Below are 57,671 nucleotides of genomic sequence, written 5' to 3'. Positions count from 1 at the left end.
GTGCCAGCGACATTGTTGGTGCTCGAGTTGGCGTAGCCTCCCGCGCCCCCGCTGACCAGCTTGCCGGGAGCCTGGCCCTGGTAATTGCTGCCCACATCCGAATGTGCGTTGGCATTGGTGGCTCCATAGCCTCCCGCAACGCCGCCCCCGGTGGTCGCCGCAAGGCTGGTGACGGTTCCCGTGGTGGAGGCGCTTCCGCCGACACTGGAGTGTCCTGCAGCCACGGGTCCCCAGGAACCGCTCATGCCGGTACTGTTCCCAAAGCCGCTTGCTTGAGCACTTGCCGTCGCGCTATTGAAGCTCACAGCACTGCCTGTGCCTGAGCTCCCGGCCGAGGAGTAAGTGCCCGACGAGGCATTGGTCCCCGTGTTGGTTGCGGCAAGGCTGGAACTGCTGGCTGTAGCAGATGCCACACCAGCCAATGCAACAACCGCCATGACAATCAAAGACTTCTTCATGATCATTCCTTTGAATAGCCAGTTCTCGGACAACCGGGAAATTTCCAAGCGAAAGACCATTTGCCATAGCCCAATGATCAGTGCCAACCGCGATTACGTTTTGGCCTGGCACATGTTGTTCCAAAACGTTCCTTCGGTTAATGGCAGTTTCAATAAGCCGGATGAAAACAGAAATACCTTGTTTGGGCATGCGTCGAGGCCCTTTCAGGTAGGTAGTGCTATTTTTATAATTTATTGAATTTCAGAACTTCATTGCTATCAACAATGAAGCGTAATTGAGTATTTGAGGCATTGTTTTAAATTGTAAATTTCAAAACAATATGACCATTGAGCTGCAGAGTCCTCTTTAGGTAAGTGCTTCCAGCCAATGGAAGATTTATTATTTTTTGATTTTAAATACCCTTTCTAAGTGGTTTTTAATTGTAAATATTGTGCAATTAGATGCCGTTGAACATTATTTTTTGAATTCATGTTCAGTTCCTCTGAACTTTCCGGAACCCGAATACGAAAGACGGCCTTACCGGAATAACGGATATGGCTTGCCATGTCCCATATCGGGCTGCATCTGGTCCAGCTTCGGTATTTACCGCATCCCCGAAATAGCGCCGCGGCTTGCCGGCAGCTCTCACTGCGCAGATGCGAGCGATGGGATTTCGCGTTCCGATCGCCCGCCAGAGCTTCAAGCGGTCATCAAGCTTTTCGCAGCTTAACTGGCAGTCCTTGCCTGACCACTGCCCCCGATACCCAGTCGATCCAGACATTGTCCTTTTCCGGCCGGGTCGGATCGGCAAAGCCCAGAGCATTGAGGTTCACACCATTGCCATGCTGCGGGTTGGCATGGGTGGGCCGGCCGTCCACCTTGTGGGCCACGGTGCCCAGTTGCTTGTGGCCGTAGCCATGCTCGACAGCGATGGCGCCTGGCGCAATACCGGCGCGCACCAGAGCGACTGCTTGAAGCTTGCCGCCAGGGGTGCTGATTTCGATGGGGTCGCCATTGGCGATGCCCAGCTTTGCCGCGTCGCCCTTGTTGATGCTCACAGGATTGTGCGGGTGCACCTGGCGCAGGCGCGAGGCGGCAATGGACATGCTGCTCATCAGGTTGGACTTGTAGCTGGTCATGGTCAGCGGCCAGTCTTGCTCGGTGAACACGGCACGCATATCCGAGCCATCGGCCAGGCGCGCGGGATACCAGGTGGGGCAGCCGCTGTAACGCTCGCCGGTCATGGAGTGGCGCATCCTGGACAGACCTTCGTGCCAGAAGGTGACCGGAAATTTGGCTTGCAGCTTGAGCTGGTCGTCCTTCCATGCATCTTCGACCTTGTCAAAGCGACCGCCACGGCTCATGACCATCGCGACGCGTCGCACTTCCTCCGGGGCGACACGCTTTTGCAGCGACGGCATCCACTTGTCGAGGCCGGTGATGGCGATGTCGTCATCGCTGGCTTCGAGCACGGGTTTGCCGGCCTGGTAGGCGATGTTGCACATGCCGCGCAAGTAGAAGTCTTCGGCGTTTTCCAGATCGAGCGGCTCGCCGTCTTTGGTGGACATGGCATTCTTGCCAAAGCCGGGCAGGCCCAGCTGCTTGGCCACGGCAAAGACAAAGCTCTCGAAGCTGATGGGTTGGCCGTCTGCCGTTTTGGCGGTGGCGGCATCGACGGTGGGCCAGCGCACGGTGCTGCTCTTGGCCACCACATCGGCCCAGGGCGCACCAATGCCCCAGCTTTCATAGGTGACGGTATCGGGCACGATGTAGTCGGCCAGTGCCGACGTCTCGTTGATGAAGGGGTCGACCGAGACAAACAGCGGCAGCTTTTTAACGTCCTTGACCGAATCGGCAAGCGCATTCTCGAAGCCGCACATGGCGTAGATGGGGTTGCTGATGTGGTTGATCCAGGCCTTGACCGGGTAGGGGTAGCCCAGCATGCCGGCCGCCAGCATCTCGCTGGAAAGGCCGCCGGGCGCGGGGTACCAGGGTGCCTGGGCGGGGTAGGGGTTCTGGCCCGCTTCCTTTTTTCGCTTGAATTCGCTCGTCTTCTCGTAGGGGAACTTGGTGCGCGACAGGGCCACGCCCCGGGGTTTGACTGCACCTTCAAACTGCGCAAAGTTGTAGCGTGGGCCGGGGCCGAAGGGGCCAAATGGCCCTGCGTCCATGACCCAGCCGCCGCGTACGTTCAAGTTGCCGATCAGGTTGTTGAGCATGGCAATGGCATAGGCGGTGTAGAAGCCCGAGCCGTTCATGGTGCCGCCGTGGGAGTTGGCCACGGCTTGCTTGCCATGGCTGGTGAATTCGCGCGCCAGATCCTCGATTTCCTTGACCGACACGCCGCACAGGGACGCGTATTCTTCCAGCGTCTTTTTGTGCGCTTCGGTGCGCAGTTTGACAAAGGCGGTGCAGACAGCAACAGGAGTGGGCTCTTCGGTCGCGTCCGCAGTCTTTCGGGGGGTGAACTCGCGATCCACGATCAGCTCGGCGCTCTGGGCCACGGTGTGCGCGGCCAGCGATTCATCGGCCAGCTGCACCACATAGACATCCTCGGCGGGCGTTTTTTCATCGACCGGCTCAGGCATGGGTAGGCCGATATCGGCGCCGCGCAGGAACTGGCCATAGCGCGGGTGCCTGGGATCGTTGATCAGCAAGTGGGTGGCGTTGCTCCAGCTGGCTTCACCAGCGGCAGCCATGGCGGCGGGGCCGGGCTGGGTCAGAAACTGCCTGTCATAGCGCTCGTTGTCGATGATCCAGCGGATCAGGCCCATGGCCAGCGCCAGGTCGCTGCCGGGTTTGACGGGCAGCCAGCGGTTGTTGTCACCTGCAGCATGGCTGGACGAAGTGGGCAGCATGGGCGAGACCACCACGTATTTGTACGTGTTCTCGCCGCGTGAACGTGCTTCGGCCAGCTCGCGGCCCACGCGCTGGAACGGGTTGCCAGACTGGGCCGGCGAGGTGCCAATGAACAGGCCGAAGCGAGAATTCTTCCAGTCCGGCTTGCCGTGGGGCATGCCGGCCATATCGCCCAGGGCCGCCCCTGTGCCCACCCGGTAGGTCTGACCGCAGTAGGAGCCGTGGTTGGACACATTGATGGTGCCGAACGACTGTTTGGCAAAACGGTTGACCAGAGGGGTGCGGCCTTCGTTGGCGGCTTCCGTCACCAGCAGCTGGTTGGATTTGGGGCCGTATTCGGGGTTGGCTTCATCAATCAGCGTATTGACGTCGCGGATGGCGCGCAGACCGTCCACATGGCCTTCGCCGAAGAGATCGCCGCCTTCGCAGATTTCCTGAACCAGCTCTTCGAGCGTGATGCTCTTCCACTGTCCGGAGCCGCGCGGGCCCACGCGCTTGAGCGGCTTGAGAATGCGATGCGGGGCTTTTTGATGCTCGAGCATGGCCGATCCGCGCGCGCAACTGGTGGCGCGGCCTTCCAGGCCGTTGTCACCGCCCAGCATGGCATAGACCTCTCGCACCGGTGCTTCCATGGGAGCGGGGTGTGTGGTGGCCAGCGGGTGATAGGGGTTGCCGGCAATACGGATGATCCGGTTGTCGGCAGTATCTACGCGCACACGCACGCCGCACTGTGTCCAGCAGCCCAGACACGAGGAGGGGCTGACCACCTGGCCGGGCTGGGTCGTGAGTTTGCCGCTGACGGGATCGATGCGGAACTCTGGCGTCAGCGAGTTGCCGCGCGTGGCGCTTTGGGTGGATTTGCCCGAGCTTCCGGTGATCAGCCCCTTGGCTCCCTTGGCCACGGTTTCGCCATACCCTGCAGCAAAAGCCGCCAGACCGCCTGCAACGGCACCGCCGCGCAGCAGCATGCGTCGGCGACCGGCATCGGTGTGACCGGCCTCGACGTCTTGTGATTGTTTGGAGGAGAGTTTCTTGTCATTCATGGTCTTGCCCTTTGTGCAGGGAAGGGCAAGCGCAGCAGTGGTTCTATGATATTGATAGCTGCAAGCGCTTGCTGGTATTGCGATTTATGCGTATTTGGCTTGATTCTTAAACAGTGCTCGCTCGCTTGCGCACCGGGAACAGCTCCAGTGCCCAGGTGACCATTGCGACCAGTGCCACGCACAGGCCGGCCACGCCCAGCATGCCCATCAGGCCGTTACCGCCCAGTGGCATGCTGTAGAGATAGAGGCCGGCGCCGAATTTGGGTACGCCCTGCACGCCCATGAACAGCGCCCAGCGGAAGGCCCAGGCTGATGCGGCCAGCCCTATGCCCAGCACCAGGGTGTAGCCCTTGGCTGCCAGACGATGCTCGCCACGCAGCAGGGCCATCACCACGGCGGCGCCAAACACGGCCGAGCCCAGCATGGAGATGCGCCAGACAGGGAACTCCTTGAACAGGCGCATCGCCATATCGAAGGAAGGGCTCTGGCCCGCGATGCCGGCAATTCCCCAGGTCAGGGCACTGGCAATCAGGCCGGTGGCCAGCCACAGGCCCAGATGGCGCAGCCCTTGCAGGGTTGCTGCATCCGGCTGCAAGGCCCGGGGCAGAAAGCGGTAGAGCACAAAACCCATGCCCACAGTGGCCAGCCAGCCGCTGAGCGCCAGATTGATCGGCACCCATAGCGTGTTCCATAGCGGGCGCGAGCGGATGACCATGATTTCGGCACCCGTGTAGACCACGATGCTGAGCGTGGACAGCACCAGAACAGGCACCAGTAAGCGCATCCATTGCGGCCTGCCCATCCACCACAGCGCGCACATCAGCACGCAAAGTCCGACAAAGCTGGGCATGAGCACGGCACCCAGGCTCATCCACGACCAGGGAGTGAGGTGGGCATAGAAATGCCAGAAACGCGCTGGCTGGTGCAGATCGGCCAGCAGGGCGACAGGTGCGGCAATCGCGCTCATGGCCAACACCAGCACAGCCGTGGGCAGCAGACGCTGGCGCAAGCCATGGGCCGGGCCGAATGCGCAGGCCGAGGTCAGCAGCGCGGCCCCTGTGGCCACACCGACCAGAAAGAAATACTGCACGGCCCAGGGCAGCCAGGCCGCTTCGTAGGCAGGGGTCAGGAGTTCAATGATTTGCATGAGGGCACTCCTTTCACAGATGTTCGGCAACTAGGCGAACCGTGGCCTGGCCGTCCACGCCGTTCACGAACTCATCGGGCAGGCCGATGTAGAAGACATGCGGCTTGGTCTGCATGCCGGGCTTGAGGACCTTGATCTCATCCTTGTGAGCCTCGATGCGCCGGTTGATTTCGCTGTGCGCGTCGTTCAGGTCGCCGATCACGCGCGCACCGCCCACACAGCTTTCCACGCAGGCGGGCAGCAGGCCGGCTTCCAGGCGGTGTTCGCAAAAGGTGCATTTGTCGGCGGTCTGCGTTTCGTGATTGATGAAGCGCGCGTCGTAGGGACAGGCCTGCACGCAATAGCCGCAGCCCACGCAGCGCTCGTTGTCGACAAGGACGATTCCGTCGGTGCGCTGAAATGTGGCCTGCACCGGACATACCGGCACGCAAGGCGGTTCGTCGCAGTGGTTGCACAGCCGAGGCAGACTGACCATGGCTGCAGCCGTGTCGCCGGGCTGGTCGATTTCGTACTGCAGCACCGTGGTGCGGAACTGGCCGATGGGGGGCTGGTTTTCGACCGAGCAGCTCACCGTACAGGCCTGGCAGCCGATGCATTTGCGCATATCGACCAGCATGCCGAAGCGTTTGCCCTCCATGCCGGGGCGTCGTGTGGGCTGGAAGCTGGGGTCGCCGGGCAGCGCTGCGCGGGCGCTGCCCACAATGCCTAGGCCAGCGGCCATGGCAATCAAGTCCTGCAGGAAGCCGCGCTTGGAGGGCGCTGGCACTGCCAGCGCAGGAGTCCGGGTAATGGATGGAGTGCTGCAGGTGCAGGCCGAGCTGCTGGTAGAGCAGTCGGAGAGTTCTCGTTTCTGAAGTGGCATGGCCCTTCCTTTCATCGTCACACTGGCAACAGAAAACTCTGATGCCTTACATATAAAAAGTATTAAATTAACTTCTTTTATATGAATATGACTATATGAAAGTCGCCATTTGCGCTGCTTGATTTGAGTCAAATACTCGCTTTCCCGGGAGTTTTTGGACTGGAAGTCCTGCCAGGACATGACTGCTCGACAAGCATGCCGGCGCTTCATTAATGAACTGTTAAGCAATCGATACATCGCGATCTGTAATCAGGTTTGCCGGCCTGCCGATGCTGAAGACGAAACTCCGTATCCTGCATGCCTGATGCAGCCTCGAATGCGGGGGGCTGGCTGCCGCCCCGGGCAGCAGCGGTGCGGTCCGGCCCTTGAGCGCTTGTTTGTGGACCAGCATGAGGCAGTTTCGTTGCTGTCCGACAGTGCTGTGGGTGCGCGAGTTTCTTGGAGGCGGTGTGTTTTCTGTAAGATGTTCACATGCTGCAGGTTTTATGAGCGGCCGGCCCCGATGCTTGCTGCTTCGCAGCTATCTTGGTGCACTGCCCAGTGCATGCGATATTCCAATTTCGTCACATTGAAAGGACCGATATGTCACGCTCTGTTTCCGACGCCGTTTCCACTGCCCAAGACGATCTGGAAAAACTGGTCAGCGATCTGCGCGGTCTGCTGTCTGCCCGTGAACTGGACAAGGTTCCCGAAATCAGCGCGCTGCGTCAGCGCATCGACGACAGCATGGCCAACGTGCGCGAATCTGCCGTGCGTGCTGCCCATGATGCTGCTCGCCAGGCGCGTGAAGCTGCCGATGTGGCCGACCGTTACGCTCATGACGAACCCTGGCGCGTTGCCGGTGCAGCGCTGGCCGTTGGCGCTCTGCTGGGCTTCATGCTGGGTCGTCGCTAAGCATTGCCGAGTTGCATAAGGACAAGTGCCTGTGAATCTGATTTCACTACTAGGTCTTGATTCCCTGATGGAGCGATGGCGCGCCAACCTGAACGAGGCAGCGATTGCTGCCGAAGACCGGGTTGATCTTGCGCAGCTTGAATGGCAGCAGCACAAGCGCAGCATGCAAGCGCTGGCGGTGCTGGCGATTGTGCTGGGCGCACTCACCGTGGTGGTGCTCATTGTCCTGTCCATGGCTGTGATCGTGCAGTTCTGGGACAGCGAGCATCGCCAGCTGGTGGCGTGGCTGCTGGTCGGCGGCTGGGTTCTGATCTGGGGTTTGGGGCTGTGGCGTCTGCTGGCTGCCGTCAGGCAACTGTCCAGTCCCTTCAGGCTGACACGGCGCGAGCTCAGGTCAGACTGGCAAGCGCTGAAGGAGAAGATTTAGCATGAATAGCGTCTCTCCCGATTCGCGATCTGCAGAGTTGGAGCCCGCCAAGCCTGCAGGCATGGATGCTCTGCTTTGGAATGAAGCGACCGCCGAGCAGAAACTGGTGCTCTTGCGCATTGCCAAGCAGCGTGCACGCATCAAGGCCAGAGCTGCTGCCAAGGCTCAGACGCTTGCCTTGCGCAGGTCAGAGGCGCCGCATGTGGACGCGGATGCTCCCTTGCCAGAGCGCCTGTTGTCGTTCGTGCGCCTGCATCCGCTGGCAACGGCCGCAGCGGGAGGCTTGCTCATGGTCCTGGGGCCGGGCAAGCTGATTCGCTGGGGCAGTGCTGCGCTGCCCTGGATCCTCAAGCTGCAGCAACGTACGCGCGGCTGAACAGTCCTGAAAAAAACAGCCCGTCTGGTCTATGCCAGACGGGCTGTTTCCTTTTGGCGCGGCCAGCAGGCCAGGCCTCAGGGCCAGTGCAACTGCAGTGAAATTTCAGTGCATATGGGCGATGGCCTGGGCTGCTTCGGTGACCAGATCAGGGCCGCGATAGATCAGGCCACTGTAGATCTGCACCACATCGGCGCCCGCGCGGATCTTGCTCACGGCGTCAGCACCGCTCAGGATGCCGCCCACGCCGATGATTGGGAAGCGGCTGCCAAGGGCTGAACGCAGCTGGCGAATGATCTGGTTGCTGGCTTCGAGTACGGGCGCGCCGGACAGGCCACCGGCTTCTTCAGCATGCTGCAGACCCTTGACGGCGTCGCGGCTGATGGTGGTGTTGGTGGCAATCACGCCATCCATGCCGTGGCGCTCCAGCGTCGCGGCGATCACACCGACCTGTTCCTCATCGAGGTCGGGAGCGATCTTCACGAACACCGGCGTGCGCTTGCCATGCTGGCTGGAAAGCTGTTCGCGGCGATTGGCGACGGCACCCAGCAGCGCATCCAGCGCCTCGTCGCTCTGCAGCGCACGCAGATTCTTGGTGTTGGGGGAGCTGATGTTGACCGTCACATAGTCGGCGTGAGGGTACACGCCGTCCAGCGCCTTGATGTAGTCGCTGGTGGCCTCTTCAATGGGGGTTGTGGCGTTCTTGCCGATGTTCAGGCCCAGCAGCATGGCGCCGCCATTGGCGCGCACTTGGGAGCGACGCACATTGGCCAGGAACGCATCCAGGCCTTCATTGTTGAAGCCCAGGCGGTTGATCAGCGCGTTCTTTTCCGGGATGCGGAACATGCGGGGCTTGGGGTTGCCAGGCTGGGGGCGGGGCGTGACGGTGCCCACTTCCACAAAGCCGAAACCCATGGCGGCCAGCGCATCGATGCAGCGTGCATTCTTGTCCAGGCCGGCAGCCATGCCGACGCGGTTCGGGAACTTGAGGCCCGCCAGCTCGATAGGGTCGCTGATCAGAGGGCGCGCCCAGGCTTTCTGCAGCAAGGTATTTTGACCCTTGGCCATGAAATTCATGGTGAGGTCGTGGGCCGCTTCGGGGTCCATGCCGAAAAGAATAGGACGCGTCAGTGAGTAAGGAATAAGAGACATGGAGATAATCACAGGATTACCTGGATTTTCCCTCATGACGACATCTGCTGCACCTCTTTCTCAAGATGAACTGAAAACTTTGGTCGGACAAGCTGCCCTGAAATATGTGGTCGCCGGTGAAATTGTGGGCGTGGGCACAGGCTCCACGGTCAACAAATTCATTGATGCATTGGCCACTATCAAGGATCAGATTCCTGGCGCCGTCTCCAGCTCCGTGGCCAGTACCGAGCGCCTGAAGGCCCTGGGCATCAAGGTGTTCGATGCCAATGAAGTCACCAGTCTGGCTGTCTATATCGACGGTGCCGACGAGATCGACGGCAAAGGCCATATGGTCAAGGGCGGTGGTGCGGCGCTGACGCGCGAGAAGATCGTGGCGGCGCTGGCTCAGCGTTTTGTCTGCATTGCAGATGAGTCCAAGCGCGTGCCGGTGCTGGGTAATTTTCCGCTGCCCGTGGAAGTCATTCCCATGGCGGCTGCCCAGATCGCCCGTCGCTTTGAAGCCATGGGCGCTGACGTGACGGCGCAAATTCGCATGAAGGATGGTGCGCCGCTGGTGACCGACAACGGCCAGCATATTCTGGATGTCCGCGGCCTGAAGATCGCCGAGCCGCTGGCCTTCGAGTCCGAAGTCAACCAGTGGCCAGGCGTGGTGACCGTCGGCGTGTTTGCGCACCAGAAGGCTGTGGTGTGCCTGCTGGGAACCGCTCAAGGCGTGCAGACGCTGGAATACTGAGCAGTCAGTCGCTGCCGGAAAGCCACCTGCTTGCGCAGGTGGCTTTTTTTATGAAATTGATAGCTGCTAACGCTTTATGACTAGGCGTTAGAGCCTGATTTAATTCGAAATTTATGAGTCCTAGAAGCGCAGACCAGCGGGGTTGTCAGGCGTAGGGGCACCAGGGGCAGGGACTGCGGGTGTCGTGATGCGTGCTGCGGGACGCTCTGCAGGCTTGGCTGCTTCGGTTACGGCTGGTGCCGGCACGGTCAGGGGCTTGGCTGCGGGGGCTTTGTAGTTCTTGGGCAACTGGGGCTGCTTGGGGTAGCCGGCAGCGCTCAGGTACTGGTCCCAGCTGTCGGCGCCAAAACCCTTGAGGTGCTGGTTGCCGATGGTGGCAAAGGGCAGGCTGTCCTGCCCGCTGAGCTTTTTGAGCGCCGCCACATCGCTGCTGGTGTCTATGCTGCGTTCGCTGAACGGGATGCCGCGGTTTTGCAGATGAGACCGGGCCTCGTCGCAGGGCTCGCAGTCCTTGCCCGTATAGATCGTGACGGGATAGCGGTTGGCAGTCTGGCGCAGTTCGTAGGGCAGTTGTGCGTTGGCCGAAGACGCAGAACCATCGGCGCTGCTCACGGCTTCGGTGCTGGGCTTGGCGTTGGGGCTGATGGCTCGGTCGGAATAGGTGACCCGCCCGTCGGGACCCACGCTGCGGTAGAGATTCTGAGCCGGGCTGACTCCGCTCGCCAATGCGGCAAAGGTGGCTACAAGCGTCGTCAGCAGCAGTGCGTTGCGGGACGTCGGTTTCTCGGCCGAAGGCCGGGCAATGAAAGATCGTGGCATCTCAATCTTGATCAATGAAGTGCAATGAGGAGGTCTGAGGGCGCGAGCGCCAATGGGCAGAGCATAGCCTGCATGAAGGTCTGTCTGCAGCCAGGCTTCGGTCTGTCTTGATCTGGTCCCGGTGCGCAAGTCAGCCAGTGTCAGTCTAGGCCTTCTGCTTGCAGTCGCCGACATGAAAAAGCGCCCTCGAAGGGCGCTTTTCGGGAGGCCGCACAAGACTCAGGCAGCCTGGCTCATGCCTTGGTGGCGCAGCAGGGCGTCAATCTGTGGCTCGCGGCCACGGAAGGCCTTGAAGGACTCCATGGCAGGGCGGCTGCCACCGGCTTCCAGAATCGACTCGCGGTACTTGCGTCCGGTCTCGGGGTTGGGCGAGCCGTCGGCCAGCACGGTTTCCTCGAAAGCCGCATAAGCGTCCGCGCTCAGGACCTCGGCCCACTTGTAGCTGTAATAGCCAGCGGCGTAGCCGCCGGCAAAGATATGGCTGAAGGTGTGGGCCATACGGTTGTAGGCTGGCGATTGCAGCACGGACACCTCGGTGCGCACCTGGTTCAGCAGCGCCATGAAGTCGTCTGCCGGGTTGTGCTCGGTGTGCAGCAACATGTCGAACAGCGCGAATTCGATCTGGCGAAGGGTCTGCATGCCGGACTGGAAGTTCTTGGCCGCAATCATCTTGTCGTACAGCGCGCGGGGCAGGGCCTCGCCCGTGTCCACATGGGCGGTCATGTGCTTGAGCACATCCCATTCCCAGCAGAAGTTTTCCATGAACTGGCTCGGCAGTTCGACGGCATCCCACTCCACGCCGGCGATGCCCGAGACATCGCGTTCGTTGACCTGCGTGAGCATGTGGTGCAGTCCGTGGCCGGTTTCGTGGAACAGGGTGATCACGTCATCGTGCGTGAGCAGCGCGGGCTTGCCGTCCACGCCGGACGCGAAATTGCAGACCAGATGGGCCACAGGCGTTTGCAGCTGGTGGGTGTCGGGGCGCAGCCAACGCGTGCGCACATCGTCCATCCAGGCGCCGCCACGCTTGCCCTTGCGTGCCTGCGGGTCCAGATAGAACTGGCCGACCAGCTGAGGGCCTTGTGCGCTGGAGCGCTCGATGCGGTAGAACTCCACGCAGGGGTTCCAGACCGGGGCTTCATCGCGGCGGATGGAGACTTCGAACAGGGTCTCGACAATCTTGAACAGGCCGGCCAGCACCTTGGGTGCCGGAAAATACTGCTTGAGCTCCTGCTCGCTGAAGGAATAGCGGGCTTCCTTGAGCTTTTCGCCGATGAAGGCCCAGTCCCAGGGCTTGGGGTCGGCAATGCCGAGATCGGTCTGGGCAAAGGCGCGCAGATCGGCAACGTCCTTTTCGGCATAGGGGCGGGCGCGTTGGGCCAGATCGCGCAGAAAGTCTATGACCTGCTGGGGTGAATCGGCCATCTTGGGCACGACCGAGACCTCGCCGAAGTTCTTGTAGCCCAGCAGTTGGGACTCTTCCAGGCGCAGGGCGAGAATTTCCTTCATCACGGCGGTGTTGTCAAAGCGCTTGCCGTCGCCCTCGGCCTGGTCGGAGGCCCGGGTCACATAAGCCTGATAGATCTTCTCGCGCAGTGCGCTGCTCTTGGCGAACTGCATCACCGGCAGATAGCTGGGCATCTTCAGCGTCAGCTTGTAGCCTTCCTTGCCATCTGCTTCGGCGCCGGCCTTGGCCGCGGCGATCACATCGGCCGGAACGCCGTCCAGCTCGTCAATCCTGGCGTAGTAGGCAAAGGCGTCGGTGGCGTCCAGCGCGTTCTCGCTGAATTTCTGGGCCAGCTCGGCCGAGCGCGCCTGGATCTGCGCAAAGCGTTCCTTGGCTGCGCCCTGCAGTTCGGCACCCGAGAGCACAAAGCCGCGCATGGCATGGTCCCAGGCGGCGCGCTGCTCCTTGTTGAGGCTGGCCGGGGCTATGGCCTTGTACTTGGCGTACAGGCGTTCGTCGGCACCCAGATTGGTCCAGAACTCGGTGACCTTGGGCAGGGCTTCGTTATAGGCAGCGCGCAACTCGGGCGTGTCGGCCACGCTGTTGAGGTGATTGATGGCCGACCAGGCTGTGCCCAGCTTTTCGGTCGCCACGTCCAGCACGGCAGAGATGGCGTCCCACTGCGCGGGGAAGTCCGGCGCAACCACGGTCTCCAGCGCCTCGCTGGCACGGGCCAGCAAAGTGTCGATGGCGGGCGCCACATCCGCAGGCTGAATGCGGTCAAACAAGGGCAGGGAGGAGGATTCGAGAAGTGGATTGCTCATGCTGTATTAGGTGCCGGCAAGGTCGGGAAAATCAAGCGCTCTCAGGGTATTTATTGCTATCGCCTTCATAGCGTCAGCCTGTGGTCAGAAGCGCGCCTGCGCCTGGGGCGCGAACACGCGTCGCGACTAGACGAAGCCGTCGCCCTCTCGGGCGCTCGGCGCCTGAGAGGGGTAGGCCGCGAAGCGGCTCTGAAGGATCAGCCTGCGGCGCGCTCAGCCGATTCCATGGTGTTGACCAGCAGCATGGTAATCGTCATGGGGCCGACACCACCGGGCACAGGGGTGATGTAGCCCGCCACTTCCTTGACGCCGTTGAAGTCCACATCGCCGCAGAGCTTGCCTTCGGCGTTGCGGTTCATGCCCACATCGATGACCACAGCACCGGGCTTGACCATGTCGGCGGTCAGCACGTCGACCTTGCCCACGGCCGCGACGATGATGTCGGCCTGGCGAGTCATGGCGCCCAGATCGGCGGTGCCGCTATGGGTGACGGTGACAGTGGCGTTGGCGGCCAGCAGCATCATGGCCATGGGCTTGCCCACGATGTTGGAGCGGCCGATGACCACCGCGTGCTTGCCGCGCAGGTCCTTCATGCCGATGGATTCCAGCATCTTCATGCAGCCATAGGGCGTGCAGGCCTTGAAGCCGACTTCGCCGACCATCAGCGCGCCGGCGCTGGCCACGTGGAAACCATCCACATCCTTGGCGGGGGAGATGGTTTCGATGACCTTGTGGTCGTCGATGTGCTTGGGCAGTGGCAGCTGCACCAGGATGCCGTGAATGCTCGGGTCGTTGTTCAGCGCTTCGACACGTGCCAGCAGTTCGGCTTCGGTCATGGAGGCATCGTACTTTTCCAGCACCGAGTGGAAGCCCACGTCTTCGCAGGCCTTGACCTTGTTGCGCACATAAACCTGGGAAGCCTGGTTGTCCCCCACCAGAATCACGGCCAGGCCGGGCGTGATGCCCTTGACCTTGAGCGCTGCCGCGCGTGTGGCGACTTCCTGGCGCAGTTGTTCGGAGAGGGCTTTGCCGTCGATGAGTTGGGCTGTCATTGCTGGAGTACCAATAAAAAATGCTGCTAGCCCTTGATATACAAGCACTAGCAGCTATCAGAATAGGAGTTGGCTAAAGCGCGAGGCCTGGCCAGTGCTCCCTGGATTATCTCGCGATTGGAATGGCTTCCAATTTCGCGGGGAGCACTTAATTGACGGCAGCTGCCGCCTTGGCTGCGGCGCTGGTCTGACCCTGGCCCAGTGCGATCTTGAGCAGATCGGCCACGGTGTTGGCGTTGAGCTTTTCCATGATGTTGGCGCGGTGGGCTTCCACGGTCTTGATGGAGATGCCAAGATCGTCAGCGATCTGCTTGTTCAGACGGCCGGCGACGATGCGCTCGAGCACTTGGGCTTCGCGGCCCGTGAGCTTGGCCAGCAGCGCATCGCGGCTGGCGGCTTGCTGGTGGCCGGTAAAGGCTTCACGGGCGTGATCCAGCATGCGCTCGACCAGACCCAGCAGCTCTTCTTCGTTGAAAGGCTTCTGGATGAAGTCCAGTGCGCCTTTCTTCATGGTGTTCACGGCCATGGGCACATCGCCGTGACCGGTGATGAAGACGATGGGCAGAGGCGACTTGCGCTCGATCAGGCGGTCCTGCAGTTCAAGGCCGGTCATGCCGCCCATGCGGATGTCGACGATCAAACACGCCACTTCGCGCGGGTCGTAGCGCGACAAAAAGGTCTCGGCGGAGTCAAAGCAACGCACGCGGTAGTCCTTGCCTTCCAGCAGCCATTGCAGCGAATCACGGACTGCTTCGTCGTCGTCAACTACGTAAACAGTGCCTTTTTTGGGAATCAAACTCATGCAATCGTCCTCTTTATGGGTTCGCTTGTCGTGGTGAGTGTTGTCGTCTCCACACCCGTTGCCAACGGTAGCCAGAACGAGAACCGGCAACCAGTGACCTCGCTTCCATTGTAGAGGTTCTCGGCATGCATTCGGCCCTGATGTGATTCAACGATCGAGCGGCAAAGATTCAGGCCTATGCCCATGCCCTCGCTCTTGGTGGAGAAGAAGGCTTCGAACAAGTGTTCCAACACTTCCGGCGGCAGGCCCTTGCCTGTGTCTTCCACGGTGAATTCCACGCCTGGCAGGCTTTCAAAGACCTGCGGGCGCACACGCAATTCCACGTTGCGCTGGCCCAGCGGGCGGTCGGACATGTCAATTGACTCAGCACTGTTTTTCATCAAATTGATGAGAACCTGCTCGATGAGGATGGCATCGGCCATTACCGGCGGCATGCGCTCGGCGATATGCGAGGTCAGCTGCACATTGCGGCGGCGCAGTTCGATGCCGGCCAGCTCCAGCGCTTCGCTCACCATCTCGTTCACCTGGGCCAGCATGCGATTGGGCTCGCTCTTTTTCACGAAGGAGCGGATGCGCTGAATGATCTGCCCAGCACGCTGGGCCTGATGAGCGGTCTTTTCCAGCGCAAACTTCATCTGGTCCGGCGTGAGCGTGCCGTTTTCCAGGCGTGTCAGCATGCCGGAGCTGTAGTTGCTGATGGCAGTCAGAGGCTGGTTGAGTTCATGCGCCACGCTGGACGCCATCTCGCCCATGGTGATGAGGCGGCTGGCGGTCTGAGCCTTTTCGGCCTGGGCTGCGGCCTGCTCCTCGGCCAGGCGGCGCTGGGTGATGTCGGTGGCAATCACCATCTGGGCCAGGCGGCCATCCACCCAGCTTAGATAGCGCGAGCGGACTTCCAGCCATTTGCTCAGGCTGGGCACGAAGATCTCGGCATTCCCGCTGCGTGCGGCAGTCAGCGTGTCCGTGGGTAGGCCCATGAGGGCGTCTTCGTCCTCCGGTTCGGGCTGGCGTCGAATGGGCAGCTTGCCTGCCTGGGCGACCAGCTGCAGATGCCCTTCGGTGTGCGATCCAAACCATTGGCGGTACAGCTTGTTGGCAAACAGCAGCTCGGCACTGCCAAGAGGTGCCACGGAAACAGAGGCATCCAGCGCTTCCAGCACGATGGTGAAGCGCTCGTACGAGGCAGATAGCTGCTCGCGAATCCGGTTGGGCTCTGTGATATCTGTCATGGACGACATCCAGCCCGTGTGTTGTCCATGCGCATCAATCAGCGGCGACACATACAGGCGTGCGTCGAACAGGCTGCCGTTCTTGCGCTTCACGCGGACCTGGAAACCGCCGACGATGGTCTTGCCCGACAGCTCCTCGCGTAGCTGTGAGTGCAGATTGTCATAGTCGTTGTCGGGCCAGTAGGAATAGGGTGGAACCTGGCCGACCAGGTCCTTCTCGCTCCAGCCCGTCATCTGGCAGAAGGCCGCGTTCACATAGGTGATGCGGCCGTGCAGATCCAGTGCACGCATGCCGGTCAGCACGGAATTTTCCATGGCGCGGCGGAAGTTGGTCTCGGCAACCAGGGCCTCCTGGGCGCGCTGACGGCGGCGCGTGTGGCGCCAGGTGGCCAGCAGCAGCCAGGCCGTCATGGCCGACAAGGTGCCCACCAGCCAGAACAGGCCGCTGCCGACAACACCCAGCGAGGTCTGATAGGCCTGTGCGCGCATCATCAGCGCCGTGCCCACGGGAGAGACTGGCACTTCATATTCATTGGCAATGGCGCGCCAGTGCAGCAGCTCGGTAGGCGTCTTGCGCGGTGCTAGCGGAGTGCCGGCCAGCACATGGTTGTCGGCATCGCGCATGGTGATGGCGTAACGCGCCATCACTTCGGTGGGTGTGCCATAGCGCAGCAGACTGTCCACCGAAAATTCGGCCAGCAGCTCGCCCTGGTAGCGGCTGTTGGAGCTGATCGGGACATGCAGCTGCAGCAGCGGAGGCAGCTCGTTGGGCTGGGCTCTTTCCTGCACATAAATGGGCTGCAGCATTTCGCGGGCCTGCTCATAGGCTTGCAGGGTTTCGCCCTGATGCAGGCCTTCGCCGACGGCACGCAGCTGATCCGTGGCCACTGTCGGGGCGGACTGGCTGTACAAAACCTGACGCTTGTCGTTGATCCAGGTGATGGATTGCAGCTCGGGGTACTGGCTGATCAGCGCTTCGGTGCGGCCGTCGAAGTCGGCCTTGCGCATTTCGCGGGTGCCGATGTCGCGCGCCATGCGCATCAGCTGCTCCTGGCGCTCCAGCAGTCGAAGGCGCACGCGTTGCTGGGCGTATTCCACATCGCGGCGCAGCGCTTCCTGCTCGCGGTCCACCTCTTCCGTGCGCAAATACCAGAAGGACGCAATGATTGCAGCCATGAACATCAGCACGGATGCCAGCGGCGCGAGAGCGGCGTAACGGTCCTGCCGGGTCGGCGACAGGCTGCGCCACCAGCTACGCCACCAGCGCACAGGGGATGCAACGGATTGCGCGCTTTCTGCGTCCTCTTTTTCTCGTTCGTGATTGCTTGTTTGCATGCCTCCAGTGTAGGGGAGAGACCCAGTGGAATCTGCGACTATTTATGTCGCGTAAAAGACAATCTATAGAGGCTTCACTGTATGTGCATTTGCAACATTTTTTTATATAGTGAAATCACAAAGCATAATTTGAAATTCAAAAAAAATGTGCGAAACTCGCCAGCGATCGACACAGTGAATCGGTTTAATCCGGGGAGCACCCGAAGGTGCTGTGCCACGCGTTATGCGGTGTGGCGCTTGCCGCACCCGTGTGATGCCGCACTCACTGCTTCGTGATAAAGCTACCCCCTCTCGAAGGAGACACTCACAATGACAGCTCAGACTGATCCCAAAGGCGCTGGCTTTCCTGCCGGCCTGGACCAACAAGAATCGCGCGAGTGGATGGATGCCCTCTCCGCGGTGATCGACCGCGAAGGTGCGGACTATGCTCACAAGCTGATCGAGGATCTGCTTGAACACGCTCGCCAGAACAGCGTGGACATGCCTTTCTCGGCCAATACCGGCTATGTGAACACCATCGAGACCGATCAGGAAGAAAAGTGCCCCGGCAACCTCGAGATCGAAGGTCGTCTGCGTGCCTACATGCGCTGGAATGCCATGGCCATGGTGGTCAAGGCCAACCGTATTCACCCTCCCGAAGGTGGTGATCTGGGTGGTCACATCGGCTCCTTCGCTTCGCTAGCCAATATGTTTGCGGCCGGCTTCAACCATTTCTGGCACGCCGAGAACGAAAACCACGGCGGCGACTGCCTGTACATCCAGGGTCACGTCTCGCCCGGCATCTATGCCCGCGCTTACCTGGAAGGCCGTATCTCTGAAGAGCAGCTGCTGAACTTCCGCCAGGAAGTGGACGGGAAGGGGCTGTCGAGCTACCCCCACCCCAAGCTGATGCCCGACTTCTGGCAGTTCCCCACGGTGTCCATGGGTCTGGGCCCGCTGATGGCCATCTACCAGGCACGTTTCCTGAAGTATCTGCACGCACGCGGCATTGCCAACACCGAAAACCGCAAGGTCTGGGTGTTCTGCGGCGACGGTGAAATGGACGAAGTGGAATCCCTGGGCGCCATCGGTCTGGCTTCGCGCGAGAACCTGGACAACCTGGTCTTCGTGATCAACTGCAATCTGCAGCGCCTGGACGGTCCTGTGCGTGGCAACGGCAAGATCATTCAGGAGCTGGAAGGCGAATTCCGCGGTGCCGGCTGGAACGTCATCAAGCTGCTGTGGGGCAAGGGCTGGGACGAGCTGCTGGCCAAGGACAAGGACGGCGTGCTCAAGAAGATCATGATGGAGTGCAACGACGGCGACTATCAGGCTTTCAAGGCCAACGATGGTGCCTATGTTCGCCAGCATTTCTTCGGCCGCGATCCTCGCGCCCTGAAGATGGTCGAGCACATGTCCGACGACGAAATCTGGAACCTGCGCCGCGGTGGCCACGATTCGCAGAAGGTCTACGCAGCATTTGCCGCTGCCAACGGCCACAAGGGTCAGCCTACCGTGCTGCTGGTCAAGACCGTCAAGGGCTTCGGCATGGGCAAGATCGGTGAAGGCAAGAACAACGTTCACCAGACCAAGAAGCTGAGCGACGAGGACATCAAGGCCTTCCGCGACCGCTTCAACATCCCGATCCCCGACAGCCAGATCGCAGACATTCCCTTCTACAAGCCGGCCGACGATACGCCGGAAATGAAGTACCTGCACGAGCGCCGCAAGGCTCTGGGCGGCTACCTGCCACATCGTCGCCAGCAAGCTGACGAGCAGTTCACCGCTCCTGCTCTGGACACCTTCAAGGCCATCCTGGAGCCCACACCCGAAGGCCGTGAGATCTCCACGACCCAGGCTTATGTGCGTTTCCTGACGCAGCTGCTGCGCGACAAGAACATCGGCCCCCGCGTGGTGCCCATCCTGGTGGACGAAGCCCGTACCTTCGGTATGGAAGGCCTGTTCCGTCAGGTCGGCATCTACAACCCCCACGGTCAGCAATACACACCGGTCGACAAGGACCAGGTGATGTACTACCGCGAGGACAAGGCCGGCCAGATCCTGCAGGAAGGCATCAACGAAGCCGGCGGCATGTCCAGCTGGATCGCTGCGGCCACCAGCTACAGCCATAGCAACCGGGTCATGATCCCGTTCTATGTGTACTACTCGATGTTCGGCTTCCAGCGCATCGGCGACCTGGCCTGGGCGGCTGGCGACCTGCAAGCGCGCGGCTTCCTGCTGGGAGGCACCTCGGGCCGTACCACGCTGAACGGTGAAGGCCTGCAGCACGAAGACGGTCACAGCCACATCCTGGCCAACACCATCCCCAACTGCGTGACCTACGACCCCACCTTCGCTCACGAAGTGGCCGTGATCATGCAGGACGGTCTGCGTCGCATGGTGCAGAACCAGGAAAACATCTTCTACTACATCACGCTGCTGAACGAAAACTACCCCATGCCCGGCCTGGAAGCCGGCACGGAAGAGCAGATTCTCAAGGGTATGTACATGGTCAAGCCTGGCCAGAAGGTGCCCGAGAGCGGCCTGCGCGTTCAACTGCTGGGCTCCGGCACCATCCTGCGCGAATCCTTCTTCGCCCAGGAATTGCTGGAAAAGGACTGGGGCGTTGCCGCCGATGTCTGGAGCTGCCCGTCGTTCAACGAACTGACCCGCGAAGGTCAGGAAGTGGACCGCTTCAACATGCTGCACCCTCTGGAAGCCGCCAAGGTTCCGTTCGTGTCCCAGCAACTGGCTGCCCACCCCGGCCCCGTGATTGCGTCGACCGACTACATGAAGGCCTACGCCGAGCAGATCCGTCCCTACATGCCCAAGGGCCGTACCTACAAGGTGCTGGGTACCGACGGTTTCGGCCGTTCGGACTTCCGCGCCAAGCTGCGTGAGCACTTCGAAGTCAACCGTCACTACATCGTGGTGGCTGCACTGCGCGGTCTGGCCGATGAAGGCAAGATCAACGCCACGACCGTGGCCGAAGCGATCAAGAAGTACGGCATCAACGTCGACAAGATCAACCCGCTGCACGCCTAAGAAGGGGAGACAGACAACATGGCATTGACAGAAATCAAGGTCCCCGATATCGGCGACTTCTCCGAAGTCGGCGTGATCGAAGTGCTGGTCAAGGTGGGTGACACCATCAAGGTCGAGCAGTCCCTGATTACCGTGGAGTCCGACAAGGCCTCCATGGAAATCCCCTCCAGCCAGGCTGGCGTGGTCAAGGAAATCAAGGTTGCTCTGGGCGACAAGGTCAAGGAAGGCTCCGTGGTCGTGATGCTGGAAACCGCCGATGCGGCTCCCGCTCCTGCCGCCGCAGCGCCTGCCCCTGTGGCTGCTGCACCCGTGGCCGCAGCTCCTGCACCCGTGGCCGCAGCTCCTGCACCCGTGGCCGCAGCTCCTGCACCCGTGGCTGCAGCCCCTGTGGCCGCCGCTCCTGCAGCATCTTCCACCGTGGACTTGAAGATCCCCGATATCGGCGACTTCAAGGACGTGGCCGTGATCGAGATGCTCGTCAAGGTGGGTGATACCGTGACCGCCGAGCAATCGCTGTTCACCGTGGAGTCCGACAAGGCCTCGATGGAAATCCCTTCGCCTTCGGCCGGCACCATCACGGCGCTGACCATCAAGCTGGGTGACACCGTCAACGTGGGCGACGTCGTCGGTCAGATGACAGTGCAGGGCGCAGCTGCTGCCCCCGTGCGGGCTTCCGCTCCCGTGGCTGCACCGGTTGCCGCTCCTGTGGCGGCAGCATCTGCACCCGTGGTTGCAGCTCCCGTGGCCGTTGCTGCTCCTGTGGCAGCACCTGCGGCCCACAACCCCACCGTGGCTCCCTCGGGTCAACTGCCCCATGCCTCGCCTTCGGTGCGCAAGTTCGCTCGCGAACTGGGCGTGCCTTTGGCAGAAGTCAAGGGCTCTGGCAACAAGGGCCGTATCACGGCGGAAGACATCCAGTCCTTCACCAAGTCGGTGATGGCCGGTGCCGTGCAGACCCTGGCTCAGCAGGCTGTGGCTCCCAAGTCGTCCGGCGGCAACGTCGGCGGTCTGGAAGTGCTGGCCTGGCCCAAGGTCGACTTCGCCAAGTTTGGCGCTGTCGAGCGCAAGGAACTGTCGCGCATCAAGAAGATCTCGGGTGCCAATCTGCACCGCAACTGGGTGGTCATCCCTCACGTCACCAACAATGACGAGGCCGACATCACCGAGCTGGAAGCCTTCCGTGTGCAGACCAATGCCGAAAGCGCCAAGGCCAAGAGCGACGTCAAGGTGACGATGCTGGCTTTCGTGATCAAGGCCGTGGTCGCTGCGCTGAAGAAGTTCCCCGAGTTCAACGCCTCTTTGGACGGCGACACCCTGGTCTACAAGCAGTACTTCAACATCGGTTTTGCCGCCGACACGCCGAATGGCCTGGTCGTTCCCGTGCTCAAGGACGCCGACAAGAAGGGCATTCTGCAGATCAGCCAAGAAATGGGCGAGCTGGCCAAGAAGGCCCGCGACGGCAAGCTGGGCGCTGCAGACATGCAAGGCGGCTGCTTCTCGATTTCGTCTCTGGGCGGCATCGGCGGCACCAACTTCACGCCCATCATCAATGCGCCTGAAGTCGCCATCCTGGGGCTGTCCAAGGGCGCGATGAAGCCCGTGTGGGACGGCAAGCAGTTCGTGCCACGTCTGATGCTGCCTCTGTCGCTGTCGTACGACCACCGCGTCATCGACGGTGCAGCCGCTGCACGCTTCAACGCCTATCTGGGCGCTGTGCTGGCCGACTACCGCCGCATCCTGCTCTAAGCAGCTGACAGGCAGGCCGATTTTTAGCGAAATCGGCCTGTAGCGCTTATCTGAATTGCGCAAGCAGCTATCTTTTTAGATGCCTTGCGCTTCACCTTGCCAGCCCATGAGTGAGATGAAGAACCTGAGACAGCATCCCATCGAGCATCTGCGTGGCGTCATTCCCGGTATCCGGCCTTTTCCGGATGCGGCTGACGTCTTCGCCGAGCCGGTCGAGAAGTACGCGCGGCATTTTCTGCCGCTCGTCACCATCGACCTGGCGCTGCTCGACGATGCCTGGAGCGGGCCGGTTCATCTCGTCGCCCCTTGCGAACCCTACGAAGGGCAAGTCGGGGAGTGGGGGGGCGAGGAGTTTGGCAATGCGCTGCTCAAGCCTGACTGGCTGGCTTTCAAGCTCAACGATCAAGGCGGGTACGAGCTGGCGGGCGACTGGCGCTACTTCATGCTGGAGCAGGATCGGGCCGACTGGGCGGAGAAATCGCTCGACTGGCGCGAGGTACGCACCCAGCATCGTGAACTGGTCAAACTGGGCGTGGAGCCTCCGTTCGAACTGCACCACGAGGCCAAGTACTCATGGCGCGATGTGATGGAACTGCATTACGCAACCCAGCACGCGGCCTATGAGCAGGCCAGGCGGGACTTTCTGGCCCATGGCTGGAATGCCGCGAACGAATGGGACGATCCCACCGAAGTTGCCAAGCTGCCGCTGTATGAGCCAGGCACCGATTGCTACGAAACCAGCTCCGGGCGCTATCTGCTCGGTGTGCTGGGCGGCCCTTCCTGGGGCGGCAACTGGAGCAATCTAACGAATGAGTTGCTGAGCGACACCGGCACGGACGATGGCATTCACCCCATCCACCCGGAAACCGGCGCGCACTTCGAGTTCATCTGCAGTGCCAATGCCGATGCTTTTGCCGCAAGCGGCACCGAAACCCTGCTGTTCTACGAGCCTGAAAGCCGTACCGTATTGCTGACTTTTGACTGGAGCTAAGGCGTCAGCCGCCAGGCTTCAACCCGGAAATACCGTTTTCAGCTGCCCGAGCGAATCGGGCGGCGCAGAGACAAAAACCAAGATAGGAGCGCATATGAGCCTCATCGATATCAAGGTACCCAATATCGGCGACTTCGCCGAAGTGGGCGTGATCGAACTGCTGGTCAACCCCGGCGACACCGTGGCCGTGGACCAGTCCCTCATTACCGTGGAGAGCGACAAGGCCTCCATGGAGATTCCTTCCAGCCATGCCGGCGTCGTGAAGGAAATCAAGGTCAAGGTCGGCGACAAGGTTGCCGAAGGCTCGCTGGTGCTGACACTGGAAGCCGCAGCCGGCGCCGCCGCACCAACTCAGGCAGCAGCCCCTGCGCCTGCCGCAGCCGCTCCAGCACCTGTGGCCGCCCCTGTGGCTGCTGCTTCCGCTCCCGTCGCCAGCAACTTTGCCGGCACCGTGGACATGGACTGTGACGTCGTCGTTCTGGGCGGTGGCCCTGGCGGCTACTCGGCGGCCTTCCGCGCTGCCGACCTGGGCCTCAAGGTCGTGCTGGTCGAGCGTTACGCCACCCTGGGCGGCGTCTGCCTGAACGTGGGTTGCATCCCCTCCAAGGCACTGCTGCACGTGGCTGCCGTGATGGACGAAGTCAAGCACCTGGAAGTGGCCGGCGTGAAGTTCGCCGCTCCCGAAGTCAACATCGACCAGCTGCGCGGCCACAAGGAAAAGGTCATCGGCAAGCTGACCGGCGGTCTGGGCCAGATGGCCAAGATGCGCAAGGTCACCGTCGTGCGCGGCTACGGCAACTTCGTGTCTGCCAACCACATCGAAGTGGAAGAAACCACCGGTTCCGGCCAGGAAAAGACCGGCAGCAAGAAGATCGTTCAGTTCAAGAACGCCATCATCGCTGCAGGCTCGCAAGCCGTGCACCTGCCTTTCATGCCCAAGGACCCCCGCGTGGTCGATTCCACCGGCGCTCTGGACTTGAAGGAAGTGCCCAAGCGCATGCTGATTCTGGGCGGTGGCATCATCGGCCTGGAAATGGGCACCGTCTACTCCACACTGGGCGCGCGCCTTGACGTGGTCGAAATGATGGACGGCCTGATGCAGGGCGCCGACCGGGACCTGGTCAAGGTCTGGCAGAAGATGAACGCGCCACGCTTCGACAACATCATGGTCAACACCAAGACCGTGGGTGCCGAAGCCACACCCGAAGGTATCAAGGTTACGTTCGCTCCAGCCAAGGACGGCGTCACCGTGCCCGAACCCCAGACCTACGACCTGGTGCTGCAAGCCGTGGGCCGCACGCCCAACGGCAAGAAGATCAGCGCCGACAAGGCTGGCGTGGCCGTGACCGACCGCGGCTTCATCGACGTCGACATCCAGATGCGCACCAACGTGCCCAACATCTTCGCGATCGGCGACATCGTGGGCCAGCCCATGCTGGCGCACAAGGCCGTGCACGAAGCGCACGTGGCTGCCGAAGTCATCGCCGGCGAACTGCAAGGCAACAAGGAACTGGCTTCTGCTGCCTTCAACGCCCGCGTGATTCCTTCGGTGGCTTACACCGACCCCGAAGTGGCATGGGTCGGTCTGACCGAAGACCAGGCCAAGGCACAAGGCATCAAGGTCAAGAAGGGCCTGTTCCCCTGGGCAGCTTCCGGCCGCGCCATCGCCAACGGCCGCGACGAAGGCTTTACCAAGCTGCTGTTTGACGACTCCCCCGAAGCCCACGGCCACGGCCGTATCCTGGGCGGCGGCATGGTCGGCACGCATGCCGGCGACATGATTGGTGAAATCGCCCTGGCCATCGAAATGGGCGCGGACACCGTGGACATCGGCAAGACCATCCACCCCCACCCAACCCTTGGCGAGTCCATCGGCATGGCGGCGGAAGTGGCGCACGGTTCCTGCACGGACGTGCCACCCCCACGCAAGTAAGTTTCAGCACTTACGTACAAAGGCAGCCTTCGGGCTGCCTTTGTTTTTATATGTGCATGCTGCATACGCGCTGGAATTTTTTTAGGTTCTATGCGCACCGGCATTCGACATTTTGGGTGCCAGACGATCAAGTATCTGTTCGGGTTCAGTAGGCTCTTATGGCGGCAAAGTTTACATGCAGGATGGCGATATGATCGGGGAAATCTTTCTGGTCATGGAAATGGAGCGGATACCGTGGAAACCGGGGAATCACCCATATGCAATATAGGTACAAATGGTTATATTTTTGAGTAAGAGGAAATAATTTCGGAGGGGATATGGATAGCTCAAATTTAAAAAGTTTCAATCAAAAAATATATTTCATTATTTATTCGTTATTGTTTATATTGTTTTGTGTTGTATTCTTGATATTCATAAATAATCTTGAATTTACTGATAATTCTAAATTAAATTCGATAGTTAAATCCACTAATACAATTGTTGAAAATTTAATTGCTGGTGGTGTGGCTGCAATTATTCTTACTTTAATATCCGATTTAATATTGAGCTTTGTCGATCCTAAGAATAAAGTTGAAGAAATATCATCCTCAAAGATATCAGCTAGACTTAAGCTCAATGCTAATAATACAAATAATTATTTATTTATAGGGAATACTGCTAGTTTTGTGACGAAAGAAATTATTCCAATTCTTTTTAGAAAATCTTTCGAAAGTCATATAAAGAAAAATTTATCAATTTATCTATTAAATCCAAAGTGCAATGATGCGCTTGAGGCTTATGTGTCCTATAAAAATAGAATCCTCTTCTCTGACTCGAAAGGGAATTTTAGCTACAAAGAGTGCTCTATTTGTGAGGGTAAAAAAACATCAGTAGATGATGTTATCTCAACTATATTGTGCACTATATATATGGCTGCGTATGTTAGTCAATCTAACTATGTTGAGGTTAATGTTTTTTTTAGAAGTTACTTCACTCCTTTCAGGGCAGATATTTCAGATGTTGAGGTTGTGTTAACCCAGGAATCTAAAAAAGATCCTGCTGTAGGATTTTCGGAGCGAGGTCAATTTTTCTATTGGTACAAAAAAGAGGCAGATGTTCTTATTTATCAGAGCAAGAAAATTGATTTAAATTTTTTAAAATTGAACAATGAAAGTACAAAAATAACGAGTCCAAACGATTCTAATGAAAATATTGAATCTAGTATGGATTATCTTTTTGGGGAGGTTGATTTTCTTAAGTGCTTAAAAAATGATCTCGGATCTCGATATGGTGCAATTAGAAGTAAAGCAGTAGAATGTATTAAAGATATTCATTGGAGAAAAAATGCTATTTGAAATGTATGATGATATATTTTTTAACAAGGGGAAGATTTGTGTTGACGATAAATTAAAAGCATTGAGGGAAATTGTTCTAAATCAAGGAAATAAATTTATAATATCTCGTCATCCTTTGGGTTTTTTATGCTTGACGATTCCGATTAGAAATTATGAGAAATTAAGATTGCATTTTTGGGATAGGAGTTTTAATTTCTATCAGAATCCGTACTGGCCGGTGCATAATCATATCTTTGATTTTAATAGTCAAGTATTAAAAGGCGTTATTCAGAATAAGAAATATATATTAAGAAGCTACGGAAGGGAGTCTTTGAAATGTGGTAAATATAGAGTTTCATACGATGGAGATAAATCGTTGTTGACTTTTGAGGAGAATACGTATCCTAGGGTTTGCGAAGTTGAAGTTATTAAAGAGGGGGAAATTTATCATATGGATTGCAGTGATTATCATAGAAGTAGGTGCTTAACAAATATAGGGGTTACTTTGATGGCTACTAAAGATAATGAAAAGTCTGAGGTGGTTTACACTTTAGGTAATGGTATTGATAAGCAATTAATATTCGATAGGAGTTCAAAAATAGAAAATAATATTTATGATTATTTTGAAGAAAATTTATAAATATAATTTTTATTGACGGCATGTGCCTATTTGACTTTGCCGAAGTCGCGACAAGCGACCGTAAGCTGGGCGTAGCACTAGGCAAGCCAGTGGTGACCGGCTGAGCACGTTATGAAGCTAACGCACAGGCTGAAGCAAGCTCAAAGAATATTTTTGATAGCGGCCAGCGTTTGAGCGATAAGCGCTATAGCCTGTTTTGGGCCTGATCTTTTGGCATAGCTGGCAGAGCCAGTCTGCTGATAAATTTCCCGATCAGGAAATATCGATTTCTTTTCAGCGTGCTCTGCTTCATAATTTCCCGAACGGGAATTTTTAGGCTAGGCCACCTTATGTCCACCATCCACACCTCCGACCAACTGGGCGCAGCCCTGCGCACTGCCCGCAAGCAACTGGGGCTGACCCAGCCTCAGCTTGCCTTGGCAGCAGGCGTGGGCACGCGTTTTATTGTGGATCTGGAGGCTGGCAAGCCCACGGTGCGGCTGGAGCATGTGCTGCGTGTGATCGATGCGCTGGGGGGAGAGTTGCAGTTGTGCGGTTTGCCGAATACGGCTTCTGAGGGTGTAGAGCATGGCGCATGAACTCGAAGTCTGGCTGTTTGAGCGGCGCGTCGGCAGTCTGTCGCTGGTGCATGGGCGGCTGAGCTTTGCCTATGCGCCCGACTGGTTGTCGCTGCCGCAGGCCGTGGCTTTATCGCATTCGCTGCCCTTGCAGGCTGAGCCGTTTGACGATCACCAGACCCGGCCTTTCTTCGCCGGTCTGCTGCCCGAGGGGCAGATGCGCCGCTTGATTGCCCAGCAGTTTCAGGTGTCGGGCCAGAACGATTTTGCGTTGCTGGACCATATTGGTGGCGAGTGCGCGGGGGCCGTGACTTTTCTGGAGCCGGGGCAGGCTTTGCCCCGGTCCAGCGCCGTGGGTGATGTGGAGTGGCTCAGCGATGAAAAGCTGCTCGCCTTGCTGGACGAGCTGCCGCGCCGCCCCATGCTGGCAGGAGATGACGGCTTGCGGCTCTCGCTGGCCGGAGCGCAAGACAAGCTGCCCGTGGTTTTTGACGGCCAGCGCTTTGGCCTGCCGCGCAATGGTGCGCCCAGCTCGCATATCTTGAAGCCTGCCATCCATGCGGTGGAGGACAGCGTGGCCAATGAAGGCTTTTGCATGCTGCTGGCCCAGGTGATGGGGCTGCGGCCTGCCCATGCCCAAATCCATAGCGTGCTGGGCCGCTCGTTTTTGCTGGTGGAGCGCTATGACCGCGTGCTGAAGAATGATGCACAGCATTCACCGCAGCTGCAGCGAATGCATCAGGAAGACTTTTGCCAGGCGCTGGGCGTGGTGCCCGAACTGAAGTACCAGAACGAGGGCGGGCCGGGTCTGGCGCAATGCTTTGCCCTGCTGCGCAGCGTGACCCGGCCCAGTGCGCCGCAGGTGCTGCGCCTGTTGGATGGGGTGATCTTCAATGCGCTGATCGGCAACCATGATGCGCATGGCAAGAATTTTTCGCTGCTGTACGGGGGCAGAAGCCCTGTGCTGGCACTGTTCTACGATTTGTTGGCTACAGCGATCTACCCCCAGCTGACGCCCAAGATGGCGATGAAGATTGGCAGCAAATACAAGTTTAGCGAGCTGGAGGCCAGGCATTGGGAGCAGTTTGCCGAAGAGGCAGGCTTGGCCAAGGCCGCGACGCGCAAGCGTTTGCAGCAGCTGGCGACCGAGCTACCCGCCGCCGCCCGCAAGTTGCAGGCAGCGCCAGAGCATGGCTTTGCGGGCAATGCGGTGGTGGAGCAGATCGTGCAGTTGATAGAGCTGCGCTGTGCCTTGACACTGCGGCGTCAGACCTGAGCGTGCGTGTGATTGTCGGAGTGCAGCGATGTCTATTAAATTCCCGAACGGGAAATATTTATTTAAATCAGAGGTGGTAAATTGAAAATTTCCTGATCGGGAAATTTCAAATATCATAGCTGCTTGCGCTTGTTGCATAAGCGCTTGAGTTTGATCTAACCGATATTGGATGCCGTTAATTGCAGTGCCAGCCATAAAAACCGTACTGATGGAAACAAACCCATGCCCAGCGCTAGCCTCGATTTTTCCCAACCGCTCCAAGCCGCCTGCCACTGTGGTGCAGTGCGTTTTACCGTGCTGCTCAGCGACGGGCTGAACACCGCGCGGCGCTGCAATTGCTCGTTTTGCCGCATGCGCGGTGCCGTAGCCGTGTCGGCCGAGCTGAGCGGAGTCGAGGTGCTGCAGGGGCAGGATGCGCTGACGCTCTACCAGTTCAACACCGGGCAGGCCAAGCATTTCCTTTGCAAGCATTGCGGCATCTATACCTTTCACCAGCGGCGCTCGTCGCCGCATCAGTACGGCGTGAATGTGGCTTGCATTGAGGGCATGAGCCCGTTTGACTTTGCCGAGGTCGCGGTGAGCGAGGGGCGCTCGCACCCCAGTGACCGCCACTCAGGCGCTGTTGCGGGCAAGCCGGTGGTGGCGGGCTGGCTGCGCTATGAAGCCAATGCACTGCTCGAAGCACAGCTCAAACAATAGTTTTGATAGCTATAAGTGCTTGGTGCATAAGCGTTAGAGCCGGTTTTTGCTTGATATTTCAGCCTGGCTGACTGAGCAAGTCTGTTCATTAATTTCCTGATCAGGAAATATCAATTGCTTTGACCGTGCTCCGGTTTGTTCTTTCCCGAGCGGGAATTTTCATGTCAAGCTATTTTCTCTGATTTGATAGCTGCCTGTGAGCCTCCAGATTGTGTGAACCGCTAGTTTGACTGCAAGCTGTGTAGCGCCGCCGCCAGCGCGTCTGCATCTTTTGTTGTGCACTGCAACATGCGGCGGCATACTGAGCTGGTGTGAGGCCGGTTCCGTGCCACTGTTGGCCCGGCCGGCTTTCGCAAAACAGGAGGGGCCATGCCGTGTACCGCTGACCGTATCCCAACCAGCGCCGCAGCCGCGCCGGGACAGAAAGGCCGGCCATGCTGAGCGTGCTGGCCGTGGCCGTCTCGCTGGCCCTGTTGATGTTTCTGGCCTACCGAGGCGTGACAGTGCTGCTGCTGGCTCCGCTGATGGCGGCCGTAGCTGTGGTGCTGTCGGGCGACGGGCGCTGGCTGCTGCCGCTGTATACCGACACCTTCATGGCCGCGCTCAGCGGCTATGTACTGCAGTTTTTACCTTTATTTTTGCTGGGGGCGCTGTTCGGGCGGCTGATGGCCGATTCGGGGGCGGCCAGTACCTTGGCTCACTGGATTGTGCGCACTCTGGGCAAGAAGTACGCCATACAGACCGTGGTGCTGGCCTGCGCGCTGCTGACCTATGGCGGGGTGTCGCTGTTTGTGGTGGCTTTTGCCATCTACCCGATTGCGCGCAATCTGTTTGAAGAGGCACAGATTCCCAAGCGCCTGATCCCGGCCACGATTGCGCTGGGCGCGTTCACCTTCACCATGACGGCGCTGCCGGGGTCGCCCGCGATCCAGAACGCCATGCCGATTCCGTACTTTGGCACCAATGTGTTTGCGGCGCCGGGGCTGGGCATTCTGGCGGCGGCGCTGATTCTGGCGGGCGGCCTGTGGTGGCTGAGCCGGCGGGCCGCAGCCGCCAAGGCTGCAGGCGAGGGCTATGGCGAGCACGACGAAGGCGGCGCCGATGCGGCACCGACGCCCGAGCAACTGGCGGCTGATGCAGCGCGCCATGCGCAGATACCTCTGTGGATGGCACTGCTGCCATTGCTGCTGGTGATCGGCGTGAATGCGCTGTTTACCTATGGCGTGTTTCCGCGCATGGACCTGGGCTTTGTGAGTGAACGCTTTCCGACGCTGGACCCGACCCGGCTGGTGGGACTGTGGGCGCTGGTGATTGCGCTGATCGTGGCCTGTACGGCGCTGGTGCTGCTGCGCCTGGGGCGCTGGCACAACCTCAAGGACACCATCAACCAGGGCGTGTTTGGATTCATGCTGCCGCTGTTCAATACCGCGTCCGAGGTGGGCTATGGTGCGGTGATTGCATCCCTGGCCGGTTTTGGACTGATCCGCGACGCGGTGCTGCAGGTGTCCAGCAACCCCCTGGTGTCCGAAGCGGTGGCCATGAATGTGCTGGCGGGCATTACCGGCTCATCGTCCGGGGGGCTGAGCATTGCGCTGCAGACTTTGGGTGCCGATTACCTGGCCATGGCCCAGGCCGCCGGCATCAGTCCCGCGCTGCTGCACCGGGTGGCGGTGATGGCTGCCGGTGGCATGGACACGCTGCCGCATTGCGGCGCCATCATCACCCTGCTGGCGATCTGCAAGCTCAACCACCGGCAGTCTTATGGTGACATTGCGGCGGTAACCATGCTGTTCCCGCTGCCGGCGCTGGTGATGGTGATTGCGCTGGGGACCTGGGTGGGCAACTTCTGAGGTCGATCACTGTCAGCCTGGATACCTGGGCGTCAGCGCGATAGAAGAGGGCAGGAGGCCGAAAGGCTGGCGATGCATTACAGAATGCACTGCCAGTCTTTGGTCTCACCTTCACCTTTGCGGCGGTCACTGAAACTCAGGTTGTTGCGGTAATGCGTGCACTGGCCGGGCCGCCGCGTCGCAAGGTGTTGTAGATCGGGCATTTGCCGGTGAAGTAGTCCAGCAATTGCTGGGCCTGCTGCTGCGTGACGCCGCCGGCCGTGACCGCCAGTTCCAGCCTGGCATAGCGGGTGCCGTCGGCGGGATCGCGCTGAAACAGGACTTCGGCATCGAGACTGCTCAGGGGCCAGCCGAATTCGCGCGCTTTTTCCTGAATCAACCCGAAGCTGCAGGACGCCAGTGAGGACAGCAGCAGCTCGCCGGCGGCAATTGCGAGGCCGGGGCCACCGCTGCTGACCTTGGCGTCGGTGGGCAGCACATTGTGGCGTGCGCTGACGAGGTAGCGGCCTGCGGTGGCAGTTGCCTGGGCCTCGATGCTGACGATTTCGCCTGGGGCGGTTTGCAGATCTGCGTTGTCTTGCGAAGTGCTGGTGGCGAGGCTCATGCGGCAACCTTGTCTGTTGATGGAGCGGCGGGAGATTCCACTGTCGTGGAACGTGTTTCGACACGGTCTTTCCAGGCGTGAACGGCGGGGCGTTCCAAGCCCAGGTTTTCGCGCAGGGTTTCGCCGTGGTATTCGGTGCGCAGCAGCTTGCGTTGCTGAAGCTCTGGCACCACATAGCGCACGAACTCTTCGAATCCGGCAGGCTGGTAGGGCGCCTGAATCATGAAGCCGTCGCAGGCCTGTTCTTCAAACCAGTGCTGCATCTGGTCGGCCACGTCCTTGCCGCTGCCCACCATGCCGCCTTCGTAGCGGTTGCCGTAACGCAGGCCCAGCTCGCGCAAGGTCAGCTGTTCGCGGTCGGTGGCTTCGCGCACCTCGTCGTAATGGCCTTTGACGCCGGGCACGTTGAGGTCGGGCAGCGGCGCGTCCAGCGGGTACTGGCCCAGGTCGATATCGAGGTGATAGGCCAGTGTGGACAGTCCGGGCTCGGCATGGGTCAGGTCGCGCAGCACTTCGCGCTTGGCTTCGGCAATGGCGCGGGTCTCGCCCACCAGCGGTGTGGCAGCGGGCAGGATTTTGAGGCTGTCGGGCGAGCGGCCTTTGCGAACCACGCGCTCCTTCATCTCCTTGTAAAAGCGCTGTGCGCTGTCCAGCGAGTCGTGGCTGGCAAAGATCACGTCGGCCCATTGGGCGGCAAAGTCGCGGCCGCGATCCGATGCACCGGCTTGCACGATCAGCGGATAGCCCTGGGGCGAGCGCGGCACGTTCAGCGGGCCGCGCACATCGAACCATTTGCCCTGGTGGTGAATTTCGTGCACCTTGGCAGGGTCGGCAAACAGTGGCGCTTCGCGATCCGCAACCAGTGCGTCGTCTTCCCAGCTGTCCCAGAGTTGATGGACGACTTCCAGGAACTCGTCGGCGCGGTCGTAGCGCTCGTTCTTGGGGATTTGCTCGCGCAGCGAAAAGTTCTTGGATTCGGCGTCCTGAAACGAGGTGACCACGTTCCAGCCGCTGCGTCCGGCGCTCAGATGGTCCAGCGTGGCAAAGGAGCGCGCCAGCTCATAGGGCTGGAAATAGCTGGTCGAGCGGGTGGCCACCAGCCCCAGGTGCCGGGTGGCGCTCGCCATGGCCGTCAGCACCAGCGTGGGGTCCAGCCGCATGGAACCCAGCGCGCCGTAGCGCAGCTGGCTGTCGGTGCTGCTCTGGAAGCGGTCGGGAACGGCCAGAATATCGGCAAAAAAAGCCATGTCGAAACGGCCTCGCTCAAGCGTCTGCGCGATCTTCTGATAGTAGGCCGGGTTGAGCCAGTCGGATTCTGAGCTGGGGTAGCGCCAGCCGCCAGCGCGACCGGGACCGGCAATGATGAAGGCGGCCAGATGCATCTGGCGGGGTGTTGCTTGGGTCATGGCAATGAACTCGATTCTCGGAAATCTTCAGGGGCTCAGGAGAGGGCGCTGCGGATCTTCTGCGCCACATCGCCGACCTTGCTGCTTTGCAAAAAGCCGACGACATCGGTTCGTTGCGGCAGCACGCCCAGTTGCTGGAAGCTGTCGGCCATTTCCTGGGTTTCGGTGGCGGCCTGTCTGCTCAGCGGGGCCAGCAGGTCGGCGGTGGAGTCCGACAGGCGCTTGTCACGAATCAGTTCGACAAAGACGTTTTCTTCGAGGCTGCCGGGACGGAAGCCGCCTTGTGCAGCCCATAGCTTGGCCGTAGCTTCGGGGCTGGCATTGATTCTGGCCTGCGTCTGCTTGATAAGCTTGACGGCGTTGAAGACGGCCTGGGGATTGGATTGCAGCGCTTTCTCGCTGGCGACATAAAAGGCCCAGTCATAGGTTCTGACATTGGGCAGCAGGCGGACCTTATCGCCCAGACGAGCCTTTGCGATGGCCCCGGCATGCTGCCAATGGATCCACCCGTCGATGCTGCCTTGTGCCAGTGCCGTATAGGCATCAACGCCCGAGAGGCTGACTGCCTGCACGTCCTTGAGGCGCAGGCCGGCGGTTTCCAGATACTTGATCAGGCTGTAAGTGCCGGTCGTGCCGTTCTGATGGGCAATGCGTTTGCCCTTGAGATCGGCGGCGGAGCGTATTGAGGATTCGGCGCGTACCAGAAAATCCACTTCGTCGGCGGGCAAGGCGTAAGCGGCCAGTGGAATCATGGGTACCTTGGCGGCGATGGCATTGACGAGCGCGGTTGCCGTTGCAAAGCTGAAGTCCACCGAGCCGGCTTTGATGGCCTCCATCACCGGCAGCGATGCGGTAAATCCGGGCTGGAAGGTGATGGCCGAGCCTATGGCGCTGTGCAGCTGGCTTTCGGGCAGGCTGCGCAGCGTGGCCCAGACACCGGTACGTCCGTCGCCGATGATGGCCACCCGCAGCGGTGTGCCATTGGGCTGCGCCAGAGCGGCATTGCCGCCCAGGCTCAGCGCGGCCAGTGCCGAGCCGGCTTGCAGTCCGCGCTGCAAGGCCTGGCGGCGGCTCAGTGGTGAGGAGGTCAAAGCCGTGGTGCTGTCGTAGGGGCTCATGATGATTGCCGTGAATGAAATGAAAGGAATAGGGCGTGCAGGCCCGTGATTGAAAAACCGGCTCTTGAGGAGGGCGCTACTCAGGCCGAAGCCGACGTCGCCTGGGCCGCCTCGTGCAAGGCCTCCTGCACCAGCAACTCATTGATGAGCCCCGCCTTGAGCGTGGCCAGATCGGCCTGGCCCCGATCGCGGGGTATTGCGCCTTCGAGCAGCAGATCCCTGGCAATGCCGCCATCGCGCAGCACCAGAATGCGATTGGAGAGCACCACCGCCTCTTCCACGTCATGGGTGACCAGCACCACGGTGCAGGGGTGGTCGCGCAACATGTCGAAGAGCAGCAGTTGCATGGAGACTCGGGTGATGGCGTCAAGAGCGCCAAAGGGTTCGTCCAGCAGCAGGATATCGGGGCGATGCAGCAGTGCCCGAGCCAGGGCTGCGCGCTGCTTCTGACCGCCCGAGAGCGTGGACGGAAAATCGTTCTCATGGCCTTGCAGACCGACGGCACGCAATAGTTCCAGAGCTGCAGGTCGTTGCTCGCGTGCGCCAAGCGTGATGTTGTCGAGTACGGTCTGCCAGGGCAGAAGCCTGTCTTCCTGGAACATGACCCGTATCTGGGCCGGGCGCTCCGGCGCGGGGCTGTTCAAGCGCATGCGTCCGCTGCTGCAGTCTTCCAGACCCGCGATAAGCCGCAGCAGCGTGGACTTGCCGGCGCCGCTCGGGCCTATCAGGGAAACGAATTCACCCTGCGTAATATCAAGATCTATATGCTGCAGAACCTGGCGGCGGCCGAACGACTTCCCGATATTGCGCAGAGAAACTGCGCATGCGGCGAAACCATCTTCTTTGATTTCGGCATCTTGGCGGCTTGATACTATTGAACTCATTGACGTGCTGCCTTCTTATAAGCAGGATTCCAGCGCAGAACACGATATTCGATCTGTCGGATAATCCAGTCTGCCAGCCAGCCTGCCAGTGCATAAAGCAATATGGCAAAAATGATGATATCAATGCGCAGCAGTTCGCGGGCGTTTTGAACCATATAACCAATGCCATTGCGAGAGGCTATGGTTTCGGCAATGACCAGCGTGAGCCATGCAACACCTAATGCATATCGGATACCCACCAGTATGGATGGCATGGCGCCGGGAATGATGATTTGTTTGATAAGCTCCTTGCGGCTTAGGCCGTAGGATTTTCCCATTTCCAGCAGCTTGGCATCGACATTCTTGATGCCGCTGGCCGTGTTGATATAGACAGGAAACAGCGTTCCCAATGCGACTAGCAAAATACGCGGCGTTTCATCGATACCCAGCCATAGAATCATCAAAGGCACCAGGGCCAGATGAGGAATGGTGCGCAGCATCTGCAGCGAACGGTCAAGCAGATCATGGTTGAACTGACTGAGACCTACGGCCGTGCCCAAGACCAAGCCCGACAACATGCCAATGCTGAAGCCGGCCAGAACCCGACTCAGGCTGACGCCTATATCTGTCCAGAGCGTGTTGTTGGTCCATTGCTCATAGGCGGCATGAGCGACCGTGATAGGGCTGGGTAATATGGACTGATCTATCCAGCCAGTTGTAGTTGAAAATAGCCAAAGGCTCAGCACAACAAAAGGAATGATCCACGGCGTGAGTATTCTCTTGAAATTGAATGACGTGAATTGCCGTGTGCTTTTCTCTTTGATCAGTTGTCGTATTGCTTGGTCTGAAATTTGCATGGAGTGATATGTGCAAATTGGCTCTATTAATGGAGCCGAAGCCAAGTTTATAACTTAAATATTTAAGATGTTAAATGAATAATTTCTTGTTTGTTAATTACGGAATCATCCTTTTACCAAAGATAATAATATTGTTTGCATATGATGGATTGATCTGCTTGTAGCCGGATCTGATGGATCTGATGGATCTGATGGATCTGATGGATCTGATGGATCTGATGGATCTGATGGATCTGATGGATCTGATGGATCTGATGGATCTGATGGATCGGATATTAGGCTGTGGCTCGGGTCCATAGCTTTTTCCGGAAACCGGGATTCCAGTCAGCAGAGTGAGCCAGCGGAAACGGGCTATGTGTCGCAATCCTTTGGCAGGCGAGGGTAGACATCCGCAATCCTGTTCGGACTCATGCAATGAAAAACAGCCGGCCTGAAGGCCGGCCGGCTGCTGTCGTACTGTTTGGCCTCTGTTTAGCGCATGGCCTAGCCTTGCCGGGCCTTGGCGGGCCGCACCGCCACCATCAGCACCAGCGCCGATAGGATCAACATGCCCAGCACCAGATAGATGCTGTAGTGCCTGTTGCCGGTGTACTGGGTCAGCAGGCCGGCCAGGGTGGGGCTGGCGGCCGAGCCCAGGTTACCCAGGCTGCTGATGAGCGCTATGCCGCCCGCGGCCACGGCCGGTGACAGATAGTCGCTGACGAGGGCAAAGAACAGCGGGGGCAGGGCCGCAAGCCCGATCAGCGTGAAGGCCAGGGCAATCAGAGAGCCTTCGAGATGGCCGTGCATCTGCAGGGTGACGATCAGGCCGGAAATGGCCATGCCGGTGGCGATGAACAGATGCCAGCGCCGGTCGCGGAATCGGTCGGAGCTGGCGCCGAAGGCAATCATGCCAAAGAAGCCCGCTACAAAGGGAATGGCCGAGTAGATGCCGACATGCAGCACGTCCTGCACGCCCAGGCCCTGAATCACGGTGGGCATCCAGAAGACAAACAGATAGGTGGCGCCGTGCATCATGAAATACACCATCGACAGGGCATAGACCTTGGGGTCGCGCAGCAGCTGGCCCAGAGTGGCGCTGTCATGGGCATCCTTGTGCCCGTTGGAGCCGTGGTGAGTGGCCTGGCCGCTTTCGTTGGCCAGGTTGTGTTGCAGACGCGCTTTCTCGGCACCTGTCAGCCATTTGGCGTCGGCGGGCCTGTCCTGCAGGTAGACGTAGAGGATCAGGCCCAGAATGCAGGCGGGCGGGCCCTGGATGAGAAACAGCCATTGCCAGCCATGCAGGCCGTCTATGCCATCCATATATTTGAGGATGGCGCCGCACAGCGGTCCGGCCACGATGGCCATGGCCATGACGGCTGAAAGAAAGATGGAGATCACGCGGCCCCTGCGGGCCGAAGGGTACCAGTAGGTGAAGTAAAGAATGACGCCCGGGAAGAAGCCGGCCTCGAAGGCGCCCAGCAGAAAGCGCGCGACATAGAACTGCAGGGGAGTGGAGACCCAGGCCATGGCCGTGGCGATGAGGCCCCAGACCAGCATGATGCGCATCAGCGTCTTGCGCGTGCCTATCTTCTCCAGCAGCAGATTGCTGGGTACTTCAAATAGAAAGTAGCCTATGAAGAACAGACCCGCGCCGAATCCGTAGGCGGCGTCGCCGAAATCCAGCGTCTGCTTCATCTGGATCTGGGCATAGCCGATATTGATCCGGTCCAGGTAGGCGACCATGTAGCAGATCAGCAGCAGTGGCAGCAGCCGCCAGCTGACCTTGGCATACAGCGCCTTGTCTGCATCGATGTCCTGACCGGTATCTTGCCTGGGCGTTGCGCCCGTAATGGTCGTCGCACTTGGGTTCATGCTTGTCTCTTGGAAGTTGTTGTGGGGCGCGGGGTGGGCATCACGAGCTGGATGCTGCAAGCCGTGGTCTGGGGGCAGACCTGGCTCGGCCTTTTTTCGTTGTCATGAATGCAGGGGATGCTTCGCAGTCCCGCAGCATCAGGCCGCAAGGGCGTAGGCCGCCATGGCCTTGGGCCAGCGCCGGTAGCTGTGACCGGTTCTGGGGTGGCCTGTCTTGGAGTTCGGGGTTCATTTCCTGTTCTTGACCTTCATCGCCTGAACCCGGCTGTGCACAAAGGCTGCATCGACCTTTGCGGGGTAGAGAATCAACGAGTTCGGGGGCAATGTAGGGCCGGTGGCCTGAATGCACTTGGCGCATTCCGCAATTCAGTTGCCTGATCGTGACATCCAAGGGTAAGCCTTAGGCTCTGCTCTTGCAGCGGCAAGGCGGTGGAGGCTGCCGCGCCCAGGCCTGCTGGCGTGGAGGTCGCGCTCGATGAGTTGGCGAACTGTGCGCCGCTGAATGGAGCGGGGATGGTCCGATGCTGAATCAGCCCATCACAAAGATGGGGGCCGTAGTGCGAAACGGCAGCCTGCGGCCTGGCGGCAGCAGATAGGCATGCTCGCGCGGCACGCGCAGCGGGTCGCATTCGCCATCGGTGATGATGAGGATGGGCCCGTCCTTGGGAAAGTCATCGGTCTGGAGCAGCCGATCCACGCCCGGCTGTAGTACGGTGCCGCCCCGGCCCCTGAGGGCGATGCGCTGGGCCATGTCGGCGGCCGGCAAATAGCCCAGGTCATAGGCTGCGGCGTCGCAGCAGATCAGGCGCACCGCGGGTACGTCCTTGGCCTCGGCATAGCTGGCGATGGCGCCCAGTGCCTTGGCCAGTACATGGCGCTCCATGGAGCCCGAGGTGTCCAGCACCACGCCAAAGGTGCGGCCGTCCAGCCAGCGGCTGTCGGCTTGAATGCGTGGCCTGGGAATATCGGGCGTTGCGCTCTGGCGGCGGCTGATGCGGGCATAGCTGCGCCGCGTCCCTATGGGCGGAAAGTGATGGTCGAACCAGCGCGCCAGCTCCACCTGCCAGTCAATCGGCGGCTGCAGCAAAGCACGGATTTCCTCGATCAGTCCTGCGGGCAGCAGGCCGCGTGCGCTTTGCTCGTGGCGCAGCAGGCCTTTGCCCAGTTGGGTGCGGCAAAACTCGTCGATATCGGTAAAGTCGCCTGCGCTGGGCTGGCTGCCCACATTGCGCTCCAGCATGTCGCCCCGGCCACCGGCCAGGGTACGCAGCTTGCGCATGCGACGCAGATCGCTCGCAATGCGGTCATAGACCTCCTCGGCGCCGAGACCACGCAGATCCGGGTCGTAGAGCAGGCCGATGCCTGGCGGCTGGCCCACATCCATCTGAATCAGCCAGTCGTTGATGACAAAGTCGCAGGCCACATTCCACAGAAAAGGCTCGCGCCCGCGTCGGCGCGGCAGGTGGCGCAGGGCAACGTGCAGAACTTCGTGGGCAATGACGAAACGTAGTTCCAGCTCGGACAGGCGCGGGCCGGGGTTGATGTAGATGGTGCGCAGCACTTCGTCGACGGCGGCGACGGCAATGTCCTCGCGCTCGCAGATACTGGCGTCCTCGATGATGTCAAACGCCGCGACCATGCTGCCCAGCAGCGGAAAGCTGTCCATGAACCAGTGTCGCGCGCGGTCCAGGGCACTGCTGGCAGGGCGGCTCTGGCCAAACTCGCGGCGCACGCCTGCCGCCATTTCCACGGACTGGGTGACGGAGCGAGCCAGACCCGCGGCAAACATTTCGGGCCAGTTGCCGTACCTGCGCCAATATGGCTGAGTTTTGCTGGTGGATGAGGCGGGCTCAGGCCACTGCTCTGGCAGGGCCAGGCTGGGGTGAGCACCGCCCTGACCGGGACCGGCCAGGCTCAGCGACTGTGCCCAGGCGGGTATGCCTTGTTCGCAGAACTGGACGTACCACTGGGCCTCGTCGCGCTGGGGCAGTCCGTCGGGCAGTTCCATGCCTTCGGGCGGACGGCCGAGCTTGATGGTCTGGATGAAGCGGGCCGTGACCACATCGCAGGCCGCGCTCCATTGGGTCCAGTGACTGCGGTCTCGCTGAAAAAGCTCCAGCGCGTAGCTGAGCGTGGCCCGCCCCAGGCAGTACGCCCATTCCTCGGGACTGGCCAGGCGCTTGGGGTGGATGTCGATCTGGCCGGTAAAGCGTTGGTGGTTGAGGCTGGCCTGCGCCCATCCATGGGTCGGGCAGCCTGACTGGGAGCCGCGCACAAAGCCCAGGCTGCGGCTGAGTTCGCTAAAGATGGGGTGTGCCTGCAGCATGGCCAGGCCCTGCGCATAGGCCTGGGTGGCAGGGGTGTCGCGCGGTGGGGCTTTGGCCATCAGGCTCTGGCCGCTTCGCGCGCTTCTACCAGGCGTGGCAGGTCGCGCACGATTTCCAGCATATACCAGGCGGGCAGGGTCTGGCTGTCGCTCTCAGCGGTGACGATCTGGGCCATTTCCAGGCTGATCTGGGCCAGCTCTTTGAGCATGGCCTTGGAGCGGTGCACGGTTTGCTGCAGCTCGCCGCCGCTTTGCTGCTTGTCGGCGGGCAGGATCTTGAGCAGACGCGCACGGAAGGCCTGGGCCAGGAAATACAGCACATCTCTGTCCTGCGGCGCATGGGGCCAGTTGGCGTCGCCCTTGAAAATGGCGTCCAGACGGTGACGGTCGTCGGCCAGCTTGTAGAAGGCCTTGAATTGCGCCGCATGCTGGGGCGTGAGGCAGCCGCTGCCCAGGGCTTCGAGCGTGTGCAGATTCAGAGCATCGCCGTAGGAGAGCAAGGCGTCGCTCAGCATATGCCAGGAGCGCGGCGTGGAAAATGCTTCCTCATGCTTGGGCGGCTGGCTCCACAGGTGATCGGGACGCTGGGCCAGGTATTCCAGCACCAGAGTATGCAACTGGGCCTGCTGCGCCCATTGCAGCCACTCGCTGGCGCTGACCTTGAGCTGCACATGAATCATGCGGTTGATCAGCGCCGAGGACATGGTACGCACGATCGCGGAATCCTGAGCCCGGTTGCCAGCCGCAATCACGATGGAGCCCTCGGGCATCACATACTCGCCCACGCGGCGTTCCAGGATTAGGCTGTAGAAGGCTTTCTGCACATCCTGGCTGCAGGCGTTGAGCTCGTCCAGGAACAGGCAATAGGGCTGCTCCCGAGCAATCATGGCGGGCGGGCAAAAGCGGGTCACCCCGTCAATGATCTGCGGCACGCCCAGCAAATCCTCGGGCGCGAGCTGGCTGCCCAGCAGGGACACGCAATCAAGCCCCACGCTTTGCGCAAAGTTCTGTACCAGTGCCGATTTGCCGATGCCAGGCGGCCCCCAGATGAACACGGGGCGTACGGTGGCGACGTTGAGAAGGAATTCGCTCAGTTGCGAGGGAGTGAGAGCCAGACTGGTTTGCATGCTGCGTGCAGTCTAAGGCAAGTGCAGCGGTGTCCTCCGCATGCTCAGGCGGCCCGGCCTGGAGTCATGGCTCCTGGAACGCCTGCATGCCTTGCATGCAATACAGCAGAAAGCGATTGGCGGCAGGGGACAGATGGCGGCCGGTGCGAGTGATGAGCTGCATCTCCGCATCCTGAAATGCAGGATTGTGAATGGGGATGGCGCGCAGGCGCCCGCTGGCCAGCTCGGCCGTGACGGAGCAGGGCGGCAGCAGGGTCACGCCCTGGCCGCTGGTGACAAAGGCCAGAAGCACACTGATGAGATTGCTGGTCAGCGCGGGGCTGAGGTGGATCTTGTCCTTGTGTTCGGCATATTCCACGAGCTGGCGAATGCCGTACACGCCTTGAAGCATGGCAATAGGCCATTGGCTAAGCTCTTGCAGCGAGGTCTGGTCCGCGCTGGCCAGCGGGTGCTGGGAGTGGACGATGGCATGCATGGGTTGGCGCGCCGCGCCGCGCGCGGTGATATGGCTGTCGGCGGGTGGGTAGTAGACCAGGCCGATCTCGGCCGCGTCCTCGCGAATGCGGCGCATGATTTCGGTCGTGCCATAGATTTCCAGCGAGATGCTGACGCCAGGATATTGCTGGCGAAAATTGCGGATGGGGCCGTCGATCAGCTCCTGTGCAAAGCCCTCGCCGCTGACCACGCTGACACTGCCGCTGTGCAGGCCGCGCAGCGCGTCCACCTTGGCCAGCATGTCGTGGCGGTGGGCCGTGTGTTCGCGGTGATAGTCCAGCAACAGCTGACCGGCTTCGGTGGGCACCACGCCGCTGCGGTGGCGTTCCAGCAGGGCCACGCCCAGTTCCTCTTCGAGCAGGCTGATCTGGCGGCTGACGGCCGAGGGCACGATGCCCAGCTTTTCGGCTGCGGCACGGACAGAGCCGCAATAGACGGCTTCAAACAGATAGCGGGCGCGGGAGTCTTGGAAGGCGGGCATGCGGCGATTGTCGTCGCCAAATTGCATCTGTATTCATACGTATGTTCACTTTTTTAGAACAGAAAAAGAATGCGTATGCAATAAATGCATTGTTATATTCAGCGCCCGCATGGGTGAGCGCCAGCTTGGGCTGGCCGTGCCCATTTTCAGGGTTCAAAGCTATTTCAGCGCGTCGGCAGCGGCCGTCGTGCGCAAGGAAAGTTGATGCGTACAGAGGTGCAGCCGGCCAAGGCCGCGTTGAATGTGGGCAGCGTGGTGCAGGTATTTGCGCTGGCGCTGGTGGTTGCGGCATTGTCCGAGTGGCTGGGGCCGCTGCCCATTGCGCTGGGCGTAGGCAAGGTGGTGCTGCTGCCCATGATCTGGGCGCTGCTCATCGGTCTGGTGCTGGGTCTGCTGCGCAAGCGCATGCCCGGGCCGCTAAAGCTGAGCCTGTACAGCCAGAATCTGGCAGCCGCCGTGCTGTCTTGCGCGCTGTTTCTGTTCATTGCCAAACTGGGTCTGCTGGTCGGAGGCTCGCTGCCCAAGCTGGCCGAAGTCGGCTGGGGGCTGGTGTTGCAGGAGTTGGGCAATCTGGTCGGTTGCGTGGCCCTGGGCATGCCCGTGGCGCTGCTGCTGGGCATCAAGCGCGAAGCGATTGGCGCGACTTTTTCCATCGGCCGTGAACCGGGTCTGGCCATCATCGGCGAGCGTTTCGGCATGGATTCGCCCGAAGGCCGCGGCGTGCTGGCCGAGTACATCACCGGTACGCTGATCGGCGCCATCTTCATCTCACTGTTGGCCGGCTTTGTCTCCAGCCTCAATATCTTCCACCCGCTGGCACTGGGCATGGGCGCCGGCGTGGGCTCGGGCAGCATGACGGCCGCCGCCGTGGGCGCGATTGCCGCCCAGCATCCCGAGATGAGCGACCAGATTGCCACGTTTGCCGCTGCCGCCAATCTGATTGCGACGACGGTGGGCACTTATCTGACCCTGTTCATATCGCTACCTCTGGCACTGCGTGCCTATCAATGGCTGGAGCCGATTCTCGGCCGCAAGCGCAAGCAGGCCGTTGTGGAGCAGGCCGTAGACCTGTCTGCCACCAAGGATGAAGAGCAGGCACAGGTGCCGGCGCTGGGCCTGGGCATGCGATTCGCCTCCTGGGTTCTGGTGGGCGCCATGGTGCTGATCGGCAACCGCATCGGCCACGGCGTGCCCGTGATGGATGCGTTGCCAGGTGTACTGCTCATCATTGCTGCCGTGTTTGTCGGTGATCTGATCTATGTTGGCACCCGCCGCGTGTTGCCTGCGGTGTGCTGGATCTCGTTCATCGCGATGGCCATGACCTTTCCGCTCACGCCTTATGCCGCCGAAGTGTCAGCTTTGACCGGAAAGGTCAACTTCCTGGCCATGATCACGCCCATGCTGACGTTCGCGGGCCTGTCGCTGGCCAAGGACATCCCGGCCTTCCGTCGTCTCGGCTGGCGCATCGTGGTGGTTTCGCTGCTGGCCAATGCCGGCGTGTTCCTGGCCGCGACGCTGATCGCCCAGACCTTTGTCCACACGCTGTAAAGCTGGAGCAAGACCATGATGAACACCATCAAGTGGCCCGGCCAACAGGAACTGCAAGCCTGGCGTCATGACTTTCATCGTCATCCCGAAACCGCGTTTCAGGAGCACCGCACCAGCGCACGCGTGGCCGAACTCCTGACAAGCTTTGGTCTCGAGGTGCACACCGGCCTGGCCGGCACCGGCGTGGTCGCCGTGCTCAAAGGCAGCCTGGGCTCCGGCCCCTCCATCGGCCTGCGCGCCGATATGGATGCGCTGCACGTGACCGAGCTCAACCAGTGCGACCATGCGTCTACCCACGCAGGCCGCATGCATGCCTGCGGCCATGACGGCCATACCAGCATGCTGCTGGGCGCGGCTCAGGCCCTGGCCTCGGCCCCCGACTTTGCTGGTACCGTGCATTTCATCTTCCAGCCCGCCGAGGAAAACGAAGGTGGAGCGCGCGCCATGATCGAGGAGGGGCTGTTCAAGCGCTTCCCCATGGACGCGGTCTACAGCATGCACAACTGGCCGGGCCTGCCCGTGGGTACAGCGGCAGTGCATTCCACGGCCGTGATGGCGGCCTTCGACATCTTCGATCTGACGCTGACAGGCAAGGGCTGCCATGCCGCGATGCCGCACCTGGGCAAGGACGCGCTGCTGGCGGCTTGCCAGCTGGTGACGCAGCTGCCCGCGTTGATTGCGCGCGAGCAGGAGGTGCACAAGCCGGCCGTGCTGAGCGTGACCAGCTTCAATGCCGGCGACACCTATAACGTGATGCCCGAAGTCATCAAGCTGCGCGGCACCGTGCGCTGCTTCGACATGCCTCAGCGCGCGCGCATCGAGCAGCGTTTTCGCGATGCGATTGCAGCGACCTGCGCGCTGCACGGCCTGGAGGCCCAGCTCGACTACCGCGTCAGCTATCCAGCGACCATCAACAGTCCCCAGCATGCCGAAGTCTGTGCCGAGGTGTTGACCCACGTACTGGGCGAGGGCAAGGTGCGCCGCGATATGGTGCCCAGCATGGCTTCGGAAGACTTTGCTTTCATGGCGCAGGAATGCCCGGGCGTCTATATCTGGCTGGGCAATGGCGAGGACAGCGCCTCCCTGCACAACCCCAAGTACGACTTCAACGACGCCAATCTGCCGCTGGGCATGCGTTACTGGGTGGAACTGGTGGGAGCGCTGCTGAAGGGCGGCAAGCTGCCAGCCTGACAGCAGGCTTTCCATAGGAATCAATGCCGGGTCAACGCTTAGTTGAGCCCGGCATTTTTCATGTCCGGAAGGTTTGCAAAACCCTAACAAGCCACGCATTCGGACACAGAAATGTCGGAAGGCTGACACCCTGTAACGCCGTTTGATCTGGCGCCCCTATGATGTTTGTAGCGCTCCTGGGCAGTGCCTGTGGAGATCCGGGCAAACTCTGGAGCGTGCGTGGCGGCTGCCGTGATCCTTTGGGCGCAGGGCTGGCCGCGCTAGTAGCAGGTGTTGCATCCCGGCGCATGACCGGGCTTTCACGCGGCGCTGACCGCATCTCTCGCAACGCTGCCTGCACCATTCCTGGTGCCGTGACTTTGTCGCACTGTCCGGGTCTTGATACAGGAGGGCGCTTTATGCCGTTCGGCAATCTTGAGGCGGGCATCTGGCCCGCCGGTTTTCCACCGCTGCTGAGCTGGTGCGTGCTGGTTGCAGCCGCTGCCTTGCTGGGTCATCTGGTTCACCGCTTTACCGGCTATCCGCGCATGCTGGGGTATACGGTGGTGGGCCTGGTGGCCGGATGGGTGGGGTTTGGCGATCTGCCCTGGCCGCTGCAAGGCAGCACGGCCGTGTTGCTGGAGGTGGCTGTGGGCGCAAGCCTGCTGCTGGCTGCCTCTCAGGTGTCATTGCCCTGGCTGTTTCGCCAGCCCTGGTTGCTGCTGCAAAGTCTGGGCGAGTCGCTGATCACGCTGACGGTGGTGGCTGCGACCCTGCTGGCCCTGGGCTGGGGCTGGGCCGTGGCGCTGGCCGTCGGTGTGATATCCATGGCTGCGTCTCCGGCTGTGTTGCTTCGCATTGCCGATGATCTGCGCGCCAGCGGCGCGGTGACAGACCGCAGCTTGCTGCTGGCTACCATCAGCACCTTGCTGGCGTTGCTCGGCGCTCTGGTGCTGACCGTAGTGTTCGTGCCGGTCGCAGCGGCGGCGGGTGGCGGCCTGCAGTTTTCATCGGCGGGGCTGGGCCGCTTGCTGTTCAGCGTGCTGCTGACTCTGTTCTGGGCCTTTCTGGTCACCATTGCCTTCTGGCCGGTCCTTCGTTGGCAATCATCGCGCAGCGATACCACGGCCCTGTATTTGCTGGCGGCCATGGCTGCAGTCTGTCTACTGGCCGAGCAATGGGGCGGCTCTGCCGCACTGGGCTTCATGGTCGCGGGCCTGATGCTGCGCAATCTCAGTCCCATGCCGCTGGTCTGGCCCCAGGCCTTCCAGGCGGCCAATGCCATGCTCAATCTGCTGATGTTCGTGCTGGTGGCCAGCATGGCCTCGCAAGTGAACCTGTCTGTGGCGATGGTTTCGGTCGTGGCCAGCGCTGTCCTGGCTCGGATTCTGGGCAAGTTTGGCTCCATCCTGCTGCTGGGGCTAGGTACCGGCATAGGCTGGCGCAGGCAATGGCCTGTGGCCTGCGGGCAATTGGCCTTGTCGGGTCTCGCGCTGCTGATAGTGTCGGGGATTGCAATGCAGTGGACGGCTTTCAATGCCAGCGTGGCCCAGCAGGTGGCGGCCATTGCGCTGCCCATGATCGTCTTGTGCGAGGTACTGGGTGTGCTGCTGGCCGCTACCGCCCTGTGGCGTAGCGGCGATGCCCATCGCGGCGTGGGCCGCGCGGCCTTGCAAAGAGGAGGTAAGCGCCATGACGCATGAAATCGAACAAAGCCAGCCCGCGGGGGCAGAAGCCGGCGGTTTGGGCGAATTCGCGCCCTCTAAGGCGCTGACGCTGGGCGTGGAGTTGGAGTTGCAGTTGCTCAACACCCATCACTACGATATGACGCCTTATGCGCCCGATATGCTGGCCCTTCTCAAGAACGCCAAGGTTCCGGGCTCCATTGTGCCCGAGGTGACCTCCAGCATGATCGAAATCTCGACCGGCATCTGTCAGGATGCGCAGGACGCCTACGAGCAACTGGCTGTTACGCGCGATGCCTTGGTCAAGGCGGCCGACCGGCTCAATATCGCGTTGGCCGGCGGCGGCACGCATCCGTTTCAGCAGTGGCACCAACAGCGCATTTACGACAAGCCACGCTTCAAGGAGCTGACGGCGCTGTATGGCTATCTGACCAAGCAGTTCACCATCTTTGGCCAGCATGTGCATGTGGGTTGCCCCAGTGCCGACGATGCGCTGATGATGCTGCACCGGCTTTCGCGCTATATCCCACATTTCATTGCACTGTCCGCATCCAGCCCGTTTGTGCAGGGGCAGGACACGGCGTTTGACTCCGCACGCCTCAACTCGGTGTTCGCGTTCCCGCTTTCGGGCCGTGCACCATTTGCCCTGCACTGGGAGGACTTCGAGCGCTACTTCGCCAAGATGGCGGCCACGGGCGTGATCCATAGTATGAAAGATTTCTACTGGGATATCCGCCCCAAGCCCGAGTTCGGTACGGTGGAGGTGCGCGTTTTCGACACGCCGCTGTCCATCCATCGCGCTGCGCAGCTGGCAGCCTATGTGCAGGCGCTGGGTGCATGGTTCCTTGGCGAGCAGCCCTTCGAGCCGAGCGAAGACGACTATCTGGTCTATACCTATAACCGCTTCCAGGCATGCCGTTTCGGCTTGGACGGCACGTATGTGGACCAGGCGAGCAGCGAGCAGCTGTCGCTGCGCGAGCACATAGGTCAGACCCTGCAGCGCGTCATCAGCCATGCGCCGGCTTCAGGCAAGAGCGCGCTGCAGGAGCTGGCCCTGGTGCTGCAGCGCGGCAACGATGCGAGCTGGCTGCGTGAGAGCTATGCCCAGGTGCAGCAATTGCCCGAGGTGGTGCGCCAAGCATCGCTCAGATTTTCCGGTCGGCCTTGATCGGTTTTGACATCCTGGGCCCGGTATAAGACGGTACAGTTGCAAATACTTACGAATGCGGGTTGATAAGGCTTGAACAAGCATGTGCCAGTCCTGCGTTGTCGACCCGCAGGTCCGGTGGTTTTCATGGCCTGAGCCACGCAGCACCTGTCTTTACCGGATATGAGCGATTTCATGGTTGCGACCGTCATCCTGGGCATGCTCTGCGTGCATCTGCTGTGTTTTTGCGTGCTCTTCATACTGATCGGCCGCAGATTGCCCGGCAGGAAAATGGGCATGGATGTGTTTGCACTGGGCAATCTGCTGCTGGGCTGTGCCTATGTGCTGCAGCTGCTGGGCGGCAAGCCGGGCTGGAGTGCGATGAGTGTCGTCAATCACACTCTGACTCTGTGTGCTCCGGTGGTCTATGCACTGGGCGCGATGCGTTTCTTCAATCGTCCGACACCGGTGTGGCGGCCGCTGCTGGTGTTGGCACTGGCCTATAGTGCGGCGCAGATGCTGGTGCAGTCAACACTGGGTCTGGAGGTGCGCCAGGCCATGCTGGCCGGGGCTTGTGCCTTGCTGTTTCTGGGCATGACGATCGCCTTGCTGTGGGGAACGCGCAGCTTTGCAAGAAATATGGTCGTTGAGATGCTGGTCTTTGCCATTCTGATCGGCGGCATCTGCATTCTCAATGCCATGAAGTTCGTGCTGATCCTGCAGGGCGGCTTGCAGGCCCTGGACATGAACAGCCGGTTCCAGACGGTGTTCTATGTCTATATGTCCTTCCTCGGCACGGTGATACCGCCGGGCGCGGTCTGGCTGGTGCTGCGCCGTCTCACCGACGAACTCGGCAGCATGGCGGCCCAGGACCCGTTGACCAGGCTGCTCAATCGCCGGGGCTTGCTCGAGGGACTGGGCGCGCATTTCGCGGCTGCAAAGACCGTGCCCGTCCATCTGTTGATCGTGGACATCGACCATTTCAAGCGCATCAACGACAGCTACGGGCACCAGTTCGGCGACATGGTGCTGTGCCGCGTGGCGGAAGTGATCCAGCAAAGCACGCGCAAGAGCGATCTGAAATGCCGTTTGGGTGGCGAGGAGTTCGTGGTTCTCTGCCCGGGGCTGAGGGGAGACGAGGCGCTGCAGCTAGCCGAAAGAATACGCGCAGCGATTGCGGAAATCGCGATTCCCGGAATCAGCCTGCATGGCTGCGTCACTTGCACAGCAACGATTGGCGTTTCCAATCCTTTCATTGCTTCGCATGCGTTTGAGCTCGCACTGCAGCAGGCCGATGCGGCGCTTTATCGAGGCAAACGTGGGGGGCGCAATCGTGTTCAGCGCGTGGACCCTGAAGACCTCCGGACGCAGGCACCGGAGGGACAGGCCGCAAGATCAAGCCCTTTCATCAGTGAAAGGGCCTGAGGGCGCTCAGGCTGCAATCACCGTCACGGCATAGCCTTTGCCGCTGGCGATCACGTCCAGCAACCGATCGATATTGGGGTGGGCACCGGGGCGTGCCTTGGCATCTTCGGTGTGCTCGGCAAACAGCTGCAGGCCTTCTTCGGCCGCCGCGACATTGATGCTGCCATGTTTGGCGTAGAGTGCGTTGTAGACCGTGACCGAGCCAGCTTTGCCGGGGGCATTCGGAATGCTTGCGGCCAGCTTGCCGTCGGAGTCGATCAGCTGCAGCTCGGAGATATGGGCGATGGAGGGAAGTTGCTTGAGATTGTCGGCAAAGGCCATGGTGTGCTCGCAATGGTCGCAGTGATGGAAGCCGCTATTGTGAGGCTGCTTGAGGGCCTGTTCAGCTTCGGGCGCTGTTTTGCTCGAGCACCCGCAGTGCCTGCTGCATCTGTGCCAGCGTGGGCGCGTATTCGGGCAGCTCGGCAATCTCGTCCATCTCGCGCTGCATCAATTGCTGCACCTGGGCTGCCAGATCCTGCCAGTCAGAGGCGCTCATCAGGGCCTGGGCCGTCTGTAGCAAGTCGGTCTGTATTTCATATGACAGCGAGAGCTTGCGCACCACATTGAGCGCAAATGGGGGGCACAGCAGAATCTGAAGCGCTGTCGAGCGTGCGAAGGTCTGGCTGCTGTGGCCCTGTCTGCCATGGCGCAGCGTCAGCCAGCTCAGGCAGGCAGTGCTCAGATAGATGAGTGCAAGTGCAATCAGCTGCAGCAGTTCGGAATGCAGCACCAGCAAGGCAGCAGGAAGGCCGAGAAACAGCAGCGCGGCCAGCAGATACAGCGGCAGTGCAAATGCCTTGAAGCTGCGGGCATGTGCCTCCACGGTCTTGGAAGATCCCGCGTCGGCGGGCAGCTGGATCCGCGTTGCGCTCCAGCGCTGCCTATAGACGGGCTGGTGAAGCACAAAAACAGGTAGCCAAAGCAGGCGGTTCTGACGCAGCTCGAAGCCCCGTCTGGCCAGCTGTGCCCTCCATCCTGAGCGCAGCGGGCGCAGCAAACCCTCTTCGGGCTTGAGCAGCAAGGCAGCGTCATAGAGATAGAACAGGACGATGGCCAGAACTACCTGCAGCTGCGTGGAGATCGTGAAGTACAAGACGGCTTTCCGGACAAGACAAACCCCGCGATCTTAGCGATGCGCGGGGCGGGTTATAGACATCGAGGCCGTGGCCCGGCGACTGTTTTATTCAGCGGCCTTCTTGCGGCCAAACAATTTGCCTATGCCTGCGAACAGGGCGACCGCTGCAGCAGCGACGATCTTCCAGCCTGCAGCCAGAAAGCCAGCAATCGCGCCCCACAGGCCTTTCTTAGTGGCCACTGCGGCAGCGCCACCGAGCACCAGGGCGCCCAGACCGATAGCGGCGACCTTGTCACCGTTCTTGAACTCCGCATAGGTCTGTCCGCTGTTGTAGTCGAATCCGGCCAGCACTTTCTTGAACTCCTCGGTGTTTTGGGCCAGGGTGGCGGTATCGGAGACCAGAGTGGCCGTCATCACGCCGCTGCGGCCCAGAATGCGCGAGGTGTAGTTGACATTCTTTTCACCGGTTTCGCCGCGCAGACGCAGGCCCCATTCAAGTCGCTTGGTGGCCGTGTCGTAATGTGGGGGAACCTGCCAGCCATCGGTGTACAGCGCTTCAAGACCCAGCTTCTTGCGCTGCTCGTTGCCGGCCTTGTCGCCTGACTGCATGGATTTGAGCAAGTCGTCGGCATCAATCTTTTCGTCGTCCTTCACGTAACCCGTGTCGTCATAGGAGAACACGGCAAACCAGTCCAGCGATTTGGGGGCGATCAGAAAGTGATCACTGCTGGGCGGGTTGCCAAATGCCTGCAACAGCTTGGAGGTGTCGGCCTGGCCAAGAAAGGCATAGCCAGAGGGAATCTTGACGCTGGCCTTGTCCGCGATTTCTCCCTTGCCACTTTCCTGCCAGTGCAAGGCCTTGATTTCAGCGGGCAACTCCTGAGTGGCTTCGGTCTTGGCCCAGACGCCAAGAGACAGTGACAGGCCGACAACGGCGGCCGCGATGGACTTGAACATGCAATGAACTCCCGTGTTATGAATATATTGAGGAAAGCTATTGGTAATAGCGGACTTGATTTCACATACGCATTCGAATCATCTGTCGTTGATTCGCGGGTGAAGCATAACGCGGCTCAAACTGAGCTGACAAAAGAAGCAGGAGTAATAGCGCAATGCGTTATTAATATTTGGCAAGTCTGGCAATTGGCCGGTTTTTGAAAAATTTCCTTGGAGGTCGCTTGTATGCGCAATGCCATATCTTTTTTAGAGGGGCGCAATAGCCTGGGTATGGGCAGCTGGCATCTTGGCCAGGGGCGGCGCAGCCTGAACGAAGAGAAGGCGGCCGTGCTCACCGGGCTGCAGCTCGGTCTGAGCGTGATCGACACTGCCGAGATGTATGGCGATGGCCTTTCCGAGGAACTGATTGGTGACGTGCTGCGTGACCTGCCGCCAAGCCGGCCCCTGCCTTTTCTGGTCAGCAAGGTGCTGCCCGTGCACGCCAGCCGCAAGGGAGTGATGCGCGCGTTCGAGGCCAGCGCCCATAAGCTGGGAGTGGACTGTATCGACCTCTATCTGCTGCACTGGCGTGGCAATACGCCGCTGGCCGAGACGGTAGCCGCGTTCGAGGAATTGAAGGCGCAGGGGAGGATTCGTCATTGGGGCGTTTCCAACTTCGACACCGACGATATGCAGGAGCTGTGGCAAGTTCCGGGCGGACGCAACTGTGTGGTCAATCAGGTGCTCTACAACGTTTTCAGCCGCGGTATCGAATATGACTTGCTGCCCTGGTGTCTGAAGAACGGCGTGACCGTGATGGCCTATTGTCCGCTGGGGCATGGAGAGCTGGTTGAGCACAGCCTGCTGGCTGAAATCGGTGATCGTCATAGTGTCAGTGCCAGTGTGGTGGCTCTGGCCTGGGCTCTGCGCAGCGGCAGGGTGCTGGCGATTCCCGAGAGCGGCTCCGAAGACCATATTCGAGACAACGCCCGTGCACTGCAGCTCACGCTCGGCCCAGAAGAGCTGGCGCTGATCGACGCTGCCTCGCCCCCGCCGCGCTTCAAGCTGCCGCTGGACATTCTCTGAGCAAGAAGTGCCTCGGGCTAGCTGGTGTCATGGGCGGCGGTCCGTGAGATCCTCGCTGCCCGCACCAGCACTCAGGCCCGAACCCAGCCCGGCGCCCAGCCCCAGGCCTCCCGCTCCCATACCTGCGCCCTGACCGCCGGCGCCCGCGCCGCCACGACTGCCCGAACCCTGGGCTTCACCGGCCTTGCGATTCCCTCCGGCTCCCCCGGTACTCGGCCTTGCCGGGCCCTGGGACGGTATCTGGAGATGCGAGGGAATGGGCTCAAGATCTAGGGCGTCGCGAATGAAGCCGCGCAGAGAGGTGACCAGCGCAGCGGTCTCGATCGGTCGACCGGCCACCATATCCTGGGCTGCCCGGGCTGCCAGTTCCACTTGCTCCTCGGTACCCAACAGGATGATGTCGGACAGAGCGGCCTCCACGGCATCCCGGATACGACGGCGGCGCTCGTTCAGGCTGTCTCCGGCTGGCGTTTGTGGTGGCGTCTCGTCGGTTTGCCTGAGGTCGCGCAGATGCAGAGGACTGACGCTCAGCGTGCCGGTGAACGAGCTGCCCAGCGTTTTGTAAGCGGCGATCAAGGTCTTGAGCCGCTCGTTGATCTGCCGGTTCTCGCGCTCGCGCCGCTTTTGCACGGTCTGCATGAACAACAGGCGAATGCCCATCATCAGGCAGGTCACCAGCAACAGTCCCAGCACGGTGGAGAGCAAGGAGGTCCAGGAGCTGAAATCAAGCGAAGAGCGCATGGAGTTCCTTCAATCGGAGTCGTCGGTCATGAAAGCGAGTTTGCACAATTTTCACGCGATCCGGACGAGATCGGCCTGTGCCGGAGGCGCTCGTGGCAAAGCTTGTCAATCTGTCTCGTGTTTTGCCATATGCTAGATAGTTGACATATCACCTAGCTGAGAAAAAGAGACAACGTGGTGGAGCCAGTGACTAGCCGGGGCCTGAACCCCTCATGGATCATCGTCGCAGCCGGCGTCAGTGCCTCGCTGCATGTGGGCAAGCTGCCGCCTGCTGTGCCCTTGCTGCAGCAGCAACTGGGCGTGTCCCTGGTGCAGGCCGGATTTCTGCTCTCCACCGTTCAGGTGGCGGGCATGCTGCTGGGCCTGGTGGTGGGGCTGGGCGCCGACAAATGGGGCCTGCGTCGCAGCCTGCTGACGGGGCTGATGCTGATGGCTATGTCCAGCGCGGTGGGCGCTGCGGCCACGGGCTTTGCCTGGTTGCTGGCGCTGCGCGCGCTTGAAGGCCTGGGATTCTTGCTGGTCGCCATGCCTGCACCGGGGCTGATACGCCGCGCAGTCAAGCCGTCCGAACTGGGGACGCGTATGGGGTGGTGGGGTTCCTATATGCCCATTGGCAGTGCCATGGGCTTGCTGCTGGGGCCCTGGGTGTTGCAGGCAAGCAGCTGGCAGGTCTGGTGGATTGCGCTGGGCTGTACCTCCGCCTTGGCTGCCTATGCGGTTTGGCGCATGGTGCCTGCGGATGGTGTTGCAGCCGATGCCCTTGCAGCCACAGCCGATGAAGGCTGGCGTCCGCGTCTGGCCCGCACCTTGCGCAGCCCCGGCCCCTGGCTGGTGTCGCTGGGCTTCATGGTGTATTCGAGCCAGTGGATGGGGGTTGTCGGATTTTTACCCACCCTGTATGCGGAGGCCGGTCTCGGCGCCAAGCTGGCAGGCTTGCTGACTGCCGTGGTCGCCGCCAGCAATATGCTGGGCAATGTGGCCGCAGGCAGGCTGTTGCATCGGGGCTGGAGTCCCGCGCGCTGCCTGCAGACCGGCTATGTGCTGATGGGGCTGACGGCGCTGCTGGCCTATGTGCAGATCGGCGGCGAGCCCTTGGCTCCGCTGTGGCTGCGCTTCGTGGCCGTGGCCTTGTTCTCGGCGACGGGCGGACTGATACCAGCCACGCTGTTCACCACGGCCATGCACCTGGCGCCCAGCCCGGCCACGGTGTCCACCACCGTGGGCTTCATGCAGCAATGGTCTTGCCTGGGGCAGTTTGCCGGTCCACCACTGGTGGCGGCCGTGGCTATGCAGATGGGCGGCTGGCAGTTCACCTGGATGGTGACGGGCAGCATGTGTGTGCTGGGCTGGCTGCTGGCGTTGGGAGTGGGGCGCTGCTGGAGCCGTCTCAAGGCCTGAGTTTTGATGGATATGCTCTGTATTTATGAGCTGAAAGCGCAATATTGATGGGCGCTTGGAGTCAATTTGATGATGTTCTCTTGCGCCGGCCCATGGGCATGACTTGCAGCTCCCGCATGATTCGGGTCCGAACTGCGGTTACGCTGCAGTCTTGTGGAGGTTCATGATGCAAAAGCGCCAGTTTCTCGCCACCGCAGCTTCGCTGACGGCATTGTCATCAACGCCCTGGCTTGCGGGCTGTGCTTCGCGCCGTTCCAAGACCGCGGTCAGGCCCGCCGAGATGATCTTCTACGGTGGCCCGATTCTCACCATGAACGATGCCCAGCCCCAGGTGGAAGCCGTGGCGGTGAATGCCGGAGTGATTTCCGCCATCGGCTCGCTGCAGGAGCTGGAGTCCTTGCGCGGCCCCGGCACGCGTATGCTGGACTTGCAGGGCCGCACGTTGATTCCGGGCTTTGTGGACCCGCACAGCCATATCGGCGGCGTGGGGCTGCAGGCCATTTCGGCCAATCTGCTGCCTCCGCCCGACGGTGGCAACGCCTCCATCGCCGACTTGCAGCAGACGCTGCGCGAGTACATTCAGAACTCGCCCGAGGTCAAACAGCTGGGCATCGTGCTCGGTTTTGGCTATGACGATTCCCAGCTCCAGGAGCGGCGTCATCCCACACGCGACGATCTCGATGCCGTCTCCCGAGACCTGCCGATTGCCGTGATTCACCAGTCCGGGCATTTCGGTGCACTCAATTCCTTGGCTCTGGCCCGTGCCGGCATCGGGCCCGGCACTCCCAATCCAGAGGGCGGCGTGATTCGCCGCCGCGCCGGCAGCCCGGTACCCAACGGGGTGCTGGAGGAGAATGCCTTTTTCCACACCCTGGGCCGGATCATGCCCAAGCTCACTCTGGAGCAGTCCATGGACTGGCTGGAAAAAGCCCAGCAGCTCTATCTGGAGTTCGGCTACACCACGGTGCAGGACGGGCGCTCCGACGCGGGAGCCATTGCCTCGGCCATGGCGGCGGCCGAGTCGCGCCGGCTGGTGATCGACGTGGTGTCCTATCCCGACATCCTGCAGCTGGGTGACGGCGCGTTGGCCAACAATCTCAAGTTCAGCCGCAGCTATACCAATCGCTTCCGCATTGGCGGCGTCAAGCTCACGCTCGACGGCTCGCCTCAGGGCAAGACGGCCTGGTTGACCGAGCCCTATCTGGTGCCGCCCGATGGCCAGCAGCCCGGCTATCGGGGATATGGGGTGCTCAGCGACGCGAGGGCCAACGAGCAGGTGGCCCGGGCCATCCGCAACGGCTGGCAGATTCTGGTGCATGGCAACGGCGATGCGGCGATAGATCAGTTCATTGCCGCCGTGCGTGCCAGCGGCCCGGTGGAGCAGGCGCGTGCCGTACGTCCGGTGCTGATCCACGGCCAGACGTTGCGGCGCGACCAGGTGAGCCAGCTCAAGGAGCTGGGTATCTTCCCGTCGCTGTTTCCCATGCATACCTTCTACTGGGGTGACTGGCACCATGATTCAGTGCTCGGCGACCCGCGCGCGCAGAATATCTCGCCGACTGGCTGGGTGCTGGGCGAGGGAATGCTGTTCACGTCTCATCACGATGCGCCAGTGGCCCTGCCATCGTCGATGCGTGTGCTCGATGCCACGGTGAATCGCACGACGCGCTCGGGCCGTGTGCTGGGGCCCGAGCATCGCGTCTCGCCTTGGGTGGCGCTCAAGGCGCAGACCATCTGGTCGGCCTACCAGCATTTCGAGGACGACCGCAAGGGTTCCATCGAGGTCGGCAAGCTGGCCGACCTGGCCGTACTGTCGGATAACCCGCTGACCGTGCCGCCGCATCAGCTTGCCAGCCTCCAGGTGCTGGAGACCATCAAGGAGGGGCGAACGGTATACAAGCGTGCTCTCTGAAGCTCCTTATTTGAGAGCTTGAATCGCTTTGTGGGTAAGCGATTTGGCGTATTTTGATGTGGTTTTCATGCGTCGCGCGAGCCTATCAAGGCGCGCAAGGCGCGCTCCAGCTGTCGGGCATTTTCATGCACCAGCAGCCATTCGGGCTGCAGCACTGGCTCAGGTTCCGGTGGCGTAGTGCAGTCATCCATGGTTGCCAGAGGATCGTCGGTCTTGAGGGCAACCACGGTGGGTTGGTTGGCCAGGTCCAGGCAGGCATGCGTCAGCCAGCGGCAATAGTCGGCTATGGCCGTGGGAGGAGCCATGCCGGTATGGGCAGTGGCTCGGTTCAGACTCTCGGCCAGCAGCAAGGCTGTCGCGTAAACGCGCACCGCATGGCGGTCATAGCGGCGGGTGACAAAAGCCAGTCGCTCGGCATTGAGCCGTCCGCGCAATGACCAGCGGCGCGAGGAGTGGGCCTGACCTACGGCGGCGCGCAGGGCGGCCAGCGATTCATGGGCCAGTGATAGCTGGCCGAGGGCGGTTTCTGCCGCATCGGCTTTCTGCTGCTGGCAGGCCTTGAGAATCAGATCCAGTCCATTGGCCAGTTGCTTGAGAAAGATCGAGGCGGCCCGGCCCATATCCTTGATGGGATTGGAGGTCAGAAGCACCTGGCTGAAGATAAGCCCGACCGCAGCACCGACCGTGACGTCGAGCAGACGGGCTCCGCCCGCCATGCTGGGGCCGAGCACCAGCACCAGAATCACCGAGACTCCGGCTTGAATCGGCACCACGGGTGCAGGGCCGATGATGGCGCCCAGCAGGATGGAGAGGAATGCGCCCAGACTCATGCGCAGCAACAGGTGCTGCTCGGGCAACTGCCACAGCAGATCGCCGATCACGATGCCCAGTGTGCAGCCTATGAGCA

The 57,671-nt window shown here is 60.6% G+C and carries 49 protein-coding genes (1 of these 49 running past the window's edge); 25 read left to right on the top strand and 24 right to left on the bottom strand.

What is annotated here, in order from left to right; genetic code table 11:
- Positions 1-458 carry the 5' portion of a hypothetical protein gene (locus ACLBXN_RS09465; RefSeq protein WP_447611943.1) on the bottom strand. Its footprint begins 241 nt before the window's first position, so the window shows 458 of its 699 coding nt (coding positions 1-458); the start codon lies at positions 456-458; its stop codon lies beyond the left edge, outside the window.
- Between ACLBXN_RS09465 and ACLBXN_RS09460 the strand changes: the two genes are divergently transcribed.
- Positions 343-696, top strand: a complete 354-nt coding sequence (locus ACLBXN_RS09460; RefSeq protein WP_211456790.1) for a hypothetical protein — start codon at positions 343-345, stop codon at positions 694-696. The two genes, ACLBXN_RS09465 and ACLBXN_RS09460, sit on opposite strands and share 116 nt — an antisense overlap.
- A gap of 452 nt (positions 697-1,148) precedes the next feature.
- Here ACLBXN_RS09460 and ACLBXN_RS09455 read toward each other — a convergent pair whose 3' ends face one another.
- The 3 genes from ACLBXN_RS09455 to dsrO form a co-directional block, all read right to left on the bottom strand.
- Complete coding sequence (locus ACLBXN_RS09455) at positions 1,149-4,340, bottom strand: molybdopterin dinucleotide binding domain-containing protein (protein WP_447611942.1); 3,192 nt, start codon at positions 4,338-4,340, stop codon at positions 1,149-1,151.
- 106 nt (positions 4,341-4,446) lie between these two features.
- Positions 4,447-5,487: an NrfD/PsrC family molybdoenzyme membrane anchor subunit gene (gene nrfD, locus ACLBXN_RS09450; protein ID WP_447611941.1), complete on the bottom strand. Its 1,041-nt coding sequence runs from the start codon at positions 5,485-5,487 to the stop codon at positions 4,447-4,449.
- 13 nt (positions 5,488-5,500) lie between these two features.
- Positions 5,501-6,349 (bottom strand): sulfate reduction electron transfer complex DsrMKJOP subunit DsrO, encoded by an 849-nt coding sequence (gene dsrO / locus ACLBXN_RS09445; protein WP_447611940.1) that lies wholly within the window; start codon positions 6,347-6,349, stop codon positions 5,501-5,503.
- A gap of 582 nt (positions 6,350-6,931) precedes the next feature.
- On the opposite strand from dsrO, the gene ACLBXN_RS09440 reads away from it, so the two are divergent.
- From ACLBXN_RS09440 to ACLBXN_RS09430, 3 genes are read left to right on the top strand one after another with little or no spacing between them, the layout of a single operon-like run.
- Positions 6,932-7,243 carry a DUF883 family protein gene (locus ACLBXN_RS09440; protein WP_003055367.1) on the top strand — a complete coding sequence of 104 codons (312 nt, stop codon included), beginning with the start codon at positions 6,932-6,934 and terminating at the stop codon, positions 7,241-7,243.
- Between the two features lie 31 nt (positions 7,244-7,274).
- The gene (locus tag ACLBXN_RS09435) at positions 7,275-7,670 is read left to right on the top strand and encodes a phage holin family protein (protein ID WP_447611939.1); all 396 of its coding nucleotides are present in this window, start codon (positions 7,275-7,277) and stop codon (positions 7,668-7,670) included.
- A 1-nt stretch (position 7,671) separates the two neighbouring features.
- The gene (locus ACLBXN_RS09430) at positions 7,672-8,046 is read left to right on the top strand and encodes a hypothetical protein (protein ID WP_043007626.1); all 375 of its coding nucleotides are present in this window, start codon (positions 7,672-7,674) and stop codon (positions 8,044-8,046) included.
- 105 nt (positions 8,047-8,151) lie between these two features.
- Here ACLBXN_RS09430 and ACLBXN_RS09425 read toward each other — a convergent pair whose 3' ends face one another.
- Positions 8,152-9,198, bottom strand: coding sequence for a quinone-dependent dihydroorotate dehydrogenase (locus ACLBXN_RS09425; RefSeq protein ID WP_302090895.1), 1,047 nt, complete (start codon positions 9,196-9,198; stop codon positions 8,152-8,154).
- A 34-nt stretch (positions 9,199-9,232) separates the two neighbouring features.
- Here ACLBXN_RS09425 and rpiA point away from each other — a divergent pair, with 34 nt between their 5' ends.
- On the top strand, positions 9,233-9,931 hold the full coding sequence (gene rpiA / locus ACLBXN_RS09420; protein WP_447611938.1) for a ribose-5-phosphate isomerase RpiA: 699 nt from the start codon (positions 9,233-9,235) through the stop codon (positions 9,929-9,931).
- Between the two features lie 120 nt (positions 9,932-10,051).
- Here the strand turns inward: rpiA and ACLBXN_RS09415 are convergent, their stop codons facing one another.
- The 5 genes from ACLBXN_RS09415 to ACLBXN_RS09395 form a co-directional block, all read right to left on the bottom strand.
- Complete coding sequence (locus ACLBXN_RS09415; protein WP_447611937.1) at positions 10,052-10,750, bottom strand: glutaredoxin domain-containing protein; 699 nt, start codon at positions 10,748-10,750, stop codon at positions 10,052-10,054.
- A gap of 219 nt (positions 10,751-10,969) precedes the next feature.
- The gene (locus tag ACLBXN_RS09410; RefSeq protein ID WP_447611936.1) at positions 10,970-13,021 is read right to left on the bottom strand and encodes a M3 family metallopeptidase; all 2,052 of its coding nucleotides are present in this window, start codon (positions 13,019-13,021) and stop codon (positions 10,970-10,972) included.
- Positions 13,022-13,218: 197 nt separating this feature from the next.
- Positions 13,219-14,073, bottom strand: coding sequence for a bifunctional methylenetetrahydrofolate dehydrogenase/methenyltetrahydrofolate cyclohydrolase FolD (folD, locus tag ACLBXN_RS09405; protein ID WP_447611935.1), 855 nt, complete (start codon positions 14,071-14,073; stop codon positions 13,219-13,221).
- A 148-nt stretch (positions 14,074-14,221) separates the two neighbouring features.
- Positions 14,222-14,875: a response regulator transcription factor gene (locus ACLBXN_RS09400; protein WP_003055354.1), complete on the bottom strand. Its 654-nt coding sequence runs from the start codon at positions 14,873-14,875 to the stop codon at positions 14,222-14,224.
- Entirely contained in the window at positions 14,872-17,439 is a 2,568-nt protein-coding gene (locus ACLBXN_RS09395; RefSeq protein WP_447611934.1) for a PAS domain-containing sensor histidine kinase, read from the bottom strand. The genes ACLBXN_RS09400 and ACLBXN_RS09395 overlap by 4 nt, the downstream gene beginning before the upstream one ends.
- Positions 17,440-17,748: 309 nt before the next feature.
- Between ACLBXN_RS09395 and aceE the strand changes: the two genes are divergently transcribed.
- From aceE to ACLBXN_RS09345, 10 genes are all read left to right on the top strand, one after another.
- Complete coding sequence (aceE, locus tag ACLBXN_RS09390) at positions 17,749-20,463, top strand: pyruvate dehydrogenase (acetyl-transferring), homodimeric type (protein ID WP_003055351.1); 2,715 nt, start codon at positions 17,749-17,751, stop codon at positions 20,461-20,463.
- A gap of 18 nt (positions 20,464-20,481) precedes the next feature.
- The gene (aceF, locus tag ACLBXN_RS09385; protein ID WP_447611933.1) at positions 20,482-22,209 is read left to right on the top strand and encodes a dihydrolipoyllysine-residue acetyltransferase; all 1,728 of its coding nucleotides are present in this window, start codon (positions 20,482-20,484) and stop codon (positions 22,207-22,209) included.
- 115 nt (positions 22,210-22,324) lie between these two features.
- The gene (locus ACLBXN_RS09380) at positions 22,325-23,200 is read left to right on the top strand and encodes a hypothetical protein (protein WP_447611932.1); all 876 of its coding nucleotides are present in this window, start codon (positions 22,325-22,327) and stop codon (positions 23,198-23,200) included.
- 94 nt (positions 23,201-23,294) lie between these two features.
- Positions 23,295-25,133: a dihydrolipoyl dehydrogenase gene (lpdA, locus tag ACLBXN_RS09375; protein ID WP_447611931.1), complete on the top strand. Its 1,839-nt coding sequence runs from the start codon at positions 23,295-23,297 to the stop codon at positions 25,131-25,133.
- A gap of 317 nt (positions 25,134-25,450) precedes the next feature.
- Positions 25,451-26,467 carry a hypothetical protein gene (locus tag ACLBXN_RS09370; protein ID WP_447611930.1) on the top strand — a complete coding sequence of 339 codons (1,017 nt, stop codon included), beginning with the start codon at positions 25,451-25,453 and terminating at the stop codon, positions 26,465-26,467.
- Entirely contained in the window at positions 26,457-27,086 is a 630-nt protein-coding gene (locus ACLBXN_RS09365) for a hypothetical protein (protein WP_447611929.1), read from the top strand. Before ACLBXN_RS09370 ends, ACLBXN_RS09365 begins: the two co-directional genes overlap by 11 nt.
- A 329-nt stretch (positions 27,087-27,415) precedes the next feature.
- A complete protein-coding gene (locus ACLBXN_RS09360) occupies positions 27,416-27,664 on the top strand; it encodes a helix-turn-helix transcriptional regulator (protein WP_447611928.1) in 249 nt (82 codons plus the stop codon).
- Entirely contained in the window at positions 27,654-28,919 is a 1,266-nt protein-coding gene (locus ACLBXN_RS09355) for a HipA domain-containing protein (RefSeq protein WP_447611927.1), read from the top strand. Before ACLBXN_RS09360 ends, ACLBXN_RS09355 begins: the two co-directional genes overlap by 11 nt.
- Before the next feature lie 222 nt (positions 28,920-29,141).
- On the top strand, positions 29,142-29,618 hold the full coding sequence (locus ACLBXN_RS09350) for a GFA family protein (RefSeq protein WP_447611926.1): 477 nt from the start codon (positions 29,142-29,144) through the stop codon (positions 29,616-29,618).
- 434 nt (positions 29,619-30,052) lie between these two features.
- Positions 30,053-31,468 (top strand): GntP family permease, encoded by a 1,416-nt coding sequence (locus ACLBXN_RS09345; RefSeq protein ID WP_447611925.1) that lies wholly within the window; start codon positions 30,053-30,055, stop codon positions 31,466-31,468.
- A gap of 136 nt (positions 31,469-31,604) precedes the next feature.
- Here the strand turns inward: ACLBXN_RS09345 and ACLBXN_RS09340 are convergent, their stop codons facing one another.
- The 5 genes from ACLBXN_RS09340 to ACLBXN_RS09320 all read right to left on the bottom strand — a co-directional run bounded on the left by ACLBXN_RS09340 (position 31,605) and on the right by ACLBXN_RS09320 (position 36,316).
- Entirely contained in the window at positions 31,605-32,072 is a 468-nt protein-coding gene (locus tag ACLBXN_RS09340; protein WP_211456223.1) for an OsmC family protein, read from the bottom strand.
- Complete coding sequence (locus ACLBXN_RS09335) at positions 32,069-33,478, bottom strand: LLM class flavin-dependent oxidoreductase (RefSeq protein ID WP_447611924.1); 1,410 nt, start codon at positions 33,476-33,478, stop codon at positions 32,069-32,071. Before ACLBXN_RS09335 ends, ACLBXN_RS09340 begins: the two co-directional genes overlap by 4 nt.
- 35 nt (positions 33,479-33,513) lie before the next feature.
- Entirely contained in the window at positions 33,514-34,596 is a 1,083-nt protein-coding gene (locus ACLBXN_RS09330; RefSeq protein WP_447611923.1) for an NrtA/SsuA/CpmA family ABC transporter substrate-binding protein, read from the bottom strand.
- Between the two features lie 80 nt (positions 34,597-34,676).
- Positions 34,677-35,321, bottom strand: a complete 645-nt coding sequence (locus tag ACLBXN_RS09325; RefSeq protein WP_447612099.1) for an ABC transporter ATP-binding protein — start codon at positions 35,319-35,321, stop codon at positions 34,677-34,679.
- Positions 35,322-35,476: 155 nt separating this feature from the next.
- Positions 35,477-36,316, bottom strand: coding sequence for an ABC transporter permease subunit (locus ACLBXN_RS09320; protein ID WP_447611922.1), 840 nt, complete (start codon positions 36,314-36,316; stop codon positions 35,477-35,479).
- A gap of 173 nt (positions 36,317-36,489) precedes the next feature.
- Between ACLBXN_RS09320 and ACLBXN_RS09315 the strand changes: the two genes are divergently transcribed.
- Positions 36,490-36,615 carry a hypothetical protein gene (locus ACLBXN_RS09315; protein ID WP_447611921.1) on the top strand — a complete coding sequence of 42 codons (126 nt, stop codon included), beginning with the start codon at positions 36,490-36,492 and terminating at the stop codon, positions 36,613-36,615.
- A gap of 184 nt (positions 36,616-36,799) precedes the next feature.
- Here the strand turns inward: ACLBXN_RS09315 and ACLBXN_RS09310 are convergent, their stop codons facing one another.
- From ACLBXN_RS09310 to ACLBXN_RS09295, 4 genes are all read right to left on the bottom strand, one after another.
- Entirely contained in the window at positions 36,800-38,170 is a 1,371-nt protein-coding gene (locus ACLBXN_RS09310) for an MFS transporter (protein WP_447611920.1), read from the bottom strand.
- Between the two features lie 529 nt (positions 38,171-38,699).
- On the bottom strand, positions 38,700-40,556 hold the full coding sequence (locus tag ACLBXN_RS09305; RefSeq protein ID WP_447611919.1) for a vWA domain-containing protein: 1,857 nt from the start codon (positions 40,554-40,556) through the stop codon (positions 38,700-38,702).
- On the bottom strand, positions 40,556-41,623 hold the full coding sequence (locus tag ACLBXN_RS09300) for an AAA family ATPase (RefSeq protein ID WP_447611918.1): 1,068 nt from the start codon (positions 41,621-41,623) through the stop codon (positions 40,556-40,558). The genes ACLBXN_RS09305 and ACLBXN_RS09300 overlap by 1 nt, the downstream gene beginning before the upstream one ends.
- Before the next feature lie 64 nt (positions 41,624-41,687).
- Positions 41,688-42,626: a LysR family transcriptional regulator gene (locus ACLBXN_RS09295; protein ID WP_447611917.1), complete on the bottom strand. Its 939-nt coding sequence runs from the start codon at positions 42,624-42,626 to the stop codon at positions 41,688-41,690.
- Between the two features lie 177 nt (positions 42,627-42,803).
- Between ACLBXN_RS09295 and ACLBXN_RS09290 the strand changes: the two genes are divergently transcribed.
- The 5 genes from ACLBXN_RS09290 (at position 42,804) to ACLBXN_RS09270 (ending at position 49,574) form a co-directional block, all read left to right on the top strand.
- The gene (locus ACLBXN_RS09290; RefSeq protein ID WP_447611916.1) at positions 42,804-44,147 is read left to right on the top strand and encodes a DUF3100 domain-containing protein; all 1,344 of its coding nucleotides are present in this window, start codon (positions 42,804-42,806) and stop codon (positions 44,145-44,147) included.
- A gap of 15 nt (positions 44,148-44,162) precedes the next feature.
- Entirely contained in the window at positions 44,163-45,338 is a 1,176-nt protein-coding gene (locus ACLBXN_RS09285; RefSeq protein ID WP_447611915.1) for a M20 aminoacylase family protein, read from the top strand.
- Positions 45,339-45,736: 398 nt separating this feature from the next.
- On the top strand, positions 45,737-47,020 hold the full coding sequence (locus ACLBXN_RS09280) for a cation:proton antiporter domain-containing protein (protein WP_043003115.1): 1,284 nt from the start codon (positions 45,737-45,739) through the stop codon (positions 47,018-47,020).
- The gene (locus ACLBXN_RS09275) at positions 47,010-48,170 is read left to right on the top strand and encodes a YbdK family carboxylate-amine ligase (RefSeq protein ID WP_447611914.1); all 1,161 of its coding nucleotides are present in this window, start codon (positions 47,010-47,012) and stop codon (positions 48,168-48,170) included. Before ACLBXN_RS09280 ends, ACLBXN_RS09275 begins: the two co-directional genes overlap by 11 nt.
- 174 nt (positions 48,171-48,344) lie before the next feature.
- Complete coding sequence (locus ACLBXN_RS09270; RefSeq protein WP_447611913.1) at positions 48,345-49,574, top strand: GGDEF domain-containing protein; 1,230 nt, start codon at positions 48,345-48,347, stop codon at positions 49,572-49,574.
- 6 nt (positions 49,575-49,580) lie between these two features.
- On the opposite strand, the gene ACLBXN_RS09265 is transcribed toward ACLBXN_RS09270, so the two are convergent.
- The 3 genes from ACLBXN_RS09265 to ACLBXN_RS09255 all read right to left on the bottom strand — a co-directional run bounded on the left by ACLBXN_RS09265 (position 49,581) and on the right by ACLBXN_RS09255 (position 51,648).
- Positions 49,581-49,895 (bottom strand): DUF2322 family protein, encoded by a 315-nt coding sequence (locus ACLBXN_RS09265; RefSeq protein ID WP_034376060.1) that lies wholly within the window; start codon positions 49,893-49,895, stop codon positions 49,581-49,583.
- A 61-nt stretch (positions 49,896-49,956) separates the two neighbouring features.
- Positions 49,957-50,709 carry a hypothetical protein gene (locus ACLBXN_RS09260; RefSeq protein ID WP_447611912.1) on the bottom strand — a complete coding sequence of 251 codons (753 nt, stop codon included), beginning with the start codon at positions 50,707-50,709 and terminating at the stop codon, positions 49,957-49,959.
- An 87-nt stretch (positions 50,710-50,796) separates the two neighbouring features.
- Positions 50,797-51,648 carry a DUF2167 domain-containing protein gene (locus ACLBXN_RS09255; RefSeq protein ID WP_447611911.1) on the bottom strand — a complete coding sequence of 284 codons (852 nt, stop codon included), beginning with the start codon at positions 51,646-51,648 and terminating at the stop codon, positions 50,797-50,799.
- A gap of 3 nt (positions 51,649-51,651) precedes the next feature.
- Between ACLBXN_RS09255 and ACLBXN_RS09250 the strand changes: the two genes are divergently transcribed.
- Together ACLBXN_RS09250 and ACLBXN_RS09245 are read left to right on the top strand one after the other, a co-directional pair.
- Entirely contained in the window at positions 51,652-51,849 is a 198-nt protein-coding gene (locus ACLBXN_RS09250) for a hypothetical protein (protein ID WP_447611910.1), read from the top strand.
- A 24-nt stretch (positions 51,850-51,873) separates the two neighbouring features.
- On the top strand, positions 51,874-52,713 hold the full coding sequence (locus ACLBXN_RS09245) for an aldo/keto reductase (protein WP_447611909.1): 840 nt from the start codon (positions 51,874-51,876) through the stop codon (positions 52,711-52,713).
- Between the two features lie 27 nt (positions 52,714-52,740).
- On the opposite strand, the gene ACLBXN_RS09240 is transcribed toward ACLBXN_RS09245, so the two are convergent.
- Entirely contained in the window at positions 52,741-53,454 is a 714-nt protein-coding gene (locus ACLBXN_RS09240) for a hypothetical protein (protein ID WP_447611908.1), read from the bottom strand.
- Positions 53,455-53,631: 177 nt separating this feature from the next.
- On the opposite strand from ACLBXN_RS09240, the gene ACLBXN_RS09235 reads away from it, so the two are divergent.
- Entirely contained in the window at positions 53,632-54,852 is a 1,221-nt protein-coding gene (locus ACLBXN_RS09235) for an MFS transporter (RefSeq protein ID WP_447611907.1), read from the top strand.
- Positions 54,853-55,018: 166 nt separating this feature from the next.
- On the top strand, positions 55,019-56,764 hold the full coding sequence (locus ACLBXN_RS09230; protein WP_447611906.1) for an amidohydrolase: 1,746 nt from the start codon (positions 55,019-55,021) through the stop codon (positions 56,762-56,764).
- Between the two features lie 65 nt (positions 56,765-56,829).
- On the opposite strand, the gene ACLBXN_RS09225 is transcribed toward ACLBXN_RS09230, so the two are convergent.
- On the bottom strand, positions 56,830-57,671 hold an 842-nt coding region (locus ACLBXN_RS09225; RefSeq protein ID WP_447611905.1), incomplete at its 5' end, for an FUSC family protein.

The organism is Comamonas sp. C24C (genome assembly GCF_053345995.1).
The sequence above is the reverse complement of the archived record's forward strand: the minus strand, read 5'-3'. Positions and strand labels throughout refer to the sequence as shown.

Coding starts and splice junctions, on each gene's coding strand:
- ACLBXN_RS09290 (WP_447611916.1), top strand. CDS start 42,804: ATGCGTACAGAGGTGCAGCCGGCCAAGGCCGCGTTGAATGTGGGCAGC.
- ACLBXN_RS09410 (WP_447611936.1), bottom strand. CDS start 13,021: ATGAGCAATCCACTTCTCGAATCCTCCTCCCTGCCCTTGTTTGACCGC.
- ACLBXN_RS09255 (WP_447611911.1), bottom strand. CDS start 51,648: ATGTTCAAGTCCATCGCGGCCGCCGTTGTCGGCCTGTCACTGTCTCTT.
- ACLBXN_RS09335 (WP_447611924.1), bottom strand. CDS start 33,478: ATGACCCAAGCAACACCCCGCCAGATGCATCTGGCCGCCTTCATCATT.
- folD (WP_447611935.1), bottom strand. CDS start 14,073: ATGACAGCCCAACTCATCGACGGCAAAGCCCTCTCCGAACAACTGCGC.
- ACLBXN_RS09345 (WP_447611925.1), top strand. CDS start 30,053: ATGCTGAGCGTGCTGGCCGTGGCCGTCTCGCTGGCCCTGTTGATGTTT.
- nrfD (WP_447611941.1), bottom strand. CDS start 5,487: ATGCAAATCATTGAACTCCTGACCCCTGCCTACGAAGCGGCCTGGCTG.
- ACLBXN_RS09415 (WP_447611937.1), bottom strand. CDS start 10,750: ATGCCACGATCTTTCATTGCCCGGCCTTCGGCCGAGAAACCGACGTCC.
- ACLBXN_RS09310 (WP_447611920.1), bottom strand. CDS start 38,170: ATGAACCCAAGTGCGACGACCATTACGGGCGCAACGCCCAGGCAAGAT.
- aceF (WP_447611933.1), top strand. CDS start 20,482: ATGGCATTGACAGAAATCAAGGTCCCCGATATCGGCGACTTCTCCGAA.
- ACLBXN_RS09300 (WP_447611918.1), bottom strand. CDS start 41,623: ATGCAAACCAGTCTGGCTCTCACTCCCTCGCAACTGAGCGAATTCCTT.
- ACLBXN_RS09350 (WP_447611926.1), top strand. CDS start 29,142: ATGCCCAGCGCTAGCCTCGATTTTTCCCAACCGCTCCAAGCCGCCTGC.
- ACLBXN_RS09425 (WP_302090895.1), bottom strand. CDS start 9,198: ATGTCTCTTATTCCTTACTCACTGACGCGTCCTATTCTTTTCGGCATG.
- ACLBXN_RS09360 (WP_447611928.1), top strand. CDS start 27,416: ATGTCCACCATCCACACCTCCGACCAACTGGGCGCAGCCCTGCGCACT.
- ACLBXN_RS09240 (WP_447611908.1), bottom strand. CDS start 53,454: ATGCGCTCTTCGCTTGATTTCAGCTCCTGGACCTCCTTGCTCTCCACC.
- ACLBXN_RS09230 (WP_447611906.1), top strand. CDS start 55,019: ATGCAAAAGCGCCAGTTTCTCGCCACCGCAGCTTCGCTGACGGCATTG.
- ACLBXN_RS09270 (WP_447611913.1), top strand. CDS start 48,345: ATGGTTGCGACCGTCATCCTGGGCATGCTCTGCGTGCATCTGCTGTGT.
- ACLBXN_RS09295 (WP_447611917.1), bottom strand. CDS start 42,626: ATGCAATTTGGCGACGACAATCGCCGCATGCCCGCCTTCCAAGACTCC.
- ACLBXN_RS09275 (WP_447611914.1), top strand. CDS start 47,010: ATGACGCATGAAATCGAACAAAGCCAGCCCGCGGGGGCAGAAGCCGGC.
- ACLBXN_RS09285 (WP_447611915.1), top strand. CDS start 44,163: ATGATGAACACCATCAAGTGGCCCGGCCAACAGGAACTGCAAGCCTGG.
- ACLBXN_RS09305 (WP_447611919.1), bottom strand. CDS start 40,556: ATGGCCAAAGCCCCACCGCGCGACACCCCTGCCACCCAGGCCTATGCG.
- ACLBXN_RS09315 (WP_447611921.1), top strand. CDS start 36,490: ATGGATCTGATGGATCTGATGGATCTGATGGATCTGATGGATCTGATG.
- ACLBXN_RS09250 (WP_447611910.1), top strand. CDS start 51,652: ATGAACTCCCGTGTTATGAATATATTGAGGAAAGCTATTGGTAATAGC.
- ACLBXN_RS09320 (WP_447611922.1), bottom strand. CDS start 36,316: ATGCAAATTTCAGACCAAGCAATACGACAACTGATCAAAGAGAAAAGC.
- ACLBXN_RS09280 (WP_043003115.1), top strand. CDS start 45,737: ATGCCGTTCGGCAATCTTGAGGCGGGCATCTGGCCCGCCGGTTTTCCA.
- ACLBXN_RS09330 (WP_447611923.1), bottom strand. CDS start 34,596: ATGAGCCCCTACGACAGCACCACGGCTTTGACCTCCTCACCACTGAGC.
- ACLBXN_RS09400 (WP_003055354.1), bottom strand. CDS start 14,875: ATGAGTTTGATTCCCAAAAAAGGCACTGTTTACGTAGTTGACGACGAC.
- aceE (WP_003055351.1), top strand. CDS start 17,749: ATGACAGCTCAGACTGATCCCAAAGGCGCTGGCTTTCCTGCCGGCCTG.
- ACLBXN_RS09340 (WP_211456223.1), bottom strand. CDS start 32,072: ATGAGCCTCGCCACCAGCACTTCGCAAGACAACGCAGATCTGCAAACC.
- ACLBXN_RS09455 (WP_447611942.1), bottom strand. CDS start 4,340: ATGAATGACAAGAAACTCTCCTCCAAACAATCACAAGACGTCGAGGCC.
- ACLBXN_RS09355 (WP_447611927.1), top strand. CDS start 27,654: ATGGCGCATGAACTCGAAGTCTGGCTGTTTGAGCGGCGCGTCGGCAGT.
- dsrO (WP_447611940.1), bottom strand. CDS start 6,349: ATGCCACTTCAGAAACGAGAACTCTCCGACTGCTCTACCAGCAGCTCG.
- ACLBXN_RS09370 (WP_447611930.1), top strand. CDS start 25,451: ATGGATAGCTCAAATTTAAAAAGTTTCAATCAAAAAATATATTTCATT.
- lpdA (WP_447611931.1), top strand. CDS start 23,295: ATGAGCCTCATCGATATCAAGGTACCCAATATCGGCGACTTCGCCGAA.
- rpiA (WP_447611938.1), top strand. CDS start 9,233: ATGACGACATCTGCTGCACCTCTTTCTCAAGATGAACTGAAAACTTTG.
- ACLBXN_RS09395 (WP_447611934.1), bottom strand. CDS start 17,439: ATGCAAACAAGCAATCACGAACGAGAAAAAGAGGACGCAGAAAGCGCG.
- ACLBXN_RS09440 (WP_003055367.1), top strand. CDS start 6,932: ATGTCACGCTCTGTTTCCGACGCCGTTTCCACTGCCCAAGACGATCTG.
- ACLBXN_RS09430 (WP_043007626.1), top strand. CDS start 7,672: ATGAATAGCGTCTCTCCCGATTCGCGATCTGCAGAGTTGGAGCCCGCC.
- ACLBXN_RS09265 (WP_034376060.1), bottom strand. CDS start 49,895: ATGGCCTTTGCCGACAATCTCAAGCAACTTCCCTCCATCGCCCATATC.
- ACLBXN_RS09245 (WP_447611909.1), top strand. CDS start 51,874: ATGCGCAATGCCATATCTTTTTTAGAGGGGCGCAATAGCCTGGGTATG.
- ACLBXN_RS09365 (WP_447611929.1), top strand. CDS start 26,457: ATGCTATTTGAAATGTATGATGATATATTTTTTAACAAGGGGAAGATT.
- ACLBXN_RS09380 (WP_447611932.1), top strand. CDS start 22,325: ATGAAGAACCTGAGACAGCATCCCATCGAGCATCTGCGTGGCGTCATT.